The sequence below is a fragment of the Peribacillus sp. FSL E2-0218 genome, from assembly GCF_037992945.1.
Taxonomy (GTDB): domain Bacteria; phylum Bacillota; class Bacilli; order Bacillales; family DSM-1321; genus Peribacillus; species Peribacillus simplex_B.
In genome coordinates this window covers 2454770-2512440 of record NZ_CP150304.1, presented here as the reverse complement: position 1 = coordinate 2512440, position 57671 = coordinate 2454770, and the positions used below count along the sequence as shown (strand labels likewise).

The 57671-nt window shown below is 42.3% G+C and carries 48 protein-coding genes (2 of these 48 running past the window's edge); 8 read left to right on the top strand and 40 right to left on the bottom strand.

Going from position 1 to position 57671, the window contains the following annotated elements; translation table 11 throughout:
- The 17 genes from MHI53_RS12065 to MHI53_RS11985 all read right to left on the bottom strand — a co-directional run.
- Positions 1-644 carry the start of a PTS sugar transporter subunit IIC gene (locus MHI53_RS12065; RefSeq protein WP_061142839.1) on the bottom strand. Its footprint begins 703 nt before the window's first position, so only the first 644 of its 1347 coding nucleotides appear in the window; the start codon lies at positions 642-644; its stop codon lies off the left edge, out of view.
- A 33-nt stretch (positions 645-677) separates the two neighbouring features.
- Positions 678-980: a PTS sugar transporter subunit IIB gene (locus MHI53_RS12060; RefSeq protein WP_061142838.1), complete on the bottom strand. Its 303-nt coding sequence runs from the start codon at positions 978-980 to the stop codon at positions 678-680.
- Between the two features lie 3 nt (positions 981-983).
- On the bottom strand, positions 984-2453 hold the full coding sequence (locus MHI53_RS12055; protein ID WP_340373582.1) for a glycoside hydrolase family 1 protein: 1470 nt from the start codon (positions 2451-2453) through the stop codon (positions 984-986).
- Between the two features lie 124 nt (positions 2454-2577).
- Positions 2578-3294: a MurR/RpiR family transcriptional regulator gene (locus MHI53_RS12050; RefSeq protein WP_061142836.1), complete on the bottom strand. Its 717-nt coding sequence runs from the start codon at positions 3292-3294 to the stop codon at positions 2578-2580.
- 753 nt (positions 3295-4047) lie between these two features.
- The gene (locus MHI53_RS12045; protein ID WP_260320216.1) at positions 4048-5196 is read right to left on the bottom strand and encodes a M42 family peptidase; all 1149 of its coding nucleotides are present in this window, start codon (positions 5194-5196) and stop codon (positions 4048-4050) included.
- A gap of 92 nt (positions 5197-5288) precedes the next feature.
- Complete coding sequence (locus MHI53_RS12040) at positions 5289-6767, bottom strand: sodium:solute symporter (RefSeq protein ID WP_340373581.1); 1479 nt, start codon at positions 6765-6767, stop codon at positions 5289-5291.
- Positions 6764-6967 carry a DUF3311 domain-containing protein gene (locus MHI53_RS12035; RefSeq protein WP_061142834.1) on the bottom strand — a complete coding sequence of 68 codons (204 nt, stop codon included), beginning with the start codon at positions 6965-6967 and terminating at the stop codon, positions 6764-6766. The genes MHI53_RS12040 and MHI53_RS12035 overlap by 4 nt, the downstream gene beginning before the upstream one ends.
- Positions 6968-7220: 253 nt before the next feature.
- On the bottom strand, positions 7221-7835 hold the full coding sequence (locus tag MHI53_RS12030) for a malonate decarboxylase holo-ACP synthase (protein ID WP_061142833.1): 615 nt from the start codon (positions 7833-7835) through the stop codon (positions 7221-7223).
- A complete protein-coding gene (locus MHI53_RS12025) occupies positions 7826-9514 on the bottom strand; it encodes a biotin-independent malonate decarboxylase subunit beta (RefSeq protein WP_061142832.1) in 1689 nt (562 codons plus the stop codon). Before MHI53_RS12025 ends, MHI53_RS12030 begins: the two co-directional genes overlap by 10 nt.
- On the bottom strand, positions 9495-9803 hold the full coding sequence (locus MHI53_RS12020; protein ID WP_061142831.1) for a malonate decarboxylase subunit delta: 309 nt from the start codon (positions 9801-9803) through the stop codon (positions 9495-9497). The genes MHI53_RS12025 and MHI53_RS12020 overlap by 20 nt, the downstream gene beginning before the upstream one ends.
- Before the next feature lie 12 nt (positions 9804-9815).
- Positions 9816-10673 carry a triphosphoribosyl-dephospho-CoA synthase gene (locus MHI53_RS12015; RefSeq protein ID WP_081092454.1) on the bottom strand — a complete coding sequence of 286 codons (858 nt, stop codon included), beginning with the start codon at positions 10671-10673 and terminating at the stop codon, positions 9816-9818.
- Between the two features lie 15 nt (positions 10674-10688).
- The gene (gene mdcA, locus MHI53_RS12010; protein WP_061143001.1) at positions 10689-12341 is read right to left on the bottom strand and encodes a malonate decarboxylase subunit alpha; all 1653 of its coding nucleotides are present in this window, start codon (positions 12339-12341) and stop codon (positions 10689-10691) included.
- Between the two features lie 25 nt (positions 12342-12366).
- A complete protein-coding gene (locus tag MHI53_RS12005; protein WP_340373580.1) occupies positions 12367-13299 on the bottom strand; it encodes a malonate decarboxylase subunit epsilon in 933 nt (310 codons plus the stop codon).
- A gap of 32 nt (positions 13300-13331) precedes the next feature.
- Positions 13332-13979, bottom strand: a complete 648-nt coding sequence (locus MHI53_RS12000) for a GntR family transcriptional regulator (protein WP_340373579.1) — start codon at positions 13977-13979, stop codon at positions 13332-13334.
- 529 nt (positions 13980-14508) lie between these two features.
- Positions 14509-15216, bottom strand: coding sequence for a DNA alkylation repair protein (locus MHI53_RS11995; RefSeq protein ID WP_061142828.1), 708 nt, complete (start codon positions 15214-15216; stop codon positions 14509-14511).
- A gap of 332 nt (positions 15217-15548) precedes the next feature.
- Complete coding sequence (locus MHI53_RS11990) at positions 15549-17666, bottom strand: amylo-alpha-1,6-glucosidase (protein WP_340373578.1); 2118 nt, start codon at positions 17664-17666, stop codon at positions 15549-15551.
- 123 nt (positions 17667-17789) lie between these two features.
- Positions 17790-19313, bottom strand: coding sequence for a glycoside hydrolase family 32 protein (locus MHI53_RS11985; protein ID WP_061142826.1), 1524 nt, complete (start codon positions 19311-19313; stop codon positions 17790-17792).
- Positions 19314-19531: 218 nt separating this feature from the next.
- On the opposite strand from MHI53_RS11985, the gene MHI53_RS11980 reads away from it, so the two are divergent.
- From MHI53_RS11980 to MHI53_RS11970, 3 genes are all read left to right on the top strand, one after another.
- Positions 19532-20548 carry a LacI family DNA-binding transcriptional regulator gene (locus MHI53_RS11980; protein ID WP_100530288.1) on the top strand — a complete coding sequence of 339 codons (1017 nt, stop codon included), beginning with the start codon at positions 19532-19534 and terminating at the stop codon, positions 20546-20548.
- Positions 20549-20737: 189 nt separating this feature from the next.
- A complete protein-coding gene (locus MHI53_RS11975; RefSeq protein ID WP_340373577.1) occupies positions 20738-21961 on the top strand; it encodes an MFS transporter in 1224 nt (407 codons plus the stop codon).
- Between the two features lie 704 nt (positions 21962-22665).
- Positions 22666-24024, top strand: coding sequence for an IS1182 family transposase (locus MHI53_RS11970; RefSeq protein WP_340373364.1), 1359 nt, complete (start codon positions 22666-22668; stop codon positions 24022-24024).
- Positions 24025-24182: 158 nt separating this feature from the next.
- Here MHI53_RS11970 and MHI53_RS11965 read toward each other — a convergent pair whose 3' ends face one another.
- The 13 genes from MHI53_RS11965 to MHI53_RS11905 form a co-directional block, all read right to left on the bottom strand.
- Complete coding sequence (locus MHI53_RS11965) at positions 24183-24629, bottom strand: HEAT repeat domain-containing protein (protein ID WP_340373576.1); 447 nt, start codon at positions 24627-24629, stop codon at positions 24183-24185.
- A gap of 213 nt (positions 24630-24842) precedes the next feature.
- Complete coding sequence (locus MHI53_RS11960) at positions 24843-26168, bottom strand: (Fe-S)-binding protein (protein ID WP_340373575.1); 1326 nt, start codon at positions 26166-26168, stop codon at positions 24843-24845.
- Positions 26165-27571 (bottom strand): FAD-linked oxidase C-terminal domain-containing protein, encoded by a 1407-nt coding sequence (locus tag MHI53_RS11955; RefSeq protein ID WP_340373574.1) that lies wholly within the window; start codon positions 27569-27571, stop codon positions 26165-26167. Before MHI53_RS11955 ends, MHI53_RS11960 begins: the two co-directional genes overlap by 4 nt.
- 31 nt (positions 27572-27602) lie before the next feature.
- The gene (locus MHI53_RS11950) at positions 27603-28409 is read right to left on the bottom strand and encodes an ABC transporter permease (RefSeq protein ID WP_340373573.1); all 807 of its coding nucleotides are present in this window, start codon (positions 28407-28409) and stop codon (positions 27603-27605) included.
- Positions 28409-29353: an ABC transporter permease gene (locus MHI53_RS11945; RefSeq protein ID WP_061142820.1), complete on the bottom strand. Its 945-nt coding sequence runs from the start codon at positions 29351-29353 to the stop codon at positions 28409-28411. The genes MHI53_RS11950 and MHI53_RS11945 overlap by 1 nt, the downstream gene beginning before the upstream one ends.
- On the bottom strand, positions 29317-30438 hold the full coding sequence (locus MHI53_RS11940; RefSeq protein ID WP_340373680.1) for an ABC transporter ATP-binding protein: 1122 nt from the start codon (positions 30436-30438) through the stop codon (positions 29317-29319). The genes MHI53_RS11945 and MHI53_RS11940 overlap by 37 nt, the downstream gene beginning before the upstream one ends.
- Before the next feature lie 59 nt (positions 30439-30497).
- Entirely contained in the window at positions 30498-31598 is a 1101-nt protein-coding gene (locus MHI53_RS11935) for an ABC transporter substrate-binding protein (RefSeq protein WP_061142819.1), read from the bottom strand.
- 19 nt (positions 31599-31617) lie between these two features.
- Positions 31618-32556: a TAXI family TRAP transporter solute-binding subunit gene (locus tag MHI53_RS11930; RefSeq protein ID WP_185113097.1), complete on the bottom strand. Its 939-nt coding sequence runs from the start codon at positions 32554-32556 to the stop codon at positions 31618-31620.
- A gap of 222 nt (positions 32557-32778) precedes the next feature.
- Complete coding sequence (locus tag MHI53_RS11925) at positions 32779-34152, bottom strand: sigma-54 dependent transcriptional regulator (RefSeq protein ID WP_061142817.1); 1374 nt, start codon at positions 34150-34152, stop codon at positions 32779-32781.
- Positions 34127-36187, bottom strand: coding sequence for a transporter substrate-binding domain-containing protein (locus MHI53_RS11920; protein WP_340373572.1), 2061 nt, complete (start codon positions 36185-36187; stop codon positions 34127-34129). The genes MHI53_RS11925 and MHI53_RS11920 overlap by 26 nt, the downstream gene beginning before the upstream one ends.
- A gap of 251 nt (positions 36188-36438) precedes the next feature.
- Positions 36439-36900 carry a hypothetical protein gene (locus tag MHI53_RS11915; RefSeq protein ID WP_340373571.1) on the bottom strand — a complete coding sequence of 154 codons (462 nt, stop codon included), beginning with the start codon at positions 36898-36900 and terminating at the stop codon, positions 36439-36441.
- 553 nt (positions 36901-37453) lie between these two features.
- A complete protein-coding gene (locus tag MHI53_RS11910; protein WP_340373570.1) occupies positions 37454-37774 on the bottom strand; it encodes a hypothetical protein in 321 nt (106 codons plus the stop codon).
- A 115-nt stretch (positions 37775-37889) separates the two neighbouring features.
- A complete protein-coding gene (locus MHI53_RS11905; protein WP_340373569.1) occupies positions 37890-39503 on the bottom strand; it encodes a family 14 glycosylhydrolase in 1614 nt (537 codons plus the stop codon).
- A gap of 245 nt (positions 39504-39748) precedes the next feature.
- Here MHI53_RS11905 and MHI53_RS11900 point away from each other — a divergent pair, with 245 nt between their 5' ends.
- The gene (locus MHI53_RS11900; protein WP_061142812.1) at positions 39749-40291 is read left to right on the top strand and encodes a ribonuclease H-like YkuK family protein; all 543 of its coding nucleotides are present in this window, start codon (positions 39749-39751) and stop codon (positions 40289-40291) included.
- A gap of 124 nt (positions 40292-40415) precedes the next feature.
- Here the strand turns inward: MHI53_RS11900 and MHI53_RS11895 are convergent, their stop codons facing one another.
- Entirely contained in the window at positions 40416-40673 is a 258-nt protein-coding gene (locus MHI53_RS11895; RefSeq protein ID WP_061142999.1) for a DUF2533 family protein, read from the bottom strand.
- A gap of 151 nt (positions 40674-40824) precedes the next feature.
- A complete protein-coding gene (locus MHI53_RS11890; protein WP_155645501.1) occupies positions 40825-41250 on the bottom strand; it encodes an OsmC family protein in 426 nt (141 codons plus the stop codon).
- A 545-nt stretch (positions 41251-41795) separates the two neighbouring features.
- Between MHI53_RS11890 and MHI53_RS11885 the strand changes: the two genes are divergently transcribed.
- Entirely contained in the window at positions 41796-43154 is a 1359-nt protein-coding gene (locus tag MHI53_RS11885; RefSeq protein WP_340371732.1) for an IS1182 family transposase, read from the top strand.
- A 142-nt stretch (positions 43155-43296) separates the two neighbouring features.
- Here MHI53_RS11885 and MHI53_RS11880 read toward each other — a convergent pair whose 3' ends face one another.
- The 3 genes from MHI53_RS11880 to MHI53_RS11870 all read right to left on the bottom strand — a co-directional run bounded on the left by MHI53_RS11880 (position 43297) and on the right by MHI53_RS11870 (position 46205).
- Complete coding sequence (locus MHI53_RS11880; RefSeq protein WP_340373679.1) at positions 43297-44604, bottom strand: MFS transporter; 1308 nt, start codon at positions 44602-44604, stop codon at positions 43297-43299.
- A gap of 304 nt (positions 44605-44908) precedes the next feature.
- The gene (locus MHI53_RS11875) at positions 44909-45790 is read right to left on the bottom strand and encodes a mechanosensitive ion channel family protein (RefSeq protein ID WP_340373568.1); all 882 of its coding nucleotides are present in this window, start codon (positions 45788-45790) and stop codon (positions 44909-44911) included.
- 22 nt (positions 45791-45812) lie between these two features.
- On the bottom strand, positions 45813-46205 hold the full coding sequence (locus MHI53_RS11870; RefSeq protein WP_340373567.1) for a sporulation protein: 393 nt from the start codon (positions 46203-46205) through the stop codon (positions 45813-45815).
- A 661-nt stretch (positions 46206-46866) separates the two neighbouring features.
- On the opposite strand from MHI53_RS11870, the gene MHI53_RS11865 reads away from it, so the two are divergent.
- Positions 46867-47397, top strand: coding sequence for an IseA DL-endopeptidase inhibitor family protein (locus MHI53_RS11865; RefSeq protein ID WP_061141915.1), 531 nt, complete (start codon positions 46867-46869; stop codon positions 47395-47397).
- A gap of 341 nt (positions 47398-47738) precedes the next feature.
- Here the strand turns inward: MHI53_RS11865 and MHI53_RS11860 are convergent, their stop codons facing one another.
- The 3 genes from MHI53_RS11860 to MHI53_RS11850 form a co-directional block, all read right to left on the bottom strand.
- Positions 47739-48533 carry a class I SAM-dependent methyltransferase gene (locus MHI53_RS11860; protein ID WP_340373566.1) on the bottom strand — a complete coding sequence of 265 codons (795 nt, stop codon included), beginning with the start codon at positions 48531-48533 and terminating at the stop codon, positions 47739-47741.
- A 247-nt stretch (positions 48534-48780) separates the two neighbouring features.
- On the bottom strand, positions 48781-49773 hold the full coding sequence (locus tag MHI53_RS11855) for a hypothetical protein (RefSeq protein ID WP_340373565.1): 993 nt from the start codon (positions 49771-49773) through the stop codon (positions 48781-48783).
- Complete coding sequence (locus tag MHI53_RS11850) at positions 49760-50107, bottom strand: PadR family transcriptional regulator (RefSeq protein WP_100530309.1); 348 nt, start codon at positions 50105-50107, stop codon at positions 49760-49762. Before MHI53_RS11850 ends, MHI53_RS11855 begins: the two co-directional genes overlap by 14 nt.
- Before the next feature lie 680 nt (positions 50108-50787).
- On the opposite strand from MHI53_RS11850, the gene MHI53_RS11845 reads away from it, so the two are divergent.
- The gene (locus MHI53_RS11845) at positions 50788-52395 is read left to right on the top strand and encodes an FMN-binding glutamate synthase family protein (RefSeq protein ID WP_340373564.1); all 1608 of its coding nucleotides are present in this window, start codon (positions 50788-50790) and stop codon (positions 52393-52395) included.
- Positions 52396-52486: 91 nt separating this feature from the next.
- Here MHI53_RS11845 and MHI53_RS11840 read toward each other — a convergent pair whose 3' ends face one another.
- Positions 52487-53425, bottom strand: coding sequence for an MBL fold metallo-hydrolase (locus MHI53_RS11840; protein ID WP_061141919.1), 939 nt, complete (start codon positions 53423-53425; stop codon positions 52487-52489).
- 990 nt (positions 53426-54415) lie between these two features.
- Between MHI53_RS11840 and MHI53_RS11835 the strand changes: the two genes are divergently transcribed.
- A complete protein-coding gene (locus MHI53_RS11835) occupies positions 54416-56482 on the top strand; it encodes a Na+/H+ antiporter (RefSeq protein WP_340373563.1) in 2067 nt (688 codons plus the stop codon).
- Positions 56483-56575: 93 nt separating this feature from the next.
- On the opposite strand, the gene MHI53_RS11830 is transcribed toward MHI53_RS11835, so the two are convergent.
- Positions 56576-57671 carry the 3' portion of a S9 family peptidase gene (locus tag MHI53_RS11830; protein ID WP_340373562.1) on the bottom strand. 704 nt of this gene lie beyond the right edge of the window, so only the last 1096 of its 1800 coding nucleotides appear in the window; its start codon lies beyond the right edge, outside the window; its stop codon occupies positions 56576-56578.

The window sequence follows — 57671 nt, the reverse complement described above, 5'->3', positions numbered from 1 at the left end:
TTTGGATAGATAGCTAATATGATTGCATTACCGACCGAGAATAAAACCGTAATGATGACGATGGGAAAAAGAACCTTGAACGTTCTTGCGATGGCAGGCGGCACCGATGCAGGCATCGTGATTTGCAGGCGCTTCGACCTGGACAATCGGCTGAAAATCTCACCTACAAGCAAACCGATGATCATGGCTACGAAAAGGCCCTGTGCGCCAACCCATTGGGTGGAAAGAAAACTGGCTCCGTCCACGACGGTATAAGCAGGATAGACGATGAAAAACGTCGAAAGGGCGGTCAATCCGCAAAGAAGGTCATCCGCCTTCATGGCAATCGCTATATTCCTGGCGATCAGAAAAACGATGAAAATGGATAAAATGCTGGTTGAACCATTCAATACTGGTGCAAATACCTGCTGGTAATCTGCTAAATTAGGAAATAACTTATTCAAGAACAGCAGTTTTGCAATGAACCCGTCCGGAGCCAGCACGGCAAAATTCAAGAGAACAATCAATGAACCTGCCAGTGTGATTGGAAAAGCTAAAATAAAAGCATCACGAATCGCGACAATATGTCTTTGCGAATTCAATTTAGCTGCGATAGGAACAAGGGCTTTTTCCATTACACGTTCAAAACCAGCCATGAATCCCATACTATACCCCCTAGAATCTATTTTTTTTTGGTTCTATCCAATCAGCTCTAAAGCACGATCGAGAATCGCACCCCCGTTCATCATTCCATAGGCTCTCATTTCTATGACTTCTACAGGCACCCTTCCTGCTACAATGGAATCCACCTGGGCTTTTTGATAACGGACCTGTGGACCTAATAAGACGACGTCGACTTCCTCCGCGGCTTTTGAACATTCCGATATGGGCAAGGCAACAATATCAATGTCGATGCCCTTCGCTTTGGCAGCATCATTCATTTTATTGACCAGCAAGCTTGTGGACATGCCCGCGGCGCATACCAATAGTATTTTTTTCATCGTTCATTCCTCCTTCAGGGAATTAGGTTGAATATTCTGTAAATTAACTCCATTTGTTTTGATCAATTCCTTATACCAATCGAAACTCTTTTTCTTTATCCGCCGCAGATCTTTTTCACTTTGTTCATCCCTGTTCACATATACGAAACCATAGCGTTTCTTGTACCCGTTCAGCCAGCTTAGAATATCCGTGAATGACCAAGTGCAATAACCGATCAAATCGGCGCCGTCACAGATGGCATCCTGACAGGCCAGTATGTGGCTTTTCAAATATTGAATCCGATAATCATCATCCACTACGTCCCCATCTAGAAGCGTATCATATTCACCCAAGCCGTTTTCCGTAATGAGGATGGGGAGCCTGTATCTGCTGGTGAGCCTGCGAAGACCGATGCGAAGACCGGTCGGATCGATTTCCCAATCCCAATTCGTCGTTTCCAAGTGTGGATTTCGCTTCGACTTGAACAGACCGGGAATCCCGCTTTCCTCTGACGTTCCTTTCTTTCCAGTCGTATTCATGGCTCCCAGTTCGATGCCGTCAAGCGGGTTCATTTCAACGGTACCCGTCCGATAGTAATTGACCCCGATGAAGTCAGGCCTTCCAAAGGCGAGGAGTTCCATATCCCCTTCCAAAATTGTCGGCGCGATACCCTCCCTCTCAAGATATTTCATGCTAATTTTCGGATAGGTCCCCCAGCAATAAACATCCAGCCACCAATGGTTATTAAGATCCTCGGCATTTTCGAATGCAAGGATATTATCCGGCTTGCAAGTATAAGGATAGGTCGGTCCATATGCAAAACTTGGGCCGATCTTGCCGTCGGGTACAAACCTTCTGAACGATTGTATCGCCTTCGCATTTGCCAGGTTAGCGATATGATTGGCTTCGTACATCCTTTTAGGATCCTTCACCCCTGGCGGATGCAGCCCTGTCCGGTATCCTAAGCCAATGAATACATTTTGCTCATTCAAGGTGACCCAATACTTGACCCGCCCCCCAAAGCGCTTGAACAGGGTAATGCAATATTCGTTGAAGTCATGGATGATTTCCCTTGACTCCCAGGCACCATATTCCTCCATTAATGCTTGAGGAACATCCCAATGATAGACCGTCAAAATGGGTTCAATGCCGTATTTTATCAATTCGTCAATCAAGTCATCGTAAAATTTGAGCCCCGCTTCATTGACGTCCCCTTTTCCTTTTGGATAAATCCTGCTCCAGGCTACGGAAAAGCGATAGGTTTTCAAGCCCATTTCGGCCATCAAGGCAATGTCTTCCCGGTATCGGTGATAGTGGTCGACCGCCACATCCCCGTTCGTACCTTCGTAAGTCGTTCCATCCATTTTGGTGTAAACATCCCAGACGGAAGGACCTTTGCCATCCGCATTCCAAGCTCCTTCCACTTGATAAGCAGCTGATGCAGAACCCCAAAGAAAGTCATCCGGGAAAGATTGTTTCGTTTGATGAATCATTTTTTCACCTCTTTCTACAAAGAATTGTATCCGCTTTCAACATCACGGTAAATACCATTACTCCTTTCTGTTTTTTGTGCCGCCGGTTGTCATCTGTCACAAAAAAGAAACAGGGTGTTTCCAATCATTTGTAAAGTTCTTTTGCAATTGCCTCTAAAAGGTAAACGACAGGTATTTGTGTCGTTATATTCGATTTGCCGCTGTATTCCTCAGTAACGAAATAAGCTATATTCAAATCGGAAATCCTTGCAATCGTGCTGACCTTATTATTCGTTATGCTGACAATGGTGCTTCCCACTTCTTTGAATCCTTTGATCAGATCAACGATTTCCGATGTTTCTCCAGACACGCTCAAGGCAATTGTCACACTATTACTGGAATACTTCGAATGGATCGGAAAAAAAGGATCCTTAATATAAATGGACGATTTCCCCAGGCTCGAAACGTAGCGTGACCCATATTCGGCCATGATGCCAGAGCTGCCGATGCCCAAAAATATCACACTTTCTGCCTTGGCAATCAATTGTGCGGTTTCTTGGATATATGATTCGAAACTTCCTTTTAACGTCCTTTCGACAAACTCCGATAAAGAATGCTGAGTACTTTTAAGCTTGATAGGCTGTTTTTCGTTCATGAACAATTTAAGCTTCACTTTAAATTCCGAATAACCGGAGCAATCGACCTTCCTGCAAAAACGAAGAATGGTAGAGGTGGAAACATGCGTTTCATCCGCTAGCTCCCTAATTCTCATATAAGCCACCTTCTGGGCATTTTTGGTGATATAACCGTATAAAGAGCATTCCAATTCATTAAAAGATGCAATGGCTTCTCTAGTAAACATATAATTTCCCCTTTTTTGTGTCAGTTGATGACTAAAGTCACAATTTCATTTCCATACTCGTATGTATATTTCGATTTCTATGCCATTTTAACCTTTTATTACTCACATTTGATGATTTATTCGAAAACAGCTTCCCTTAAGGGTTGAAAATGAAAAAAGCCATGCACTAGGTGGGCCATCGCTTTTTTCATAGCGACAGGGTCCTTATATCATCCTGCTAGATTATTAGCTTGTAAAGGATATGTCGATTAGATCCGTAATCGTGAACGTGATTCATCCCTGTTTTTTTACGATCGATCATATCGTAATGTTGCCCAAGGCGCCAAGCCACTCCGCACAACCGAACGTAACATGATGCCAAATGGCTGCTACTGAATGATCATCGGTCATCTGTTTTTCCCCACTTTTTACAAGTTCGTTCCGCTTGGATTCCAAGCTGTTACACTTTCAAACAACGCAAACCATGATATAGGCGAACCCTTTTTCGCAGATGAATGGGTGAATGCTGAATGCACCGACTATGTGACATACCATTTGTTAATGAAATCAAAATTAGCAAGTTAACGATAATCGGAAATGATCTTACCATCTTTTGTTCCACGCAGATCCTAAAATATGAATCCCCGCTTTCGCATCGCGAACGTGAAAAGGACAGCACACTGAGTCAGCATGCTGTCCTTTAGATAGGTCATGATATTCCTTTAACACGAATAACAACCAAGTGTTTCTTCTCGCTTTACCTAGTATAGGTCGTTAGATGAAGCTCAAATCCTTCATTCCGTTTTCGATGACAATTCCTGTCACGATTTTCAACACACCCAGGGCATCATTTAGATTGACCAATTCTACGGGAGAGTGGGAGTATCTTCGTGGCGTTGCCACCACTCCCACTGGTATGCCTTTATTCGCTGATGTCAAACTTGCTGCATCAGTCGTATAGCCGTCCCCGATTAGAGTAATGGTTTGCAAGGGGATACTTGCTTTCATTGCCTGCTCTTCAACGATTTCCCTAACTTTGGGATGGATATAGTTAAAAGCCATGCCACCTCTTACACCATCAGCAATCGGGCAGGCTGGGCCCGCACCGAGGTAGACGGGAAGTGATATTTCCGTATCTATATCGGGTGTATCACCGGCCGGGATCGTGTCTAGAACAATGGCATAATCAGGTTCGATGGCATTTCCTGCCATTACGGCACCCTGGAGGCCGACTTCTTCTTGGACCGTTACGACCCCGAACAGCTTACCGGCAAATTCAACCCCTTGCAGTTCTTTAAATAGCTCGATCAAGATTGCACAGTGAATTCTATTATCGACGGATTTAGTGGAAACAAGATCTTTATCGGCCATTTCCATAAAATCGCTTTGAAATACGATGGGGTCCCCTATTCTTATTCCAAGTCCTTCCACCTCTACCCGAGAGGAAGCCCCGACATCTATGTAACATTCACGTGTTGTTTTGACCCGCATACTTTCCTCGGGAGTTTGCATATGACCTGCCTTGATTCCGATTATGCCTGGTAATTTCCGTGTCGTGATCCAGACTTTCCTTCCCAGCAATAATTGATCGGAAACTCCTCCTACCTTATCGAACATGATAAAACCATTCGGTAAGATATTTTTCACGCAAAAACCTACTTCATCGGAATGACTCGAAATCATCACTTTGGGTCCTGGACCGTTGCCGTTTTTTATCGCGATTACATTCCCATTTCGATCCACCTTTACCTCATCCGCTAATGGCAGCAACCTCTCCTGCATATATTTAACGACTTCTTGCTCAGAACCAGAAACGCCTACTAATCCAGTTAACTCTCTTAATGACTCTTTGATTCTTTCTTTCACTGCTTCATCCTTGAGTGAGTGTCCGATTCTTTTTTCGATCATGTCGGCATTTTTCATCTAAATTCCTCCCTTTGTATACGATTGGTACTTCATTGGATTCCATTTATCGGATATGGATCCTTTATACCCATCATGTTCAGTGATATCCGTTAAATGGTTGGAGAACTTTTCATGTCTGAAGATACCGGTAGCTTTTTAGTGAAATAACTGACGACCAGCATGAAAAATATATTTATGCTCAAAGCAATGATGCCGACATTCAAATCCTTCATTACTTGTGGTAATAAGGGAAGCAAAGTGCCTATGGTGGCATTTGTAATCGTCATGTATGCAACAGTGATGACTCCTGCCAACATGCCGGCAGCCGCTCCTTGTTTCGTGACCATATTATTCTTCGCCAGGCTAAAGAGGACTGCCGGGAACAATTGAGTGATAAAGCTATAGGCCATAAGGAGAAGGGTTACGATGGAGTTGCCTCCATTGAATGTAAAATAGACGCAAATAAGTGAAATGACAGGTACCAGCATTTTGGAAGTTGTGGAAATTTGCCTTTCGGTAGCTAGGGGCCTAACCACTTTATATACGTTCTTGGATAATGATACGGATGCTGTCATCAAAAGCATGGAGCCAGGAACCAAAGCCGTCAATAAGCCTGCGGCGCCAATCACCCCGACGAACCAAGGATCGAACGTTTGGATGGATACACGCAGGAGTGCGAGGTCTGTATCCGCTCCTTGCAAACCAGGCACTTGCTTGATCGCCGCAAATCCTACAAAAAAGACGAATAATAGCATCAAAGTATAGAGTGGGGTTATAACGGCATTTTTACGAATCGCTTTAGGGCTGGATGCCGTATACGTGGCTACAAAAAGATGCGGCCACATTAACCCGCCAATGCTCGTCATCACCACGGTGGATATGAACCAAGACACACCAAGGCCACTATCAGGCAGCTTGAGAAAATCCGGATTGGTCGCCTGGATTTCTCTAAACATCGGTTCTATTCCACCGTAGTAATGAAAAGGAATATAGATCCCAATAAATAGAACCACCCCGAATATTAATATGTCTTTGATTATCGCGGTCATCGCAGATCCGTGAATACCTGAAATCATCACATAAACTGTCACGGAAATGACGCCGATCCAAGTCGCGGCAGTAGGGGAAATGGCCCCATATGATGCTTCGGAGACAATGATGCCAAGGCCCTTCAGTTGAAGGACAATGTAGGGAATCATCGATATGACGCCAATAAGGGCAGTGATGATCCCTAAAAAGGAACTATTATACTTACTTGCAAAGAAATCCGATTGAGACACCAGTCCATGAACCTTTGCATATTTCCAGACATTTGGATACATCCAATAAAAAATGCAGTAAATAAGGCTTAAATAGGCGATGATATAAAAGGCAGGTCCACCCTTTCCATATGCCCATGAACTGGCCCCGAGAAATGTGAACGTTGTATACGATTCTCCCGCCATCAAAAGGAAAACCAAAATCGTTCCAAATCCCCTTCCGCCAACGGCCCATTGCTCAAGATTCATTTCCTTTCCTTTTTTTGCATTTATTCCGATGTATACAACGAGTAGGAGAAAACCAAACAGCACAAAGAGCGAGGCGTTCATTCCATGTCACCGCCTTCACGATTGGCGGGGTCCAGTTTAAAAACGATCGCCATGATTATGGATGTTAGAACCACCCATAAAACGATCCAAAACATGATGAACGGCAATCCAAGTACAAACGGTTCTACACGATTAACAAAAGGGAGAGAAAAAAGCATTCCGAGAAAGGGAATCATACTTAAATAATGGCCCAACTTCATTGCGCAACACTCCTTCATATTAAATTCGATTAATCGGTATGGAAAAAGTCGAATTGGAAAATTTCCATCATGCAGCGGCAAGGGAACGGCGGACTATAATGGATAGCCACGATCCTTGTATCCCGGATTACACATCTACCTCCTGCTTTCCGACGTTTTGCAGTTCATTTTGGGCTATCGGCTTCACCTCCTCTCATCGTTTTCATTCAAGGTAGCGATAGGGATATAAGGAACTTGAACACCGCTTTACCTTTTACGTTTGTTCATGGACATGCCGTAAAAGGGGACCATCGACTGTACGGAATAAGAGTGCCTTTCCCTCACAGCTGGCATATTCAAGCAATGAAACGGCACCTTCTTTCATTTCCAATTGAACATCGATCCGAACAGGAAGTTTCATCAACGTATTTACGATTTCCCTAGCGGCACCAGGGGTGAAGACTTCGGAAAATCGAATGACCATATCGATATCGCTTTTCGAGGTGACGGTTTCTCTTCCTGTTGCCAGCTCGAAACCGACACTCCCAGTCGGTCCCCACAAAACCGAATACTGTTCCATTAAATCACTGACTGGCTCCAAACATTGAAAAATCCTGCTCGAATGCTGCCGCCAGCCTTTTTCCTGTGCCAATTGCTCGGGAGAGATTCGATTCATGACGGATTCAATGGGGAAAAATGCAGCGAATCGTTCCTTTCTTTCAAACCCGCGCACCCCCACCGCCACCTGGCCATTGGGTGCACGGGAACGGCGCACGACGACGTATGGGGATATCGCAAGTGATGACTCCGCCCAATGTGGCATAGGGGCATGGGTGATTACATCACCGATTCCTTTAATCCGTAACAAGTCATGTGGATTTAGCTCCATTGGTCCATCAGCTTTTCTCTCACTAAAATGGATGCCGCCCGTCCACCTGATTGAGCCAATCGAGAAGTTAATCGAACACGTAAATCTCTGGATCCATCCTGCTCTATGTCTTGAATTGCCATGAGGATCTCTTTTTGCAGGACATCGCGGTCATTTTCACCAGGATCGTCGGCATTCAATCCATCCACCAATGAATGCAGGGCTCCAAGCTGTTCGAATGATTCAATATCATAAGCCATTGCGGGCACCTTTTTCGCCGCAGCCTCCAATTCGTCGATGCTTCTATTCGTAATGCGTGCTGCAGATTGCTTTGACATGACATGTACATTCACACCTGGATCACGAAGGGCAATTAATCGCTGTGCCTGCATCCCATGTGATAGAAAAGCACCGGATATGGCTTTACCGGGAATGAAGGAAATGACGGGGTGACCTTCCAAACGGGCGGTGACATAAGCATCAACGGCAGCTGCACAAGATTGATGGATGCCCAGCAATTCTTCGAGATGCCCGTATGCCTGGCTGGGAACATCGACGATTGCTACGATCGCTCGCTTTTCTCCATTTCGATCTGCTTCGATTGCTTCCCGAACATGTTTCGCAATCGCCCACCCCTCCTGAAGGCCCACCTCGCCATGCCTAACTCTTGGAAAGCGGTTTTTAGCATCAGGCACTACGGTGATATAGCGAACCTTTTTCGTACCAATGAAAGCATCGGAAACCCTAACGGAAGGAATATCGCCTATTTCCGGGGCATCGGCGGTTAGCAGATCAAACCACGTCTGTCCGCGGCTGGTGGATTTTTCTCCGTGTATGTCAGCTTTTTGCTTAGTCAGGGAACCAGAAATGAATGGTTTCCATGTTTCCTGTACATCTTCAGGAGTTAATCGCTTTGCTGGATTGATTGTCTTTAAAAATGCACCGTGCCGCTTCACCTGAATGGACCTTTGATCAGTAACCATGTCCCCATTCATTATGGAAAGAACGGCATCTTTAACTGCTTCCGTATCATCATCGATCAATAAATCCGCCAAACCTGAAGACCTACGCTGATCACCGCCCATCGTACCCCAAATTAACGGCCTGTCTTTCGAATCGAATTCCCGGATACCCGCTTCCTGCTCGATCACCTCAGGCCCATTCAACCCAAGTCGGCCTTCTCTTGTCATGATGATGGCACTGCAAAGGCCAGCTGTAATCGACATCCCGCCGAATGCGCCAATTCCTCCGGGAATGAGGGCGATGACAGGAACATGGCGGCGAATGGCAACAATGGCTGAACCAATTTCGGCAATCGAGAGCAAACCATAATTGGCTTCCTGCAGTCTCACTCCTCCTGTATCCAAAATTAGGATTGGAACCGTCTTCGTTCCAGCTTCGCACTCATTTAATGCCAGCTCGAGCGAACCAGCGATTTTTGCACCAGATACCTCGCCGATGCCCCCGCCTTGAAATTTCCCTTCAATGGAAATCACGAGTGCCTCATGTCCATTAACGGTACCTTTCACTACAATGACCCCATCATCACTTTGCGGGACGATTCCTTGTTGCTCTAGATGTGGTGACTCCATTCCGTCGAATGGGCCAAGAAGTTCTTTACCTGTTCCAGCATCCAGTAATTTCATCGCTCTCTCTCGTCCACTGCATTCCACAAAACTGTTAGTTAATTTTTGAATCATGGAAGCTCACCTCCAGTGCCTGCGCAAGGCGGATAGCGACAACCCCCGGCGTTGCACCAAAGTCATTGATTTTCACTTTGGCGGCGAAATCATGCTGCGTGAAGAAGCGATGAATGACAGCTTTCCATGTATCTTGGTAACCCATTATTCCCGTTCTTATGATCACTTCCGCCTGCAGGACATCGCTCGGTTCCATCATCACTTCCAAATCACCCGATCCGACTACTCCAACATGCGCTGAAGCGGCAATTTTTCTAGTGGCAGGAAATGTGTATGTGATCTTTTCCAATTGAAGCACCTCCTAATATGTGCAGCCAAATGCATTTTGCACCTCAGCCTCGATTCTATTTGGTTCGAGCTTGTCTAAGAACAGCGTAGCAGCCAGCAGGTCGGCGCTTCCGCCAGGAGAGATATCATGGAGCATGAACTCTTCATTAAGGGAATCCAGCCCTTCAAGTCTCCCAGTCGATAAAATTTCGGCAGACCGCTTCTTAGCAAATAGGAGCGCCCCGCGACCTCCCCGATGCAAAATGCAAGTATCATCCAAAACGGAAATTAACGCTAAAAGTGAATGAAGCCGCGCCTCATTTTCGGGCAACCCGTTAGCTCTAGAACGGTGCAGCATGGGCAAGGATACGTTCCTGATATGAGGGAATTCTCGCTGGGCTTCCCCTCTTGCGCCAAGTACCCCGTATTTTTTTTGGGCCATCATGCCATTGGTGACAGTGATGGAAGAATGACAGTCTGGATATCTTGCCGTTTCCCCAGCAAGTGCAAGGACTTCTTTAATGGTATGGCTGCCCGTTCCCATCGCGGCCGCTGAAACGAGCAGGCCCATCGCCCAAATCGCTCCTTTATGCGTATTGACGCCCCCGGTCGCTTTGAACATGCACGTTTCGCCTTCACGGCCGATCGTAGCAATTTCTCTTCTTAATGAAAGGGAAGGGGATCTTCCATGGCTTATATAGGCGATGCGTGCAAAGGTTTCTTGAAGTGATAAAGCCGATTTTCTCATAAGGTGAATGGACAAATCTTGGTGTGATCCATCATTGTCCAGATCGACGAGGCCTGGTTTTGGAGTCAGCTCGACTTCTTCCATTAAAGAAAGAATCGCTGCTTCAGCTAACCAGCTGGACACTGCCGCCTTTTCCTTGCTCACTATGACACCTCCCGGTTACCAGATTTTAAACTTATCCGGCGGTTCATATAACCCATCGGACCACTGAACGAGTTCCTCGATATTTTTTGCGGCAAGCAATGAACGTTTTGCCTCCGATCTTCGTATGTTCAAATCTTCTGGAAGGGCAACCAATCCTTCACGCCGCAAGTTTTCGGTTTTCTTGGGATCATGCATCATGCCGACTGGTGTAACCCCTGCAATCGCAGCAATGGCCTCTCTCCTTTTTTCCATGCTGTCCGCTTTGTATAAATAAGCGATGCCTTCCTCCGTCACTACATGTGTGACATCATCGCCATAAATCATCACCGGCGCTATCGCAAGGCCGGTTTCTTTTTTTACGTCTATCGCATCCAATGATTCAACGAATATAGGTTTGTGCCCCGATTGGAAGGTTTCGACCACTTGTACAACCAATTTCTTTCCGCGGGCGAGCGGATCATCGGAAGTCATCATGTTTAACCAAGCCGGAGTGGAATGCCTCCGCCCTCCTGGATCATGTCCCATATTCGGTGCGCCTCCGTAACCGGCCAGCCGTCCCCGTGTTACAGTGGAAGAATTACCGTCCTTGTCCATTTGCAGGGTCGAACCGATGAATAAGTCGACTGCATATTGCCCTGCCATCTGCGACAGTGCCCTGTTCGAACGCAGGCTGCCATCACGGCCGGTAAAAAAAACATCTCTGCGGGCTGCCACATATTTCTCCATACCGACTTCCCCCCCAAAACAGTGAATGCTGTCGATCCAGCCGCTTTCAATGGCCGGAATGAGTGTCGGGTGGGGATTCAACGCCCAATGCTTGCATATTTTGCCCTTCAAACCTAGTGATTCCCCATAGGTAGGGAGCAGCAATTCAATGGCTGCCGTGTTATATCCAATCCCATGATTCAAAGATTGAACTTCATGCTTTTCATAAATGCCGCGAATGACCATCATCGCCTGCAAAATTTGAATATCGGTAATATGCCGGGGATCACGTGTGAATAATGGTTCAAGTTGGTAGGGAGTAGTAGCGACTACAATATAATCAATCCAAGAAGCAGGTATATCGACACGTGGCAACTCATCTGTGAGTTCATTTACCTGAACGATGACAATTCCATCCCGAAATGCGGTCGCTTCAATGATGGTGGGGGTTTCTTCTGTATTGGGGCCGGTGTAAAGATTCCCATGTCGGTCCGCTTTATCCGCAGCTACCAGCGCAACGGCAGGAATCAAATCAATGAAAAGCCGTCCATATAGTTCGACATATGTATGCAGCTCACCAATGTTCAGTTTCCCATCCTCAAGCATTTGAGCAATCCGGAGACTTTGCGGGCCGGCAAAGGAAAAATCGATTTTTTTTGCAATCCCCCGTTCAAAAAGGTCCAAATGCTCCGGTCTGGATATGCTGGACATAATCATGTGCAGGTCGAACAATTCCTTTTCATTCACATTGGCAAGGGCTTCGGAAAGGAAGGAGGCCTGCTTTTGATTATTCCCTTCAAGCACTACACGATCATGGGGCCTGATAAGCTTTTCCAACACATCTACGATCCGATCGGTCGGAATCATCATCCCATTGACGAGATCCTTCACATTGTCCATCCGTTTTTTCTTTTGCTCAAGCCTTTTAGACCATGATCGTTTTTGCTTGACTACCTGATTCATCGATTCCATCATTTCATTCCCCTCTCTAGTATTTTGCTGTTTCACGCTTGACGATGAACAGACAATCATCAAATCCGTTTTCTGTTGTTGACATGATCCTGGCATCGGGTAACGCTCTCGCGGCTAGACGAGACAAAACATTGCCCGGAGGCATTTCAATGAATAATCGTGTTCCATTTTCGAATAAAACGGTAGACATATCATGCCACTGGACAGGATAGGAGATGCCTTCAGCCAGATCCCGGCGAATGGCTTCAGCTTCGAACAACAGCCGGGCCCTTCGGTTGCCTGCGTACGGAATTAATGGACGATAGAACGGGATATCATGTAGGGCTTCGCCTAGTTCTGCCGTAACGTTTGAAAGGAGCGGACAATGGGAGGGTACGGGTACATTCAACAGCGATACACTGCAGGCACCTTTCTCTCTCGCTTCGTTAAAAATCGTTTGAATTGCGGAAATGGCACCTGATAACGTGATTTGATCCGGAGCGTTCTTGTTCGAAATGTATACTGGGTTTTGTTCATCATGGTGTTTGCTGACAAGTGACTGCAGGATACCTGCCGTCATTCCGGTAACCACGCCCATGCCATATCCTTGTGGATAGGCCCGCTCCATAAGCTCACCTCGAAGCTTGACGATGTTTATGGCATCTTTGAAGTCGATGACGCCGGCAGCAACAGCCGCACTGAAAGCGCCGACTGAATGGCCAGCGACAAAATCGGGGAAAACGCCTTCGGCTTCAAATGCCCTGAAACCAGCAATACTTGCTGTCAATAGGGAAATCTGGACGGAAGTGGTCGAGGAAAGTGACTCCTTTGTGTGATGAAGAAAAACGTTTTCATCCAATGCTTCACTTGCTGCAAGGAGCACTTCCTTGACTGCATGGCCACCTGGAAGTTCCAGAAATAGCCCGGGTTTTTGGGAACCTTGTCCAGGAAACAAAAATGCAACCTTCACAAAGTCCTCCTCCTTTCAAATTCAAGTGCCTATTATCGAAGCTTTTTTTGAATGCTGGAAATCACATCTATATTATGTTTTTGCAACAAAATCGATAAGTCCGTCATATTTTGTTCATTTAGCAATTGGAGGATGGTTTCATGCTCATCAATCGATTTTTCGATGTTTCCTTCATTGGCAAATGAAAGACTTTGGATCCTTAATAGCGGCCAGCCAAGTCGGGAATACATGGCTTTGATCGTTTCACTTTTACTCATCTTGATCAGGCACATATGGAAGGAGTGGTTCAATTGCGTATACGATTGGATATCATTTGTTTTCTTCATGTCTGTAAGAAGCTGACTCATTTCCATTAGCAGCTCTGGACTTGTTCCATGCTTCTTGATCCGTTCAATCGCCATATTCTCTAACATGTTCCGAATTTCGAGCAAATCGTATATTTCATTTTCGGTATATTCTTTTACAATGGCGCCTTTACGGGGGATTCTTTCCACCAATCCTTCAATGGTCAGTAAATATATCGCCTCACGGACAGGTGCTCTGCTCGTGCCGTATTCTTGGGCATAATTGAGTTCAACCAATTTTTCTCCTGGTTTGAGGATGCCGGTTATGATTTGTTCTGAAATGTGTTCGGCAATGGCTTTGGATAATGCGTTATTCAATAATTTAGTTGAACCCATGCTGCTCCCTCGCTTTCGAAATACTGTCGACTGTCGGTTTAATTATACAAATAATTAATTGATAATTCAATGTTTTCTGTTAATTAACTAGGTAATTTCTGTCATTTGATGTTGAATCCCATCCACCGAGAAAAATGTCAGACATACATGAAGGATATGGACAGGAATTGGAGCGCAGTATTCCCAAAGGTATGACTGTTCGTTCTGGTTCACGGCGCAGATAAAGAATGGTGTCCCTGCGGTTTCGTTTCCTTTATTCAATGGCTATGACAGACACCATGTTTAGCGAATATAAACCTCAACAATCATTTTTTGGAACCACCTCCTTTCAAGGGATAATATCCATAATGATGAACTTTGTCCGTCTTCAAATTCATCAAGGATGAAAAACAGCAGAAAAATAAATGCCTGTCCCTTTTCACGAAATGGGACAGGCATTTATTTTGGGAAGTGTGTTTCTGTCTTCACCTGGCCGCCTCTGATGACACCTTCGATTAAAAGTGCTTCAATACCTGGCTGCCGAGCTATTTTAACATCTTACATATTTGCGTTTGAAACCAAGCCTGCCTCTTTGAATTTCTTTTTCAATACTGTCAGAAGCATGTAGGTAACTGTTTTTCTTCTTATCTCGTTTAACTTCTACTGTCCCAACCGTCTTTGCGGTTTCGACTGCCTTTTCATGAAGGGGCAAATAGGAAATGCCCACATTGTATAGGAAATTATTCATAGCGGATTTCGTTCGTTCAGGCGAATCATGAATAAAATCTTTCACGATATCAAGCATATTGGAAATCTTTATCTCGGAAAATTCATCGTCTTGACGATTGCCTAAAAGCCAGCAATAGCAACTCCAGCCCGCTGACATTCTCAGCTCATCGCCGCTTGAGATCCATTTGTCTGCAATATCTTGTGCAAGATCTGATTCCGATAAGGTGACGGCCACCACATTGTCGGAAAGCATATAAAAATACGCTCCATCCATCCAACGATTAAAATCTGATTCATTCATGGCTTTTGGATCTGCAATAATGCCTGCAAAGTACATCGCATCGTAGTTACCTGTGGCATAAAGCTCATCAGCTAAACGTTGATTTATTTTTATTTTCTTTGCAAGTGGCTTCATCGCACCAGTGGCCACGCCAAAAAGCGGCTCGTGAGCACCATTGGATATGTACATTTTTTTCGTACGTTCCTTACTGAGTGCTTCTAGCTCCTGCATAACTATATTGAAATCCATAGTTTTGTACGTCCTTTCTTAATTAGTTCCTGGTTAATTGTAAGCAACTTTTTTACTATCAAGTCTTCAACACTTCTCCATTTTACCATTATTCTAATAGAATCATCCTACATCTTCCGTACACAAACAAACACGGCCCCAATGAAATTCCATCCTTTTAATGTCTCAAGTGTCAAATTAAACGTTCATTCAAACATAACAAGCAATTTAAACAAACACCTATCCCTCTGGACAAAGCAGCTTCACATCTCTTATCCTTCTGTAATTATGTAACCAAAAACCGCATACAAACAGTGGAAACTCTGTTTGTATGCGGTCTTAGGCTGTTATTATTAAAGGTCGATTCGTTGTAATGAAGAAGAAACCACTTTGTAACCTGTAGTATTTTCATCGATGGAGACAAGGATTTGTCCATCTTCCCTTTTTACAGTCATAGAAAGAATTCCTGTACCAATGTTAATTCCTTGCACGTTGAGTTCATTCATATTATCCAGCAGGCACGGGTTTAAGTGTATCTCTTTAGAAGGGCTGTTTGGAAACAATTGAAGCAACGACTGGATGAATGTTAATGGTGTGGCAGCTGCCCAAGCATGTGGCGAACAGGCAACTGGATATTTAACAGGCTTACCAAGTTTAGATGAATATCCGCAAAATAACTCAGGCAGTCGATCATATTCAAAATGTTGGGCCGCTTGCATTAATCCTTCCATGACTTTATTTGCTTCTTCCTGTTTCCCTGTTTTACTTAATCCAAGGATAATGAGACTGTTGTCATGAGGCCAAATGCTTCCATCATGATAACTAATGGGATTATAAGCAGCCTCATCTTCCCCCATGGTGCGTATGCCATAGCCAGAATGCATTTTATCAGATAACAGCATGGTCGCTACCTTATCTGCTTTATCTTCATCCAGCATCTCCGATAATAGAACATGACCTGGGTTGGTTGTGATGGTACCTACCTTTTCTTTGTTTTGGTCCAAGGCAATGGCGTAAAAAGATTTATCTTCCATCCAGAACTGTTCATTAAATTTTGCCTTCAGAAGAGCTGCTTCATCTTTTAGCAATGTAGCTTCCGCTTGTTTATGGACTGCTTGATACAATGATGCCATGCCCATTTTCGCTTGATACACATAACCTTGAACTTCTGCAAGGGCGATTGGACTTTTTGCAAATTCCCCGTTTCTATGGACTACAGCGTCCGCGGAATCTTTCCAACCTTGATTGGCAATTCCCTTACTCGATTCTTGATGATATTCGACAAAGGAATCTCCATCTCTATCACCGTATTCATTAATCCATGCAAAGGCTGCATCAAGGTTAGGTTGTAAGTCATTAAGTAACGCAAAATCACCTGTCCATTTTACATATTCCGTTAGTAAGATGATAAATAAAGGGGTTGCATCAACTGTACCGTAATAAGGAGTAAATGGAATTTGGTTTGTATTGGCTAACTCCCCATAACGAATTTCATGCATGATTTTCCCTGGTTGCTCATCACGCCATGGATTGTTTTCTTTTCCTTGATGGACAGCCAAAGTCCTTAATGTTCCTTTGGCTACCTCAGGATTGAAAGGAAGCATCTGCAAGGCTGTAATTAAGCTATCGCGCCCAAACAGAACACCATACCACGGTAAGCCAGCTACAGGAAATGGACCATATCCCACATCGGAAAGTAAAACACGGATATCACTTAATCCTCTGGTAATTAACCGTTGAAGCGTTTCGTGGTCAGTTTTTACTTTTGTAGTACTGCATTCCCATTGTTTGTAGGATGTTCTTAATTCGTGAAGTGCCTCCGTCATGGGGAGTATTTCGATTTCATCCTCTCCTGCGATTTGAGGTCGTATCGTTAGCACGACCTCCTCTTCTTGTGCATGCTCTAATGTAAAATGGAATGTAATTTCACCTGTCTCAGTTACTTTAGCAGGTTCTCTGTCCCAGGAGATAGAAGTCTCTCGGGAAAGATTATCAGAACCTTGATATGTAAAAATCAAAGACTTATCTTTAACCAATTGTCCAGTTCGTTTTCCGACTTTTCCTGTTTGGAAACCGCGAACAATGAACATGTCCGTAAAATCAGCATCCACTTCAACCGTGATCGAAAATGTAATACGTTTCGGGGAGTAATTTTTCAACGTAATTGCCTCATATAAAACACCATTGTTAATGAACCGCTTTCTCTGAATTTCTATCGATTCCCTCCATAAAACTACTTCTTCATCATTTTCCATATGAGGATTTGTAAGTAAGATGGTCGCCATATAATTCTCATCTGCTTTTGAAGACAATAAAATGGGATCTTCTCCATTAATTTTAATATTGAGTTTATTTAAGAATCTCGTATCTTTTGCATAAAGTCCTAATCCATACTGGTGGTTTTCTGTGATATTGCCTCTTTCATCTGTTAATAAAAACAAATCATTTTCCTTGATTACACGATATTCCACTTGAGCTCCCCCTCGTTCCGAAACGTTTCGGATTAACTTTGCTTTACATTTTATCTCTTTGATTCTGATAATTCAATGTTTTTTTAACAAACCGTATTCACAGGCACGAGAACATCACCATCTTCAACGACTACTGTTGCCTTCAATACTTCCAATGGATATGGATTTATTTAAATCCCATTTTTGGAATTTTATCAACGTAATCTTTTTATCAGAAAAAAAGCTTATACCGTTGGCTGCCTGGTCTGGATAAATCCTGGCACTCATTACTTTTTCACCATGATTGATAAAAACCTCTATAGAAGATTTATCAATGAAAATACGTAAACATAGTTTATTATCATATAGTTTAACTGGAGCTACCCTACGTCCTTTAGGACCGCTTCCTGATCGGTCTCTGTTAAGCTCAAGCAAGCTTTCCGTTCGATCGTACATAAGCAAAGTCTCTTGATTTAATGCTTCGCTTCTTCTTACCTTCATTCCAAAAGTTAAAGATGCTTGTGCCTCAATGATCACCTCAATTTCATAACTATCACTTGAAATTTGATGGAAAGTATGTTCGCCCTCAACCGTGATATTGGTATATTGAACAGCATTTTCCCGAAGCTTTTCAAATTCTGAAATAGGATTTACTAGGATTTTATTGTCTTGAACCGTTAACTCACGTGGAATGGTCATAGCCCCTGCCCAATTGTTTTTTTGTTCAGGCATCTCACTTTCCCACATCGCCAACCAAGCGATCATAATACGCCTTCCTTTAAGGTCTTGAATGGTTTGTGGAGCATAAAAATCAAAACCATAATCCAATAGTTGAAAGTTACGATAATGGAGCAAGCCAGTTTCATAATCTAACTTGCCTTGAATATATCCCGCTTGATGGAGGTTCTGATAAAGATCATCCACTGGCTCCATCCCTTGTGGAGATATCATCAATATGTCATGCCCGTCTAAATGAAAAAAATCCGGGCATTCCCACATATAACCTAACTTCCCATCACTCTTTGCCATAACGTTCATAAATTCCCAATCCATTAAATCCTTTGAGTGATATAACAACGCTTGCCCTTGATGGTCCTTTGTGCGTGATCCGACCACACAATAATAATCATCACCATGCTTCCACACCTTTGGATCCCTAAAATGATGAGGGTGGATCTCTCCTTTTGGCGCTGATAACATGACGGGATTTTGATTGATTTTATTAAAATGGATGCCATCTTCACTTACAGCAAGACACTGAGTTTGCCGTAAATCTGTGTCTTGATCATTACCTGTCCAAACATTCCCCGTATACAAGACATAGAGAAAACCATCTTTTTCGATGGCACTACCTGAAAAGCAACCATCCAGATCGTATTCTTCACTGGGAGCCAACGCTATCGGTAGATGTTCCCAAAAAACTAGGTCCTTACTTTTTACATGTCCCCAAAACATAGGTCCCCATTCAGCGCTATAGGGATGATGCTGATAAAATAAATGATATTCATTTTTAAACGTACTGAACCCATTAGGATCATTCATCCAAAAGGCCTCTGTACTTATATGATAATTGAGTCTCCAATGATCCCCGCTAACTTTCTTAACGTTTTGACGAATGGATTGCGCTGCCAATTCAATCGCTTCCTGATGTCGCCTATCAATCACCATGATTTACCTCCATTTTCGCTCTTATCTCATCGATTTTCTCGATACCTTTTACATAATTAGGCATCCCATTGTTTCACTAATACATTAAGATATCTGTTTAACAAAAAACAAGAGTAATTTCTTTATTATCAATTTTCTAAATAAAAAAAGATTGAATATTTATTTTAAGGGCGCTAAAATAAAGTGAAAGTGATCCGAAACGTTTTGGAGGTTTTTTTTTGACAACGATTAAAGATATCGCAAAGGCTGCTGGGGTTTCCGTCACTACTGTATCCCGGGCATTAAATGGTTATTTTGATGTAAATGAAAAGACCAAACAAAAAATCCTGGCTGTTGCTAAAGAGCTGAACTACAGCCCTAACACGTTAGCACGCGGGCTTGTTATGAAGAAGTCCAAAACCATTGGATTACTCGTGTCCGGAATGAGTAAGGAAAATCTAAAGGATAATTTTACGTTCGAAGTGCTCTGTGGAATCAATGAAACGGCTTCAGCCCTTGGTTACGATTTGATTTTATTTAACACGAATACCACGAAACAGCGTGAAAAGACTTATACACAGCTTTGTCGTGAACGCCGTGTCGATGGAGCGATTGTCCAAGGTATTAGAAAAGACGATCCATATTTAAAAGAAATCTTGGAAAGTGATATTCCTTGTGTATTGATAGATATCCCCATACAAACGGATTCTGTTGGATATGTAACGACGGACAATGTATTAGGTGCAAAAAAAGCCATTGAGCATCTTATCCAGCTAGGTCATAAAAATATAGGGATGATCAATGGACATGAAGGGGCTTATGTAAGTGAAGAACGATTGAAAGGATATATCGAGAAGCTTACGGAGTACAACCTTCCCGTCAACAAGGAATGGATTGTAGATGGTGCCTTTGAAGAAGCAACATCGGAAAGCGTTACTTATAAGCTCTTAGAAGAAAATAAAGACATGGATGCTTTATTTTGCGCCAGTGATGTCATGGCACTTGGAGCATTAAAAGCCTGCCATAAATTAGGCAAGACAGTACCAGATGACATTTCCATAGTTGGATACGATAATATTACCCTTGCTTCCTACTGTCTGCCCCCATTAACCACGATTGGACAAGAAGTGTACAAAATTGGTTCTGAAGCTGCAGACTTACTCATTAAAATGCTAGAAGAGGATCCAACGGATTTGTGCCGTTATGTAGATACGAATTTGATTATTAGAGACAGTACTACTAAAAACTATAAATGAATAGTTTTTAGTTTTATATATTTTCCGAAACGTTTCGGATGCCCTTTATTTTGTTTCAATGGACCCTATACTTCCTTCATCAAAAAAGAAAGCGCTTCAACCTTGTGTAATTTTCTAACTATTATGTTATTGGTAAATGTGTAGTTTTGAAAATCACATGGAAAAAAATACATATAAGGGATTGAGAACATGAAAAAGAATTTAAATTATTGGTCTTTAAGCGGCTTTACTTTTTTTTATTTTTTTGCTTCTACATCTGCCATGTCTTTATTTGCTATATGGTTAGGACAAACATTAGAGCTAAGTGGCGCCCAAGTAGGTACGATTTTTTCCATTAATGCTATCGCCACCCTTTGTTTCCAACCACTATACGGTTTCATTTCCGATAAAATTGGATTGAGGAAACATTTGTTGTGGGTTATAACATTTTTGATAATGCTAATTGGTCCGTTTTTCATTTATATTTATAGTCCTCTATTACATTACAATCCTATTTTAGGCGCCATTACCGGAAGTGTTTATCTCAGTGCCACATTACTAGCATCGTTTGGAGCTATTGAATCATACGCCGAACGCACCGGCAGAAAATATCATTTCGAGTACGGACAAGTAAGGATGTGGGGATCATTAGGTGCTGCATCTGCAGCCTTCTTTTCGGGGAAACTGTTTAACATCAATCCTCATATCAGCTTTTGGGTTGCATCGGCATGTAGTATCTTCCTTATTCTCTTTCTTCTATTAATGAACGTTCAAATTTCAGAAGAAGAACAAAAGAAAACGGATTCAATTAAATTAACAGATACATTAGCTTTATTAAAGAACAAAACTTTTTGGATATTTATGGTGTATGTTCTAGGCGTGGCTTGTATTTATTCTGTCTATGATCAACAATTTCCCGTTTATTATGCTTCCTTATTCTCTACCAGCGGACAAGGAAATCAAATGTTTGGTTATCTAAATTCTATTCAAATCTTTTTAGAAGCAGGCATGATGTTTATTGCCCCGTTTATCGTTAATAAAATCGGCGCCAAGAAAAGTTTGGTCCTGGCAGGGTTACTCATGGCAATTCGTATTACTGGATCGGGATTAGCGGTGGAACCGATTGGCATTTCTACAATGAAAATGTTACATTCTTTCGAACTTCCGATTATGTTGATTGCTATCTTAAAATTTATCGATGCTAATTTCGATGCTAAGTTCTCGGCTACGATGTATATTGTAGGATATTATTTCGTGTCTCAAGTGGGTCAAGCCATTCTTTCGCCAATACTTGGTCATTGGTACGATACGATAGGCTTTTCTAAAACCTATTTAATTCTAGGTGTTAGTGTATTCGTTTTTGTTATCCTATTCGCGGCTTTGAGGCCAACTGCTCTACCTAAACAAGTTCATTATCCTAAACAAGCTGTATAACGATAAAATACAAGTAGATACAAAAAAGCAATCCACACATTGTGTGATTGCTTTTTTGTAAAAGGTATTACAATATAAACTTACTTCCCTTTTATCAGATCGTAAGTTAAAGTAGCTGCCTTTGACCAAAGTGTTCTTCAATCATTTTTAAAAAAAAGATTTGTAAATCTCTTGGTGCGCCTTACACTCGTTACAGGAATATTCTATTTCCAATGCGTCTTCCGTTACCGTATGAATGGTCTCCTTCTTGCACGTTTCACAAAATCTCTTTTGGGATATTTCCTTCATGTCAATCACCTTCCGTTTTTTTGGCCTTTGTATATTTTGCGAAAATTGGTCAGAATAATACCCTTATCTAAAAGAAACCCAGATGTAAAGCTCCTTGGCTTTTATTCGGCACATAGCAAAAAGGAGCAAAAATTTTGCTCCTTTCAGACTGTAGACAAACTCGATGAAAATCGAGTTTGTCTATTTTTATGGCCTGTACAATTTAGACGTTGATTTCCACTCCAGGCACTCGCTTTCCGCGGGCGGTCGGGGAGCCTCCTCGGCTTTGCCTGCGGGGTCTCCCCTAGACGCGCTTTTCCCGCAGGAGTCTCGTACCTTCCGTTCCAATCAACTTTGTCTTACCTTTTAGATAGAACACTTTTGACTGGAGTCATTTTTGTTTTAAAATTGAAGGATTAAAACTTGAGGTGATGAGGATGCTTTCTAAACATGATTCTATTCAGCGAGATCAACTTGAAATGATTACTTTAGATCAACTGGTGCCACCGAACCATTTGGTTCGTAAAATGGAGGCTGCCATTGACTTCACTTTCATTTATGACTTGGTGAAAGATATGTACTCAGAGGTAGGACGCCCAAGTATTGATCCAGTTATTTTAGTTAAACTGACTTTCATTCAATATACCTTCGGTATTCGTTCCATGCGTAAAACGATTGAAGAAGTTGAAACCAATATGGCTTACCGTTGGTTCTTAGGCTATGGTTTCCATGATAAAGTACCTCATTTCTCTACGTTCGGAAAAAATTATGAGCGACGCTTTAAAGATACAGACCTGTTTGAACAGATTTTCTGTCGCATTTTAATGACAGCTGCTAATAAAAAGGTAATAAGTGTAGAACACGTTTTCGTGGATTCCACCCATGTGAAAGCCAGTGCGAATAAACGGAAATTTGAAAAGAAAATCGTTCGTAAAGAAACACGAGCGTATCAAGGACGTCTTCAAGAAGAAATCAATCAAGATCGTGAAAACCATGGAAAGAAGCCTTTTCCACCAGATAAATTTGATAAGGAAGAAACCAAAGCAATTAAAGAAAGTACTACGGATCCTGAGAGTGGCTACTATGTGAAAGATGAACGAACAAAACAGTTTGCCTATTCATTCCATGCGGCCGCAGACGGCAACGGTTTTGTATTGGGAACGATTGTAACACCTGGTAATACACATGACAGTCATATTTTGGAGCCACTTGTTGAGCAAGTGATTGAGAAAGTTGGAAAACCAGAAGCAGTTGCCGCAGATGCAGCTTATAAAACACCAGCGATTACAAGCTACCTATTTAACAAAGAAATCACACCTGCTTTACCCTATACACGTCCTCGTACAAAAGAAGGATTCTTTCGCAAACATGACTATGTTTACGATGAACACTTTGATTGTTACCTTTGCCCTTCGGGAGAAACTTTAAAGTACTCAACAACAAATAAAGAGGGCTATCGCGAGTACAAATCGCCCAAACAAATTTGTGCAACATGCTCATTTTTATCACGGTGTACGGAAAGCAAAGACCATCAAAAAGTAGTGACACGGCATATCTGGCAAGCATATGTGGAAGAAGCAGATCATCTGCGTCATCATCAAGAGGTAAAACCTATATATGCGAAACGCAAAGAAACGATTGAGCGTGTATTCGCAGATGCAAAAGAAAAGCATGGTATGCGTTGGACTACTTTAAGGGGACTTAAAAAATTGTCGATGCAGGCGATGCTTACTTTCGCTGCCATGAATGTAAAGAAGATGGCCACTTGGACATGGCAAGGTCCTAAAATGGCTTAACATAGTGGCTCGAAGAGCCCAAATCTCGTAACCTTTGGTCAAAATTTCAAAGGAATTTCAAAAGGGGTTCGGAATTTTTTAATTCCGAACCCCTTTTGTCTACAAACTGAAAGGAGCAAAAATTTTGCTCCTTTGTTGATTCCCGCTTGTACGGAAGGTTATCTTTTCGATAAGGAAGACCATGTGCTCTCTAGCCATTCATCGAAGTCTGCGCCCTTTTCCCCCTCATAGGTATCGTATATATCCATCCGCATCTTTTGAAGTTTTTCCTTGAATTCCTCATACGTATGGTCTTCCGGCAAACTCTTCTTTATCCTTAATAGGATTTTCGCTAACCCTTTAACCAATTCCCCTTTTTTTCTGGATGGCAATTGAACGTCTTCTCCTAATCTTTTTAGTTGCCGGTAGGATGCCTCCTGAACTTTATAGACAGAATCACTGTTCATGATATGGGTTAATATATCGATGGTTTGTTGGTTTTTCGCTTGTCCTAACTCTTCTATCGCATCCAAACGTTCTCTCCAATTGGATTTGCGATTGGCGGACTTTTTTAATTCCTCATAGTTTTCAGGTAACTCGTTCATTTTCGTTTCTTTATTAGTCAAGTGAATCATTTCTCCTTCTGTCTTTGTGTAAATATCTGGATAGTGAACGGCATGTAATTCCAATCTACATAAATCCTCTACTTTACATCCATCATTCCCTTACTCATTATACCCTTTTCCATATTTTAATATAGTTAAATTTCGTAGCAAACTGCCATTCGCATGCTTTATCTACGCCTGCCATCATCCTCAAACAACCTTGGCGTTAATCTGTCAATTCAAGCCACAGGCCTTGGCAAGAATTTCAACGAGATGCAAGCTTTTGATATGGTTAGCCGCCCCATCCCTTTGGATGCCAATGCTCATTTGCATTTGGCAGCCAGGATTAACCGTTATGACTGTAGTGGCCCTTGTTTCTTTAAGGTCGTTCATTTTTTCATCCAGGATTTTCATCGATTCCTCAAAATGGAGAAGGTTATATATGCCTCCCGATGCACAGCAACGGTCAAATCCCGCCATTTCCACGTAAGTGATACCTGGTATCGCTTGCAATAATAAACGCGGCTCCGTTTGCACCTTCTGGACATTGCGCAAGTGGCAGGAATCTTGGAAAGTAACGATGCCATGATATTCTCCAGTAAAAGGGAGCGGCCCTAACTGATGAAGAATTTGGCTGATATCTTTTGATTTCTTGGAGAAATCTTTTGCCGCCCCTGACCACTCGCAATCATCAGCCAAGAGCTGTTCATATTCCCGAAGTGATGCACCGCAGCCCCCGGCATTACTGACGATTACCTCTGCATCCATCTGCATGAAAGCCTGGATGTTCCTTTTCGCCAGAGCTTTCGCTTGCTTCGCTTCGCCTTGATGGGAATGGAGGGCACCGCAGCAGCTTTGATTTTCCGGAAGTATGACCTCACATCCCACAAGGGTAAGCAGCTCGATGGTAAGACGGTTGATTCGTGACATCAGCGAATCCATGATGCAGCCTGTGAAGAATGCCACTCTCATTCGGGTTGCCCCTTTGGAAGGTATCAGCGTACCCGCCCTGATCCGTTTCGCGGGAGATTCGATGGCTGGAAGCGCTTGTTCTAAATGGGCAAGAACCGGTGAAACCCTGTAGAGCAGATTCGATTGACGAACAAGATTGGATAACCCTGATTTTTGATAAAGCATGGCCCCGCTACCGAGCAGATTCATTCGCCGAGGGTAGGGAAAGAGGTGAACCAATGCCAGTTTCTTCATCTTCGTCATGTTATCGCTGCTGGGCGGGCGATTTCCGATCGCTTCCTTTGCCGCCTCCAATATATGCCCGTAAGGAACACCGACAGGACAGGCGGTTTCACAGGCACGGCAACCTAAACAAAGCTCGATCGGTTCCGTTAAATCCTTTTGAAGATCTATTTTCCCCTCGGCAGCCAGTTTGACTAGGTTGATTCGGCCCCGTGGTGAAGCGGATTCCACGCCCATTGATTCGTAGGTGGGGCATGCTGGCAAGCAATACCCGCATTTAACGCATTGATTTGTCCAGTCATGAGCATTCGCGTGCAATTGTTCAACCGCTCTATTTGCATGGTTGGATGTGGCAGCTGCCTTCATGTGAGCAACACGACCTTTGTTTGACCTTTTTCAGCAAAGATCTTACCAGGGTTCAAGATATTATTCGGATCCCACGCTTCCTTTATTTTTTTCATCATAATTACCCCATTTGCTCCTAATTCCATTTCCATATAGGGTGACTTCAACGTACCGATTCCGTGTTCCCCGGAAAGCGTTCCGCCCAGTTCGATCGCTGCTTCAAAAATTTCACTCACGGCGAGCTCCACTTTTTTCATTTCCGCTTTATTTCGTTTATCGGTAATGATGTTCGGGTGTAAATTTCCATCACCGGCATGACCGAAAACAACCAAGTTCAATTCATATTTATCGCGGATTTGCTGTAATCTCTCCATCATTGCCGGAATTTGATTGCGCGGGACCGTGGCATCCTCCGAAATTTTCGTCGGCCCCATTTGGGTAATGGCCGGGGATACCCATTTACGCGCACTCCAAATGGTTTGGCGTTCCTCCTCCGTTTCCGCAATCTTGACGTAGGAAGCCCCGTTATCTTTGCAAATATCCGCGCATTTATTTATTTCTTCTTCAATTGCCAACGGATGACCATCGACTTCGATGATCAAGATGGCCTCTGCTTGTAGCGGCAAGCCTGAAGGGCGATAGTTCTCGACAGCACGGATACATGCATTATCCATTAATTCCAAGGCCGAAGGGAGGATTCCTGACGATAAGATGCTTGTTATCGCATGGCCCGAGTCAATGAAATGATTGAAATGGGCCACGAATGTTTTTTGGCTTTGCGGTTTTGGAATCAAGCGGATGATCGCCTCCGTCACAATTCCCAAGGTGCCCTCTGAACCCACAATTAACCGGGTCAAGTCATAGCCGGTAACATTTTTCACGGTCTTTCCGCCGGTACGGATGATTTCCCCTGTAGGTGTGACCACTTCCAATCCGATTACATATTCTTTAGTCGTCCCATACTTCAACCCTTTTGGTCCGCTCGAATTTTCCAATAGATTCCCGCCTATTGTGGCCACATTGGAACTGCTTGGGTCAGGTGGATAAAACAAACCCGCTTCGTCGGCTTTTTGATGGATGGTGGCCGTAATCACGCCTGGAGACACAATCGCGAGCATATTTTCCCTGTCAATAAACAATTTATCTCGCAAAAGGGTAAGATCAAGAACCATCCCGCCTTTTACAGGTAAGGGGCCGCCACTTAGAGAGGTACCCGATCCTCTAGGGTAAACGGGGATTTTGTGTAGATTGGCCATTTTCACTAACTCACTGATTTCCTTGGCGTTTTTCGGCTGTATGACAATTTCAGGTAAATATTCGCCGAAAGACGCGTCATAGCTATAACAATAACGCTCTGCCAAATCGAGGAACATCCGCTCTTGAGGAATGATCTGGCCAAGTGCAGCAAGAATCTCTTTTTTCATGCACATCACTTCCTTTCTAGGTTCATAGCGGTTATCCGTTGGTATGATGAGAACCGCCAAAAACTTTGCCGACACCTTGAATTTTTTCAAGTATGATGATCAGCAGAACGGATATGAAAATGACTACGCTTGATACGCTTGCGACGATTGGATTGTAGGCATCCTGCATTTGTGAGAAGATCTCGATCGGCAGGGTTCTCATTTCAGGTGATACCATAAAGAGGGAAACCGTGACATTATCAAACGATGTCAAAAAGGCGAATAAACCTCCCGATATGGCCGCAGATCCGATCAGCGGCAGCGTCACTTTCAGGAATACAGTCAAAGGGTTGGCCCCCAGTATGGCTGCAGCACGTTCAAGATTGTAATCAAATCCGCTTAAACCCGTCAACACGAGCCGCATGACATAGGGGATGCAAATGACGATATGGGCAATTAAAAAACCAGTAGACGTCCCGGCCAGCATCATGGGTGTAAAGTACATTAAAAGGGCTATCCCCAAAACCAATTGCGGAACACTCAATGGAGAAGTTAAAAGGGCTGTAATATAGGGTTTACCCGGAATCTCATATTTTGCGATGCCAAGAGCCGCCAAGGTCCCGAATATGACCGAGAAAATGGCCGCAAGCGCAGCAAACTTTGCACTGTTCAAAAATGCTTCGAGAAATTCAGGACGCTCCAGTATTTTTGTATACCATTGCAGCGAAAAACCATCAGCTGGAAAACTAGGATAATTCGCGCTAGTAAAAGATGCCGGGATAACGACAATCAGCGGAATCAAGATATAGATGATTGCTAACACGGCTACTGCAATCCGAAGGCCGCCAAACGTTTTCATTATCGGAATACCTCCTTGAATTTCCCTTTTTCAAACACTCTCGTAAAAATGGTCACTGAAAGGACCGTCGTTGCCAATAGAATATAAGAAAGGGCAGATCCGAATGTCCAGTGAAGCAGATTATTAATCTGGTCGTATATGACAACGGGCATGACTGGCACATTCGCTCCGCCCATGAGTGCCGGTGTGACATACGCACTCATCGATAAGCTGAACACAAGGATGCAGCCCGATACGATGCCTGGTATGCTTAGCGGCAAGGTTATCGAAAAGAACCTTCTGAAAGGGCTTGCACCTAGTATGGCTCCCGCCTTGTCCAGGGAAGGGTCGATATTATAAAGGCTGGCAACGATCGATAGGATCATGAACGGCAGGTAGGCATTGGAGAGCCCGATCACCACTCCGATTTCCGAAAATAGAAGTTTCAATGGCGCATTGATGATTCCGAGCGCCATCAAGGTTTGATTGATCGTTCCGTTCGGCAGCAGCAGCAGGTACCAGCCAAAATTGCGCACAACGATACTCACCAAAAGCGGAGAGACGATCAAGAGGGTGATGTACCCCCTGATTCGCGCTGAACTTCTTGCCATTGTCAAAGCGACAGGGTACCCTAGGAATAAAGCGACCAATACGGAATATAAACTGATTTTTACCGTCAGCCATAAAGAGGATAGATAGTAGCTATCGGTAAATAATTGGGTATAGTTTTTCAAGCTATATACCGCATCCTCCGCCCCAAGATTATCGGTGGAAATGAAGCTTAAATATAAGATGTATAACATCGGTATGACGAAGAAACCGAATATAAATAGCAGAATGGGCGTTAAGAGCAGCAAACCCGGCACCCATACTTTCCTTTTTTTGAACTTAGGTTCCTGTTGCGGCTCAAGCGGATTCATCTTAGTTTCTATTTCTTGACTAGCATAACTTCTGATGGGCTCCATCCGATAAACACCTCACTTCCATTTTGCCATGAAGAATCGAAAGCGGCCGTTAATACTTGAATGCTCTTTCCTTGTAGCAGTACATGGACCTCCCAAGACGTACCAAGGTAATTGATTTGGCTGATTTGAGCACGATGGAAATCCAACGGCGGAGAAGATGATGTTCCCTCCGCAGAGATGATCTCCATTTTTTCTGGCCTGATATATATCCTGACCGCATCCCCCGGTTTCAAATCACCGTCATCGCCCATGATATTACCAGCGTCTACATGAGCGAAGTCAGAACCTAACTTGACTGTGATTTTCCGTTGATCCACCGCTGACACGTTCCCTTCAAAACAATTCGATTTTCCGATGAACTGAAACACGAATTCAGTCTTGGGATGATTGTATATGTCAGTCGGCGTACTGATTTGTTCAATTTTCCCTGCATTCATGACCACTACTCGATCCGACATGGAAAGGGCTTCCTCTTGGTCATGGGTGACAAATATGGTCGTCACGCCAATCTCCTTTTGCAGTCGCTTGATCTCAGCCCTCAATTCATGCCTTAATTTGGCATCAAGGTTTGAAAGGGGCTCATCCAGCAGAAGCAGCTCTGGCTCCACGACAAGTGCCCGTGAAATGGCAACACGCTGGCGCTGTCCCCCAGATAACTCCCTCGGATAACGATTCTCAAGCCCGGACATTTTCACCAATTCAAGCGCTTGGCTTATTTTCTTTTCTTGCTCGGACTTTCCGACTTTACGCAGTTTCAACCCGAAACTTAGATTTTCATAGACTGTCATATGGGGAAAAAGCGAATACGTTTGAAAAACCATCCCTAAATCTCTTTTATAAGGGGGAACCTTTGTAACATTATTGCCCTTGATATGGACCTCGCCCCGATCCGCATCGAGGAATCCTGCGATGAGGTTCAAGGTGGTGGACTTGCCGCATCCTGAAGGGCCAAGAAGGGTTAGTAACTCCCCTTGCTTCACCTCGAGATCGATTCCATTCAGAACAACATTCGTGCCAAACTGCTTGAATGCCCCTTTTATCTCCACGTCATTTTTGGTTGACTCGAAACGGTGAATGGACTTCATAGACATCCTGTTGGTTCCTGCCTCTGTTTTCACTACTTCCATGTTACCTCCACCCCTTTTTATTTAAGTTTTGTTCCTAATTCAGGAGTAACCTCTTTTGCCCATCTGTCCGACACCTCAGCACGAATTTCAGCGAACTTGGCGAAATCAGGTTTGAATGTTTTGTCACTTTCCTTGAGTCCGATTGATTCTTCGTATTTCTCCGGTATCTTCATCCCTTCCACCGTCGGATAAAATCCTTTTTCGGAAATGAGTTGTTGGGCCTCTTTACTGACTAAATAATTAATGAACTCTAGGGCCTCTTTACTGTTGGGTGTATTCTTCACTAACCCGGCGCTGAAAGCCTGCAGCGGTACGCCTTCTTTCGGTACAGCCATTTTGATGGGAATTCCGGATACGGCCAGTTCACCTATTGAATAACTGCCCATGACCGTTATATCCGCGGCCCCTTGCTGGATCGCAGGCATCATTTGTGTTGAATTTTTATAAAACGTATTGGAATAGCCAGCAAGGTCTTTTGCCTTTTCAAGCCCTGGTTCGATGTTTTCCGTACTTCCTCCATTTGAAATCGCTAAACCATTAAGGGTATTGAAGCCCCAGTCATTCGTAATATCCGCAAAGGCCGTTTTCCCCTCGTAATCCGGTGAGACCAAATCATTCCACGATTCAATCGGTTTCAACTTCTCCTTTTTGAAGGTTTCCGTATTATACGCCGGTGCAATGACTAACCCGAATACGGGAGCAGCTGCCTTCTCCGCCGGAATGAAACGCGGATCCACCGATTTCATATTCGGCACATTGGACTCATCAACCGGTTCGATCAGCTCCTTCTCCTTTGCCCGGATTACGTCCACTGGTACAAAAAAGGCGATATCGATTTGTGGCGCGTTTTTCTGTAATTCCACTTTCGATAGGATTTCTCCCGATAAGCCGGAAATATAATTGACGGTTATTCCCGTTTCTTCTTTGAACTTAGGAGCGATGACATCACGAATGGCACTTTCGATGACTCCTCCATTTCCGGCAATCGTTATTTTTTTCTCTCCTTTTTCTCCTGAATTAGTTTGTACGGATTCGCCCGGTTTTTGTGGAGTCGGGTTTCCGCAGCCTGCAAGCGCAACCAAGATGATGATGGATAGTAAACTCATTATTTTCTTCATACTCATTTCCTCCATTTTTTCATTTTTTCATCAATCCATGTTCGGTAAAATATTTCATGGCACCAGAATGAAAATCGAGCGGAACTGGCCCTGCTGCGTCATTCAATGAAATGTCAGAAGCGGCGGGATGTGTATCCTGCAGCTCCGGCAGATGCTCATATAATGTTTTCACAAGATTGTAAGCATGCCGGTCGGACATTTCATCGTAAGTGACCAAGACATTTTTGATGGAAATCGTTTGGACCTCTTTCTGCATTCCCTTGTATGTATCAACCGGGATTTCATTTTGAGCGTACACACCGTATTGCTTCTGCAAACGGTCAATAATGTCTTTCGGTATCGGAATGATTGAGAGCTCGGTTTGCTTGGATGTGTAAGCGATTTCATAATTCGGGATGCCTGAAGAGAAGAAAGCCGCATCAATGGAACCATTTTGCAGCGCTTCGGCAGCTTGGGTAAAAGAAAGATAAGATAAATTCAATTGTTCAGGCTGTAAATCCGTTTCCAAAAGGATTCGTTCTGCAATTAGTCTAGTGCCGCTGCCGCTTGTACCCACACTAACCCTTTTTCCAGCTAAATCATCCAAGGAATCAATATCATGACGTTTTGTGGTAACAATTTGAACATAGTTGGAATAGAGGGTCGTCAATGCTCGTAATCTTGATTTGTTCGTAGAAGGCAACTCTAGTACGTCCACTGTCGTAAAGCCGATTTCGGCCCTGTGCTGGCTGACTAGCTCCGTATTTTCGATGGAAGCTTGTGTGACCTGTGTCCCCGACACGGCTCCGTTATATCTTTCGTACAACGCAGACAGTCTCTGGCCTACGGTAAAATAAACACCTGACATGTCCCCGGTTGCTATGATTAGCATCCGATTCGACAAATCCTGTCCGCTTGAATCTGGTTGTCCCTGTCTCAGGGCAGAAGCAGGTTGAGAGATTTCCTGCTGCTCATTCATGAAAGAACATCCCGTTATGAAACAAAATAGCAAAATGAATGGTAGAAAGAGTGTTCCATTTTTCATAGTGATCTCCTCTCTTACTCTATTTAGATGCAAGTAACATGCCAAGTGAAGTAATCGCTTCATCATGGAAATTTTGCCGATGTATCGATGCAAATCTATAGGAAACCGGCAATATTTTCCGAATCCCCAGAAAAATTTGCCGGTTCAGCCTTTAGTTTATTCTTTTTGGGAAATGAGTTTAATTTTATCACGCAGGCTTCTTTCCGATATTTTTAGGACTTGCGCGGTTTTTTGCCGATGGTTCTTACAATATTGCAGAGTGGCCGTAATGACTTTTTCCTCTATGTCTTTCATGGACATGCCAAGTGGAACGCGAAAACTGTTTCGATCATCCTCCAACACATCCGGCTGAAAGACGAACTTTTGTTCTTGAACATATTGTGGCAGGTCTGTATCCTCCATACATGTAGAATTTGATAGGGCTACCGCATATTCGATCATGTTCCCAAGCTCGCGGACATTCCCGGGATAATGATAATCGAGCAGGATCTGCCGTGCGGCCGCCGAAAATGTCTTCTCTTCCCTGTTCATGTCCCTTGCGTGTTTTTTCATATAATAATCCATCAGGATCGGCAAATCTTCTTTTCTTTCCCGAAGCGGCGGCATGGAAATGGGAATGACATTCAGCCTGAAAAACAAATCCTCCCGGAACTCCCCGTCCATCACCATTTGCTCCAGATTTTTATTGGCCGCACTGATTATGCGGACATCCAATGATCGTTTCGTATTGGAACCGAGGGGAGTCACTTCCCGTTCCTGCAGCACCCGTAATAATTTGGCTTGGAGGGGCAAGGGCATTTCACTAATTTCATCAAGAAATAGAATGCCTCCATTAGCGGCAACGAACTTCCCATCCTTCCTCTGGGTGGCACCTGAAAAAGCTCCCTTTTCATACCCGAACAATTCAGATTCCAGCAGCATGTCGGGAATAGCCGCGCAATTGACGATTTGCATGGGCTTATTTTTCCTTCTTCCCAGCGTATGGATGTTCCTGGCTACAAGCTCTTTGCCCGTTCCGCTTTCACCTGTAATAAGCACACTGGAATCAATATCTTTCACTCTATCGATCATGGAAAAAATGCGCTGCATCGCCCTGCTATTACCAAGAAAATTCCCCATTCCCCTTTGTTTCTCCAATTCTTCATGAAGTGTCTCCAATTGATTCGTCATCTGATTGAATTCGGCTGCCCTCATCATAAGCATCGAAAGTTCTTTTATATTTAGAGGCTTCTCAATATAATAATAGGCTCCTTTTTTTATGGCCTCGATGGAAGTATCGATGGATGAATAGGCAGTCATCATGATGACTGCCACGTTAGGAGCGAGTTGTTTGATTTTCAGAAGGATATCAAGCCCGCTTTTATTGCCTATCCTCAAATCAAGCAAAACGATATCAAATGTTTGATTTTCAATCTTCCGAAGGCCTTCATCCGGGTCTGTCGTTGTCGTGACTTGATAGGAGTCTTCCAACGCAAAGCTAAGCGCGTTGCAAATGGCGGGTTCATCATCGATCACTAATACATGTAACATCAGATTTCTCCTCCTTCTTGAGTTCATTCGTATATAAAGGCAGCAAAATGATGAATGTCGTTCCACAATCAGGATGGCTTTTAACTTGGATATCTCCATTGTTTTCTTTGATTAGCCTATACGATAACGTTAGGCCCAAGCCGACTCCCTTATCTTTATTTGTGTAAAAAGGTTCAAAAATGTGGTTCTGCTCATCCTGTTTGATGCCAATGCCTGAATCCGATATGGTAATCCGCCCGGTTTTCTCGTTTTCTCTATCAATGGAAATGGTAATCGTTTTTACCTCTCTTTCCTCCACAGCCTGAATCGAATTCAATACCAGATTAAGGATAACTTGGTGAATCTGCTGTAAATCTATATAAAAGATAAGGTCCTCATCTATTGCCTGTTCAAAATGTATTTGCTTTTTTGCCATTGTCACCTTATGGAAAGCAAGTAATGAAATAAGTTCATGAGCAGGGCAATTCGTTATATTCGGCGGTCGTGGACGTGCATATTCAATTAAATCGGTAACGATTGCATTGAGACGGTTGACTTCAGTGGGCATGTGCTCCATTAGAACTTGCCGGAATTGAGGCTTATCGTATTTGCTTGGAAGTAAATCAATGAATGTTTTTATCGATGTTAACGGGTTTCTAATTTCATGGGCAACCCCGGCAACCAGTTGACCAAGTGCGTGCAGCTTTTCCTGTGTGACCAATTTTTTCTCCAACGTTTTCTTCTCCGTTTCATCATTCATGGACAGTAAGTACCCGGTATGTATCTTTTCCGTACTGAACATCTTATGCATCGAATAGGAAATCTCCTTCTGTTCATGCCGTCCATGCAAAACCCGGATCCGAAAGGAACCTGTGCCCACTTTTTCTCTTTGTTCTGGATGGGTAGCTTCGAACATCTTCAATAGCTGAGTATGATTTGGAATATTCAGAATCATTTCCTTGGAAATGTTCAGGATCTCTGATGCTTTTTCATTGCAGCTTGTAATCAGGAAATCGTGATCGAAGGTGATGATGCCTGTATTGATGTTGTTTAAGATTTGTTCTTTGAAAGCTTTACTATTGTCCAGTTTTTGCCGTTGTTTCTCTAAATCCTCATTCAATAGGTGCAATGTCCGAGTCTGGGCAAGGACGGATTTTTTTAGCTTTTGATTCCATATGTAAATAATGAAAAGAATAATGGCTCCGGCGGTTAAAATCATGGTCAGCCAGAAAATGAATTGCTCCAGTCTGGCGATTTTTTGATCGGATTGCGGCATGAGCCATTTATCGATGATCCCATTTAATTGACGATTGGCTTTAAGTTCAGTGAGGGCATTGTCCATCATGAATAGAAGCGTTTGATTTCCTTGCTTAACAGCAATCGTATAATCCGCAGGTTCAATGACCTCATCAAGAATGATGTAGTTTTCCCCCTGGCGGAGTTTTTTTAAATAATATTCCGCCGTCCATTTGTTGCCTATGAAAGCATCTGCTCGGTCATTCATTAACGTTAACATTCCGGAGTATTGATTCGAAACAGTCGTTAAGTTTGTATTCCTCATATTGAGAAAAGTGCTGATTACAGGTGTTGTGGGGTCAAGGACAACATGGGCATCGCGTAAGTCCGTTAACGTATGGATATCCTTTTTCCTATTGCTTGGGATGATGATTGATTGGGACATGGTAAAATAAGGCTGGGTGAAATCTAGCTGATTATCTTTTTCGATACTATAGGTACTCCCGACGATGGCATCGACGGAACCGTTCATTAACCGTTTTTCCGCTTCTTGCATTTCCATTGGAAGATATTCGAAAACAGTGCCGTTATTTTTCGCTATTTTCTCCATCAGATCAATATTGATGCCACTTGGTTCATTGGCTTCATTTTTGAATGAAAATGGGGGAAGAGCACTCTCTACCGCAATGATATAGGTTTTTTGTTCAGCAAAAACATTGTAAGTCCCTGATGCTTCCCAAATGAATGCATAACAAACTATACATAAAAATGCCAAAAGCTTCTTTTTAATTAAAAACCCTCCTATTCCTTCGATCTTCATGCAGACATCATTCTCTGCCCAAAAACGTCATGATACTTACTATTTCTCCAATTACGACTTGAACCCTTTTATAAAGTCTTAGATTCCGAGATAACCTGACACATTTCAGCAAGAATTCACAAGGCATATTCGTCTGCCAATGGACTGCCGTTTGCTTTACCTTTCCCGTCTACGAATCCCCCTTCAGGAAAAAGCAATAAATAGAAACCCAGCATTTATTGCTGGGTTTCAGTTAAATTCACTTATAATCTTTATTTTTCACTTTCGAGTTCTTTTATCATTTGTCTTAAGGCTCCAAGATGATAAGCGGAATGAGCGATGATCGCATTTACATTCGTCAGCCATTCCTCTAAATCGATTGTATCGATTTCGACTAAAAGAGAGTGGTATTCAGTCTGTAGGCCTTCCTTGATTTCGGCCCATTTTGTCTCATCAACTTGAGAAATGGTCCAGCTGGCATTCCAATCCTTTTCAAATTCCACACCACTAATCATCGTCCGGACCACCCATAAGTAATAACGGGTGTGGTCAGCGTGAGCGGCTATTGTCGATCCGTGAATGGAAAGAGATGCATCTTCCGCGTTCAGCCCTTCAAGAGTGCCAAAAATGCCTGTATTTGGTTTTGAATCAGTATAATAGCTTCCTCCGTTTCCCGGTCCCTCAAACGTTTCATTCAAAAGCGTTTTTAGCGATTCAGCCAACTTCCTTCCCATTTCCCTATCCCCTTTCAAGCATTTTAATTAATTTGCTTCAACCCTTATCATACACTAGGGCAATTCCATATTTGGATTTATTTTGTAAATATTCTTTTATTTTTAAACTTTGATTAACACATTACCTTCCTAATTACGACTAATTTGTGAGCAAGAGCCGCATCACATAAATTGAAGAGCTGAGCAATAGGTCGTGTCCATTTTTACAACGACAGATGCTAATCGCTCTGGATCATGTTTTCTCGTCGCCCCCAAGCTAACCTTTAATGTTTCTACAAACGTGCCAGCTTGCCCACTACTATTGCCCACATGAACACGTGTCCCATACAACGCCAGCCCAAGTAATTCGTTTCCTTTAATCCTATTTCCCCCAATGTATCATAGGCGCAAACCATATTAGCCCCAATATCTTTACATAATCTTCTTTAGCTGAATTTCCAACAGTTCCTATAAAAACCAAAAAGACCGTAGACAATCTCCATCATTATCGAGTTTGTCTACGGTCTGAGGCAATTAAAGCATTGCCTTATATTATTTATTCACGAACAGCTCTTTAGCAGCTCCCTAAACGTTCATCCAGGGACAAAATCCGAAAGGTCAATTCTTGGTTTCTGCATAAGCCGCCCATAACTATTTGATTATCTTTGGTAATGGTGACATATTTGAACGTTTCATCGCCGTTGATGTTTAGATTGGTTTCCGCTGTCGTTTCCATTTTTGCAAAGTCTTGGACTGTGTACGTAAGCGGCAGTAAGTGATCCAATCCTTCATCTGGGCTGCCGAGCCACTTAAACATAAAATCCTTCAATGAAAATTGTTCGATCATCGATAAATGCTCTTTAAATATTAATTGATCCATCGTTATTTCTTTCAAATTATCCACTCCTCAATCGTATTTAAAGTGTATATGGAGAAACGCCTAACATCAAGAGCATTCCAATGACAAACGATTACATTTAGATTACGTCCCCCCTCTGCAGGCATACGGCTTACCAGAAGAATGTATAAGCTCCTTTGCCGGTGGCTGGGGTTGTAAGACTTTCATTCGGACCTTGCTGCCAAGTAATCTTACCATTTTCATCTTTCATGACGAACTTGAATTGATAATATCGATCCGCCGCTAAACGGAAAGTTCCGCTCCAGCTGCCCTTTTCACGTTGAGCGAGCTTGTATTCATAATCGACTGGATTCCACCTGCCGATTTCTCCCCGGTCACCAATTAAGTATACACCATGTGCGGCAGGGACATTTTCAACCGTGAATGTAACCGGAATCGATTTGCTTGGCAATTTATTCGCCAGCATTGGTAACTCAGCTGTTGGTTGTCCTGTGTCATCGAATAAATAGGATATCCTCAGGAAAGTGAAACCGTCAAAACCGAAGTTGTAAACCATTTCCGCTACATTATCAAATCCGCCTTCATTGCTGATGGGCAGCGCGTTTTCGCCATTTAGCGAAATACCCTTTTCTTTGGCCAATGTGGCAATTTGGGCAACCAACGTCTTTGGTGAGCTATAGTATGGTGCCGTTTGCGCGTCGGTGTCCCCCATCTCCAAGCATGTAAAGGTAAGGGCCATTTTTGATTCCTTGAATTGATCAAGAAGTTGGGAATAGTTATAGTACCCGGCACTATACTCTGCTGAATGCGGCATGATCGGATCATTCATTTTCCAATGGACACCTGAGATTTTAGCACCAATGGGAACATCGAAGACTTCATCAAAATGTTTATGGGCCAATTTCGAGATTCTTGAAAGATGTTTTTCCAGAGAACCCTGATACCACTGCATAAAATCGTTTCCAAAGACGGTGTCGATTTCACCGCCTTTCATGAAAAATGAATCCCCGTTACCTGGAGGCTGAATCTCATCCCAGTTCTTATATCTTTTTCCCCAAGCTGCATTGAGTTTTTTTATCGATATATATTTTGATTGCATCGAAAGCCTGAAATCCCTTTTCGCACCTTCTGTATAAGCTTGAAGCTTCCCTCTTTCTGAAAAGTCCCAACCATCTGCATTCTGGTAGGAGGGATATCTTAGTTCGCCAGCTGGTCCTGCACTTAAATATATTTTTGCAATCAAATCTTTTTTATCTGCGAAATTCTTTGCAAAGGAGCAGTACAATTCATCGTATTGCGTTGCGGTCCCTTCCCACCAAGGGGCTAGCACTTCTTTATTCCAATAACCGCTTTCGCTCTTGAATGACATGTTTTCGGCAGAGTCTTTATTCCAGAGCCAGCTTGGGATGGGATAGCTGCATTCATCACCCACATTCCCGCCACATTGATGTGTGGATAAGATGGGCACCCATTTTAAACCGGAGGATTCCACTGCCGCGCCATACCTTTTATAATAAGACCAATCAAACTGGTTATCCTTTTTGCTCTCGACCAATCCCCACCAAATATCTGTCGTTATGGCATATACGCCATTTTCCTTCAACTGCATTAACTTGGCTTTAAAGGCGTCCCAATCCGTTATTTCACCTAATGGAGCCATGACATATAACCTGTAATCCGGTTTTACCTCTGCAATTCCAACTGAATCACTTGATAAAGGAACGTAAATCATAAAATTAAACACGCCTAAAGACAATTTTTCCAAAACAAATCATCCCTCCCTCATCTATAATGGATTCAACAGCTATAAAGAAATGGTCAGGCCCATACCAAAGAGCATCTCGTACCAAAAGTATATTTTAACTGGTAAAATATATCAATCGATTTTCCGTTTTATGGGGGAATTATCCCAGCACGAAACAAGTCCCTCATTCATATGATGTGTTATGGGGTGCACGGGTAAATGGAACATTCCAGATTAATGGCGGAGAAAGGGTTGGGTGCTGCTTTATGAGACAATCTCCAATATATAAAATCCCGTTTCAAAATATCCAGGAAAAAAACATGTCATTTGAAGTCGTCTTCAACCATATTGTGGAGTTCATGAATGTAAATCCAGCCGGTAACTATCAATTAATGGTCGGCACCGATTCCCAGGTACATAAACAACATACAGTTTTCATCACCGGCATCGTGATTCGGCAGGTAGGGAATGGGGTTTGGGGTTGTATCAGGAAAGTGATGGTTCCTCGAAGGATGACGCATTTACATGAACGCATTTCCTATGAATTGTCATTAACGGAGGAAATCGTTTCCCTATTTACGGAAGAAAGAAAAAATCAGTTAATCGACATTGTTCTCCCTGCCGTCTATCAAGGAGCCACCTTTACTATGGAGGGCCACATTGATATTGGCATTGGAAAACGGAACAAAACAAGTGAGTTCGTAAATGAAATGATCGCTAGGATGGAATCCATGGGAGTGGAACCGAAAATAAAACCTAATGCGTTCGTTGCCTCAAGCTATGCCAACCGATATACAAAGCAAGAGTAAAAATGATTGCGATCCATATTGAATCCATTATCGAACTAGTTCAGAAATAAAAAAACACCCATTTATCATGAGTGTACTGTCTTCAGCCATTTTTCAAGTCAATGTTGCACCTGAAGGCTGTCGTTTATGCTAATGTCCCCACGTATGTACGGACCATTTCCGTGGTAACCATTTTACGAGCGGGTATAAATCTTTCGTTTGCAAGGGCATTGATTTGCATGGTGATCTGATTGATTGAATCTGTTGAAAAATCCATATCGGCCTTACATAACTCTACAGCTTCTTGAATATATTCTTCCCTTTTTTGGTCCAACAGCGAAAATTCAGTGAATTGCTCGTTTTGCTTTTGGGCATGTAACGTAATGTCCTTATGTACACTCATATCCATCACTCCTCTGATTTGACTTATCAATACTTCCATATTAACAAGTTCAAAGGGAAAACGAAAGAATTGATCAACTTGCATCCAATAATGTCTCCAACTTACAATTAAAAAGCCCTCGAAACGGAAACCCAAGGGCCATGGAGAGGTACTATATTTTTTGCCGCCCTTTGACACCATTGATCGAATAACTCACTTCAATGCTTGCATTTAAGGAGTGATACACAGAACAGTACGTATCCTTCGATAATCGGATGGCGCGTACTACTTTATCCTCCGGAAGCTCCCCTTCCAGTAAATAGTGGATATGATAATGCGTAAAGCGTTTAGGATGTTCCTCCGCCCTCGTCCCTTCCATTTCCATTCGGAAAGTAAGCGGTTCCAATCTCATTTTTTTCAAAATCATGACTATATCAATTCCTGTACAGCCTGCCAGGGCTTGTAATAGTAGTTCCGTTGGCCGCGCTCCGCTATTTTGTCCACCTACATCTTCAGCAGCATCCATTTTTATTTCATGTCCTGAAGGGGTGAATCCGGTAAAAGCCAATTCACCTGTCCATTTGATGTTTGTCGTCACCTCTATCAATCCTTCCCTGCTCAATATTCTTAGCTGAAACGTCGGAAGAGCTCCCTCGACGTGTAAAAGGATGATCAGCCTCCAATGTGATCAATACCTATTCAAAACTTCCTTTTAGTGATGTGAAGAACCTATTATAGGAAGATTTGTATTTATTTTATGTAATACAGCTCAAAAATATTTAATAAAAATTTTCGTGCCGGACCTTTTCATCATTAAGGATGGATCCTTACGATCTTGGAACGGACAAAAAAACAGGGAGTGTGCTCCCTGCCAGACTGTAGACAAACTCAATGAAAATCGAGTTTGTCTATTTTTATGGCCTGTACAATTTAGACGTTGATTTCCACTCCAGGCACTCGCTTTCCGCGGGCGGTCGGGGAGCCTCCTCGGCTTTGCCTGCGGGGTCTCCCCTAGACGCGCTTTTCCCGCAGGAGTCTCGAACACCCGCTCCAATCAACTTTGTCTTACCATTTAGATAGAACACTTTTGACTGGAGTCATTTTTGTTTTAAAATTGAAGGATTAAAACTTGAGGTGATGAGGATGCTTTCTAAACATGATTCTATTCAGCGAGATCAACTTGAAATGATTACTTTAGATCAACTGGTGCCACCGAACCATTTGGTTCGTAAAATGGAGGCTGCCATTGACTTCACTTTCATTTATGACTTGGTGAAAGATATGTACTCAGAGGTAGGACGCCCAAGTATTGATCCAGTTATTTTAGTTAAACTGACTTTCATTCAATATACCTTCGGTATTCGTTCCATGCGTAAAACGATTGAAGAAGTTGAAACCAATATGGCTTATCGTTGGTTCTTAGGCTATGGTTTCCATGATAAAGTGCCTCATTTCTCTACGTTCGGAAAAAATTATGAGCGACGCTTTAAAGATACAGACCTGTTTGAACAGATTTTCTGTCGCATTTTAATGACAGCTGCTAATAAAAAGGTAATAAGTGTAGAACACGTTTTCGTGGATTCCACACATGTGAAAGCCAGTGCGAATAAACGGAAATTTGAAAAGAAAATCGTTCGTAAAGAAACACGAGCGTATCAAGGACGTCTTCAAGAAGAAATCAATCAAGATCGTGAAAACCACGGAAAGAAGCCTTTTCCACCAGATAAATTTGATAAGGAAGAAACCAAAGCAATTAAAGAAAGTACTACGGATCCTGAGAGTGGCTACTATGTGAAAGATGAACGAACAAAACAGTTTGCCTATTCATTCCATGCGGCCGCAGACGGCAACGGTTTTGTATTGGGAACGATTGTAACACCTGGTAATACACATGACAGTCATATTTTGGAGCCACTTGTTGAGCAAGTGATTGAGAAAGTTGGAAAACCAGAAGCAGTTGCCGCAGATGCAGCTTATAAAACACCAGCGATTACAAGCTACCTATTTAACAAAGAAATCACACCTGCTTTACCCTATACACGTCCTCGTACAAAAGAAGGATTCTTTCGCAAACATGACTATGTTTACGATGAACACTTTGATTGTTACCTTTGCCCTTCGGGAGAAACTTTAAAGTACTCAACAACAAATAAAGAGGGCTATCGCGAATACAAATCGCCCAAACAAATTTGTGCAACATGCTCATTTTTATCACGGTGTACGGAAAGCAAAGACCATCAAAAAGTAGTGACACGGCATATCTGGCAAGCATATGTGGAAGAAGCAGATCATCTGCGTCATCATCAAGAGGTAAAACCTATATATGCGAAACGCAAAGAAACGATTGAGCGTGTATTCGCAGATGCAAAAGAAAAGCATGGTATGCGTTGGACTACTTTAAGGGGACTTAAAAAATTGTCGATGCAGGCGATGCTTACTTTCGCTGCCATGAATGTAAAGAAGATGGCCACTTGGACATGGCAAGGTCCTAAAACGGCTTAACATAGCGGCTCGAAGAGCCCAAATCTCGTAACCTTTGGTTAAAATTTCAAAGGAATTTCAAAAGGGGTTCGGAATTTTTTAATTCCGAACCCCTTTTGTCTACAAACTGACAGGGAGTGTGCTCCCTGCTTCCCCTTCCCTCTTATTCCTGCTGCTGAATTTCCAAGGATTTCGTTTCCGCCTTTTGGTTATATAAAGGCAAAATGAAAACCATCCCAAGAATAAAAAAGAATGCCGCCGTTTCAAACATGGCAATGAGTGAAAATTGCTCTTTCAACATGCCTGCCACACTCATGGTCACTACCATCGAACCAGTGAATAATGGCGTTAATATACCGTTGACCCTTCCAATGAACGCACCTTCCGTCCGCTGCAGTATCAAGGTGTTGATTCCGATCTGGATACAAGGCAGCATTAATCCATTAAAGAACTCGGCTGTTAGTGTAAGCCAAAGATTCGTCGACAGTCCCAGTACAGCCAATCCAAGGGCATTTATAAGCATTCCAAGGGCCAATAACCGTTGTGGTGCCACCTTTTTGGCGAAGATCATCACACCAGCCCCGCCTAAAATCATACCGACACCGTTCATCATGAATAGCCATTGAAGATTTTCCTTCGGCAGCCCTAAACGCTCGGTAACAAGGAATATGGAGAGCGGCTGTATGAAGCCAAGGCCAAGACCCGCTCCGAGAAAACATAATCCAAGCAAACTCAGTTCTTTTTTCCGCAGCACGTAATTCACTCCGCTTTTCATTTCCTGCCATAAGGTCGTTTTATCCGCTTCTTCAACCAATTTCCGGTCTTTTGGTAGGAATGTGAGGGCAGCTGCTGAAAGTAAAAACGCTGCACCGGTAATGGCTATCGAGATGTTGATGCCAAATGATTGGAAAGCAAATGTACCGATTATCGGCCCTAATACCATGAATACGGCGAATACGGTTTGATACACGGACATTGCTGTTTGGATTTGACTTTCTGGTAAGTGCATCTTAAATAGCTTCATTCCCGATGGCTGGGAAAATTGAGAAAGGATTGCCGAAATCAATGTCGCAAAAAACACTACCTTCCAGGTCCCGAAGATAAGAGCGATAAGGACGGCGAATACGGATAATGCGCTTAAAATATCGCACCATACCATTGTTTTTTTAGGTCTCCAGCGATCTGCGAAGGTCCCGCCTATAAATGAAAAAATGAAAATGGGGGCAAATTCCGCCACGGATATCATGGAAATCGCAAAAGCATCGCCATTGGTCCTTTCCATGACGAATAACAAAACAGCAAAATTCCGGACCCATATCCCTATTTGCAAAAATAACCCGGAAAAGATGATCGCACGAAAGACAGGATTCTTGAATATGCTTGATTCCTTTTCGCTTAGAGGTGCTGATTTATTTTTTTCCAATATAAAACCTCCTGCTTTAATATCTGGACAGGAGGCGGCACAATACAAATTAACAGGCATAATACCCCTCGTAAAAGGGACACAATGATCTTTGTTTGTATTTTTATGTACAGACCAATCCTATCCAGAAAAAAATCGTATTTTTAACACGCTTTTTTTTTCTTCAAGAATAGGATTAAATGATCATTGTTCGAATCCACCCTTCCATTTTATGTTAATTATATAATAATTGAACCTTTCTGAATAATCAAGATGAATTTTTGCTTTTATAGTATGTAAAAGGACTATCTTAAAGCAGAAAGTCCTTGATTTTTAGTATATAAGGTCTCAATTTTAGCGGGCTGTTTCTTTATTAATTTTCCATCAAGTGTTCATGATTCGGCTCTGCCTGGACAAGTAAATGGGAAGATGGCATCAGAATACGATGTTCGTGTAAAGCGGACATCATCTCAAACCTTACATTTCTTGACGTTTCAAAGTAATCGTCTGGCTTCACAAGCCCCACTATACATAGCTCATAGCCCACATATTTCAGATTCGGATTTAAATCGGTAATGCCGATATATCGAAAATCTTCTTCAGGTGTCCCGTCCTCGAGTCTGAGCAGACTCTCACCGAATTTCTCATTACAGGTAAGGCAAATATCTTCAAGCAATCGTTTCACCTTGTCTGGATTTTCCTGATAACTAACCGTGATTCGCTCGATGATTCGCATTCTCCCTTTATTAAAATTTTGAATCGTCCTAATCTCGCTATGCGGAATGGTCAGCAGTTTTCCAGACCATTCCCTGATCTGCATGAACCGAATGCCAATTTCTTCCACAGTTCCGGAACTTGTCCCATTGAATGCCACGAAATTCCCGACGCGGAATTCATTATCCGACAGCCTTACAAACCCTAATAAAATATCCTTAAGCATTTGCTGAGCGGCAAACCCGATCACGACCCCTACAATCCCGGCTCCGGCAAGTATCCCTTTTAAGTCTATAAACTGTCCAATCACATATATGAGAAAAAGTGCGGATATGCCATACCTAAGAGAAGAACGTGTAACGCCCTGTATCGTTTTTTCCACTTCTTCCTCAAAAAAACTTGACCGTTTAAAAAACCATTCGACCATTTTATTCAAAATATAATAAACAGCCATGAGCAGCAGTGCTAATAAGAATAGCCTCATTAATAAAAATTCTTCCAAGTAATCAAATGCACGCTCCGTAACATCTAAGATATTCAAGTTGCCAACTCCATTTCCGCCTTTATTCCGAATCGATTAAAATCCAGTCATCATCCTTGCCTATTATCCCTTTATCAAGGACAAGCCTTGTTTTCAAGCGATAGGAAACCCCTTTTTTATACGGATCCTTGAGCATTGGCAGACAAAAGTTGAAAGGAATTTCATTACTCTCCCCAGAATTTATTTCCCTGGTAGACAAAATCGTACTCGTCTTCAGGATCTCTTCCATTCCCGTAGAATGAGTATCCATGATGAGATCGCATTCGATCCTTCTTATTCTTTGCTCTAGGGTACCACCTTTAATCAAGAAATACCCATTTATGCATTCCCCGGATTTATACGTATTTTTTGGAAGGATCAAATCGATTTGTGCAGACCCTATTCCTAAAAGTAACAAAGATTTTCTCAGTATCAAAGAATACACTCCATTTATATTTATTTGTTTTTGTCATCACCATTTGCCATCAGCTGAACAATTGATGATGGTCTACTCAAAAAACCTTCACCGATTTCGGTAAAGGTTTTTCAAACAGAAAATAGACCTTTACCAATAGGTAAGGTCTGGCTAACAGCACTATGCTGCCAACAACGCCGAGAGCCTGGAGCTCCGTAATGACGACATTGCTGCTAAAGCTACTCCCCTTAGGAGATTATACTCATTATCATACGGTAAGATTGGAAAGTTTGTCAAACCTTTATGTATGGCGAGTTTCTGATAGGGATTGGAAACTGTGAATCTTATTCAGATATCATATAAGGTTTTGTGCGAACATGTTCGGGGAATATGAAATATACAAAGGGAGCCATGATATTTTTCTTCCTTACCCTTCTTACTTGCATGTTCAGAAAGGATGTCTCATTTATTGAAACCTTCAGTAACGAAAAGGGCATGATTCATTTTAGTAGGAATAAAATGAACAAAATATGTATTTTTTAAAGAATCATAAAAATATTGATTATTTTAGAAGATTTTTCTTTTACTTCTGTCAAACTTGCTGTAATATAAATGTAACAATTGTAATATTAATTACACTTTCGTTACATAATCATCCTAATAGGGATTGGAGAGAGAAAGTATGAATAAAATATCAGGTATGCTATTATCCATCATTTTATTTTTCACATTGAGCACGGGAGCTACAGCACAAACCACATCACAGAATTTATCTGACACAAATGCACTTAAAATAGCCGATAATGCCAGCAAACATTTCTGGAATGCATTACATGGTTACAAAAATCGTTCATGCACACAAAAAACATTCAACTATAAAGGAACAGAGTACTCGTATCTTTGTCAGGAATTCAATACAAAAGATAAATTGGTTACTTATTTAGGAGAAACATTTACTAATAATGCTATTGAAAAAGGATTAACAAACTATCATTACATTACACATAAAGGAAAATTGGCCCGCCCAGTCGGTGATGGCGATGGCATGCTTGAATGGAAAAAATCCAAAATCAAATCGGTCCAACAAAAACAAAACGTTAGAACCTATAATTTAACTGTCCCTACTGTCGATGGCGATTCAGTTAAAAGAACCGTTACGTTTTACAAATCAGGATCCACATGGAAAGTAAATCAATTTGATGCCGTCCAATAACTTAAGAAAAGAATGCCCCGCGTCTGTCATTTCAGATGCGGGGCATTCTTTTTGGTGCTTCATCTTTTAAACTTTAAGAAGAATTTTGATGTAAGAGCATGTTCATGCTTAATGGTAAGTTTCGGTCGCCTCCTTGCAAGTTCGATGCTTTTTATTGTGAATTTGGCTTGATTTTGTGCTTTTACATACTTTTTGAACCGTTACTCCCCACAAAAATCCAAGGCGGTTTCGTGCATTATTTTGTAAGTACACAGCTTCACTCCTGAGTATGATGACCTTACTCGTGAATACGGGCTTTACCTTCCAGACACCTAGATGAATTATGCTGGCAAGAAAAGTGCTTAAGAATATGACTGATTCAATATGGTTATATAGCATCCATGTTGGATAGTATGTTGTATTTCTCCGTATTCTTTTCCTAAATGGGTAAGGATTTCATGAAGTATTTCATTTCGCCGCTTTTCTGTAAAGCCTGAAAGCCAGGATAGTGAACCGACTCTTCCGCACCAATCTTCGTTTGAAAATGATACTTCGTAATGGAACTTATAGGTCTCTTTTAAGTCAAATCCATGTTCCTGCCATTCCTTGAACCATTCCACCGGAAATCCATTGATAAATTGTTTTGATTGCGCTTTGGCGCCCGCAGGTCTCAGCTCTCCGCCAGGCATATGCGCTTTAATAATTTGAAGTGTATCAGCTATGACTTTACGGTTGGATATAAAGCCTGAATCCATTACGATCAATTTTCCCTTTCCTGCCAAAATCCTTTTTATCTCAGCAAGGGTTTTTTCTCGGTTAAACCAGTGCCATGCTCTTAAAACGGTTACATAATCAAACAAACCCTCATTCAAGGTCGTCGATTCTGCGCATGAATTCATATACTCAATTACCTGACCTTCACTCTTATCCAATTCTTTCGCTTGCGCTATTAGTTCTGCTGAAGGCTCCACTCCCACAACGACTGCCCCTTCAACATCTAAAGCTCGGCTTAATACCCCCGTCCCAGAACCCAAATCTGCCACTTTTTTATGGGTAAAATCAATTCCTCTACGCTTTAAACTCTCCATTACCTCCATAGGTAAGTCATTTCGATATTGCGCATAATTTTTTGCCACTCTTCCAAAATTCACATCCATCGACATTCCCCTTTGTATATTTTTTCCAACTTATAGAAATGATATCATATTATTCAAGAGCTAATCATTATACTAATCTACATTGCTAGTGATTTTGTTGCATGAAAAAAAATGGACACTGTATGCATTAGCCTGCTTGATGAACTAGAAAAGTCGAAGCATTGAGGGGAAAATCAAAAAAGTTTCGAATGGGAGACCATTCCGAAACCTTTTTTCAACAAACTGAGCATAGTGAGGATGGAGTGCCTTAGCGGGTTTTCCCTTTTCGAAAACCTTGAATAGAATCGAATACGGCGAAAAATATGGAGATGAGGATAATACCCCAGTAGATCCGGCCTTCCCATTCATCAATCGGAAAAAGTTTTGTCATATATATGATGAATTCGTTCGTCAGAAACTGCGGATTACTGATGATGATGATGAGAGTAATCGTCGTGAGCAGTTGATAACAGGTGTGAAGCCAAGCGAGCTTTTTGGTCCATTGCCCTGCCAATAATTTATAAATGGCAAGGCAGACACCTAAAATGATTATGCTGAAAATGAGCGGCCAATAGGAATTCAATACTTCTTGGTTAAAAGAAGGTGTCACAAAATGGAGTCCGTCTTTACCAGTCTCGTAGACACCCAGGAGGCTGGATGCATTGAAATAAAGAGCAGCAAAAACTGCGATACCTAACAAGCTTCCAAATATCTCGACTTTAGGAATCGCTTTTCTCTTTGAAATATTTGGAATCTGTTTTAAATCATCTGGTGTCCAGCGTTTAAACCCTTTCGTTAAAGGCATATGATCTTTGGAAGTATCCGTACGTTCCAGGAGGGCAAACAAAAGCGTTAACCAGAAAAATACTTGGATGGCAGTGCTGATGATACCTGCGATGCCTTTTCCAATGATGCGGAGGATCACTTCCATTACCGTTTTATCACCGATATTTGCAAATGTGCTATCTCCAATTAAGGAAATCAATGAAATGACAGCGGCGATTGGTAAAATCATTTTCAATAGACTGACATAAACATCGTAATAACGCGGTCCAATCAGGTGCATTGGCCGATCTCTATAACCGCTTGCCAGTGTTACCGGATCTCCTAATTTGATAAGGATCTCTTTCACGTCTTGCTCATTATAATCTTCCGGAAGCATATCTTCGATTGTGGATTGAAGCTCAAGCGCAATATCCTCCCTGTTTTTTTCTGGCAGCCTGCGGGTCACTTCCTGAATATAAAGTTCAATCAGCTCCATCTTCTCCCTCTCCTTTTAATAATATATATAGCTCTTGAGACGTTTTTTCCCACTCTTGTTTTAATTGATTGAAAATTTCTTCCCCATATAAACTTAAAGCATAGTACTTGCGCGGCCTGCTTTCAGAAGTATCCCAAGTGCTTGTCACCAATTCCTGTTTCTCCAGGCGGCGAAGCAAGGGATATAACGTGCTCTGATCGATGGCAATTCCCGATTTTTCCAGTCGCTGGACCAGCGAGTATCCATACTGGGGAGTGTTGAGCTGACTAAGGACCGCTAAAGTCAAAGTGCCCCTTCGCAGCTCGGTCGTCAAAGAATTCAGCAATGTACTCATCCAATCACCTCTTCTCTATACTATATGTCGTACACCATACCTTATGCTATGCATCATACACTATTTTAGTTCTAACACCAACATCAAAATATAAATATTCTTCATAAAAAAAGAAACGCGATGCGCCTCCTCATATTCCGTCATTTGGTTTCGAGTTTTGTAATAGATATTTTTTACAAATCCCCATACAAACCTAGGTATAATTCATCATTTTTTATTTCTTTTCTTGTTTCATTATGTAATAATATGTATATATTACCAAAGAGATGTTGGGTATGAATGAGTTATCGTATTTAGGTGTATCAAAGTTCCCTTTTACCTTATTATCTTACGTTCCCCATGGGCCGAGAAAAGAAGAGAATCCGCACATATGGTTATGTTGGATATATCCCCCCTTTAATCGGGAGCGATGGTCATGCTACATACTTCACGTCTTCCTCAACACGATTTACCCACTTCTCCAATTGAAAGCATCCAACCAATGGAACCACAGATGAAGATTCATATCCTTCGATCAAGCCATTTTGATTGACTTATGTTGACAGAAAAATCAGCTTATCCGAACGATTGAAAATGGTATTTTCAATCAAGTTATCTAGTTATCTAAAAAAGTGCAGGGGATTTTGTATATTCGCAGTTTACCCATACAGAATTTCTTTCTGCACACCAGGAGGGATTCGATGAATGGCCTTTCAAATCTAATGATCATTATTGGATTTACCGTTATTTTCTTCATCCTTATTGCCTTGGTTCTGTTTATTATTTATATGATTTTCTTTGACCGACACCAGAAGCATCATGCGATTTTAAGAAATTATCCTATGTTCGGAAGGATACGGTACTTATTGGAAAAACTCGGCCCTGAAATGCGGCAATATTGGTTTAACAGTGATAAAGAAGGTAAGCCATTTTCACGGGATGATTATGAACACATGGTAAAAAGCTCAAAATATTTAAATGATGTCATTGGTTTTGGATCTAAACGAGATTTTGATGAAGAAGGCTTTTTTGTCAAGAATAGTATGTTTCCAAAATTGACCGAAGAAACGAAGTTCGATCGGGCAATAAAAGTGAAGACGAAAAGATACAATCTATTAAAAGACCCGCTTTTCTCACAGCGTGTGGAAAAGTTGGAGGATAAGGAACCTTCTGCATTTTTGTTAGATGATGCTGATACTGTGGTCATTGGTCCGGACACGAAAAATCCGTTTAGATTGAAAGGTCTGATCGGGATGTCGGCCATGAGCTATGGCTCTTTGGGTAAGAACGCGATCACTGCGCTTTCCAAAGGGTTGGCTCAAGCAAAAGGCTCATGGATGAATACGGGGGAAGGAGGTCTGTCGCCGTATCATTTAGCAGGGGGAGTCGATATAATCATGCAAATCGGTCCTGCCATGTTTGGTGTCCGTGATAGTGTTGGGGAATTGGATTGGAATGAGTTAAAAAGAAAAAGTGAAATTCCTGAAATTAAAGCCTTCGAGATTAAATTGGCTCAGGGTGCCAAGACACGGGGAGGGCATATTGATGCAAAAAAAGTAAATCCGGAAATCGCAGAGATTCGTAGCGTTGTACCCTATAAGTCAATCGATAGCCCGAATCGGTTCCATCAATTTGAGGATGTAGAATCCCTGTGTGATTTTATCGGTAAGATCAGGGATCATACAGGGATTCCAGTAGGTATCAAGATGGTCATCGGCGGCAATGACAGTGTTGAAGAACTTGCCCGGTATATGAAAAAAAGCGGGATGGGTCCGGATTTCATCACGTTGGATGGCGGAGAAGGGGGTACGGGTGCTTCGTACCAGGAAATGACCGATAGTGTGGGATTACCGATAAAATCCGCTTTGCCTATTTTAGTTTCGACCCTTGAAAAATATGGAATCCGAGACCGGGTTAAAATTATCGCCTCCGGGAAATTGTTCACAGCCGATCGAATTGCCATAGCTTTAGCAATGGGAGCGGACCTTGTGAACATTGCAAGAGGGTTCATGATTTCCATAGGATGTATCCAAACGATGAAATGCCATTCCAATGCTTGCCCTGTCGGGGTAGCAACCACTGATCCCGAATTACAGAAAGCACTTGTCATTGATGAGAAGAAATATCACGTTACGAACTTTCTTGTTACCACTAGAGAGGGGTTGTTTCGGATTTCAGCTGCAGCTGGACTGGATTCACCCATCCATTTTCGCCCGGAACATATTTGCCATAAGGACGATAAAGGGATTGTCACACCATTTGAAGACATCCTGAAAGAAGTAAAGGGACGAATTAGAGCTAGTGAATGAAAAGCAACCGCTCATTCATTATGGGCAATGGCTTTCTAGGCAGAAGGATTCTTGACAGTTGTTCACATGCTCTCCCCCATCATTCATTCCATCAAATGGCTTGATAATACCAAATCCCATCACGAGTGAATTTTCTGCATTGGTCATTCAAAAGAAGGTATTCCAGATGGGCCAACGTTTCTCCAACCGCAAACCTGGATTCGTGAATGGGTAGATTTCCAAATAGGATTTGACATCCTCTTTTTACCGTAATCGGCTCTTTCATTTTTTCATGAATGACTTGCAAACGGTCTTGATGATGATCCAATAATTCTGCGATTCTTTCATTGGCATTTCGAAAGGGCTTTCCATGTGAAGGAATGACATATTCCACGTCCAACTTTTGGATTTTTTTCAATGAGGTAAAAAATTCTTCCAATGGGTTACTGAAACCTTTAAACCAGTAAGATATATTAGGGGAGATCTTTTGCAATATATGATCTGTCGAGAACAGAACACTATTTTCCTTATTATATAGTGATATCAGGCCATCAGCATGCCCCGGCGTGAAAATCACCTCATACTCACATTTGCCAAATCGCAGATGCATCCCTTCTTCAAGGTGATGATTGACCGTAGGATATGGTTTCACTTGTGGCATAAAGCTGCTTTCGTCACCCGATAAGGCAGTGGCTATATCGTCTTCCCATCCACATGCATCATAGCTTTCTTTAAGGAGATTGAGCGATTTCGCTTCCCAATACGTTTTCCCGGCCTGTTCATCCACTTGTGTCATCCAAACATCAGCATTGGTTAGTTGCTGTAAGGTTCCTGCATAACCGAAATGATCTGGGTGATAATGGGTGATGATAATATCACGAATATCATGCTTTCCGATAATGGGCTTCCATATTTCCCTTGTCGTTTCATTATTTAATCCGGTATCCATGATCGTCCATCCTTTTTCACCTTCTGCTAGGAAACAATGAACATGATCAAGCCTAAAAGGCAAAGGAATGGTAACTTGCGTAACTTTCAATTCATTCAGCAACTATAACTTCTCCCTCCGATGTAGCATTCAATTTCATATTTTTTATGAGTACAAAAAAAGCGCTAAATTAATCAATTCGACGAATTTCTTGAACTTCCTCTATCCAACTGTTAGATGTTACGCTAAACCTTGATAAAACCGATCGCATAAATTTAGCTTGGAAATGTAAAAGAAGCGTTTATACCTCCTTTGCGAATGTACATCGAATAAACAGGATTGGGGAAGCGATTTGTCTAGACGTGGAAACTGTTGGGTTAATACGGTAAGTGAATCACAGCATAGGTAAACCTAAATATTTCTAATTTTACATGTATTCACTGTATGAAGTGCTCCAAGCAAGCTTTACTGTAATCCCAATTGAGTGCAACAAAAATCAGGCTAACTTAGTCCCCGCTGAATATGGGAATAAGTTAGCCTGATAATGGTGTCATATTTTTTCAGATAAAAAAACCCTGAATTTTGGACTACCAAAAGGTAAAAAGAGAATGAAGCATGTTAAAACAAGCCTGAAGAGTTAGTAAGAAGTACTTTCGGAAGGTGTTTTTCGCTTTGGGCAAATAATGTACATGGAAGGTAAAAATACTGAGGAATCACCGATATGACCAAGGACTACCCACTTATGGAACTCCATAAAATCCACAGTACTGTCATATACCTACATAATGATGGAATGCATCTGGCCATCCTTCTTGAAACTAGATGATTCTTGCTTGATCGTCCAGATGCGCTGACCCCGATTTTATGCACGGATACCATCCGCTTTCCTTATTGTCATAATTTTTGTTCCAACAGGATTAACGAATCGGTGCGAGGGTATGTTAATAAAATATGTCTATTTACACAAAGGTCGATGCTGAAAATTAATTCAACACTCATGAAGTAGGGGTTCATTTTTAAAGGATTGATTCATTACTTTAAAACCCCCTGTTTTTTTGTCCTTTCATAAATGGATCAGTTGCAGCCTGACTAACATTTAGATAGGAGGATTTTATGTCATTTTTAATCACTATGATCGGATTATTGGTTTCCACCATACTCGCTACCATCATGAATGCCAAATGGCCCCGTATCCCATTACCGATATACCAAATATCCGCCGGAGCAGTACTTTCATTATTGCCATTTCACTTATCGCTTGATTTCCATTCGGAATTATTCATGATTTGTGTCATAGCACCATTACTATTTACAGAAGGCAAGAATACATCTCGTAAAGAAATGCTTGAATTGCGCAAGCCTATTTTGTTGCTTGCTTTTGGGCTTGTTTTCGTCACTGTGTTTGCTGGAGGGTTTTTCATCCACTGGCTGATTCCGGATATGCCGATGGCCATCGCTTTTGCTTTAGCTGCCACAATCACTCCTACTGATGCTGTAGCAGTCCAATCGATCACAAAGGGATTGAAGCTGCCCGGCAATATGCTGCCGATCCTTGAAGGTGAGTCACTTTTCAATGATGCCGCGGGTATCGTTGCTTTTAAAGTGGCCTTGGCGGCGGCATTGACAGGTGCATTTTCCATTAAAGATGCATCGCTCAATTTCATCTTTGTCGCCATAGGCGGGATCTTCATCGGTCTTCTTTTGGGTTACTTAATCGTTAAATTACGATTGTTTTTACGGGTTCAAGGACTTGAAGAAATCCCCATGTCCATCGTAATGGAGGTCATTACACCTTTTGCCATCTACATGGTAGCTGAAGAATTCCATGTTTCCGGTATCTTGGCGGTAGTGGCCGCAGGTGTCATTCATGGCATTGAACGCGATCGCCTTCAAAATACCACAACCAAATTGCAAATTGTATCAACGAATATATGGTCAGTATTGGGATATCTATTGAATGGGCTTGTGTTTACTTTATTAGGATTCATGCTGCCGAGCGTCTATCGGGAAATCGAGTCCAACTTAAATAGGGGTTCCCTTTTTGGGATAAGTGTATTGATCGTTCTATTATTATTGGTGATCCGTTTTATTTGGGTATACTTTCTGCATGATACATTCACCAAGAATAGGGTCAATCCACTAGAGCAATTCATTATGTCCCGGATTCATCGAGATGAAATCAAAGTCAGCGATGATAAGAATTTAACAAGAACACGGTATGCCATCTTGACATCCGTATGCGGCATTCATGGCACCATAACTTTAGCTACCGCTTTATCCATCCCTTATTTCATGCCGGATGACACTTTATTTCCGATGCGCAATACAGTCTTGTTCATCGCAGCGTGCGTCATTTTGTTAAGTGTCCTATTAGCCACGGTCCTTTTGCCGATACTTGTAAAGGCACCGGCTGAATCTGAGGACGAACGCCTGAGCACTGATGAAGCTTATAAAATCGTATTGAACAAAACGATTCATCAGCTGAGCAAAGAAGCCAATAGCGATAATCAGAAAGCCGTTTATCAAGTGATGGATGATCTGAACGAACAACTGATAGATTTGGAGCGAGGCATAACGAACAGGCCGGATAACAAGACGATACAGGATTTAGTCAAGCTAGGGGCGAATGCTGAATTGGAAGTCGTTTCTGGATTGGTCGAAAAAGGATCGATATCAGAAACGACCCACGAGCTATATAAGGTGTACATTTCACGAACGTTGAATTATGTACAAAAATCATTTTTGCAAAGAGTTTGGATTTCATTGCAAGCTATCCTTTTCAAGAAAAAGCTTAATGTCAAATGGGATAAAAAATGGGAAGCAAAGTTAGAGAACTCCCTCGATAAAAACGCGGACCTGATCAAGGAATTCCGTCAAGCACAAAAAGAAGCATCAAAGGCAGCCATTTCTTTAATCAAACAACAAATTGAACCAGAAAACCGCCATGAAGTGATGCTTGTCATCCAAAGGTATAATCGGTACTTGAATCCATTCGGTACATTAAGTGAAAAGGAAGCCACCAACTTACAAGAAATGGTGAGTCATTTTCAATTGAATGCCATGCAAATCGAACGAGATATCATTCAGCAATTGGTCGAAGAAGATCGGATATCCGCCAAAACGGCTACGGCGCTTAGACAAAACCTGGTCTATGATGAAATGATCATGATCCAAAATTGATCAAAAAAGTGAATGATACACCAACAAAAGATGAATAAGAAAAACCCTGCTATATGTGACCGGCAGGGTTTTTCTTATTGGATCGAGATTTATTTAAACGTTCTCCGTTACTGCTGTATATTGATTTAAGAAGGATAGTATTTTTCGATAGACAGCCATTTCATTTTCTTTTTTGGAAAAACCATGTCCTTCATCTTCCAGGAGCATATACTCGACAGCTCTTCCCTTGTCCTTCAAGGCTTGCACGATTTGATCGGATTCCTTTTTAACGACACGCGGATCATTCGCCCCCTGTACGACTAGCATGGGTTTGGTCATGGAATCCAGGTAGGTAATAGGCGAGTACTCGATTAATTTCCCTCGATCTTTTTCCGGATTCCCAACCCACTGATCCATGACTGGCTTCCAGTCTTCAGGAACGGATTCGATGAAGGAAAATAGGTTGGATGGACCAAAAATATCGACTACCGCCTTAAAGTACTCGGCATGACGTCCATGTAGCAGCAACGCCATATACCCGCCAAAGCTTCCGCCCATCAATAGTATGTTCCCTTTTCGGGCATATCCTTGTTCAATCAGCCAATCCAGACCGGCTATATTATCAAGGCGCGGTCCATGCCCCCAATCTCCTTCTACCATTTTCATGAATTGTAAGCCATATCCTGTGGAGCCGCGAAAGTTCGGTGCGAAAATACTATATCCATTGTTCACGAAAAACTGAAAGGATGCTCTGAAAAATTTGCGTTCTGCGGCTTGAGGACCGCCATGAGGCCAGAAAATGACTTCGCCAGTATCATTTTCCTTGTTTGCCCGAAAAAATAACGATTCGATCTCCAAGCCATCAAAGGAAGGGTAGGTAATGATGTCCGGTTCCACCAATTCGGTTGTCTCGACACCTGGGACCGTGTAGAAAGTCAATGGTTCCCACTCATCACCGATTCTTTTATAAATATTATGAGGCTTGGTTGCGCTCATGCCAGATAAGTAGAGTGCACCTGATCTTGCAACCTCAAGTTTTTGAATGACACTGCATGGAATCGGGATATTCGTCCAGTCCCCATTTTTCAGATCATGCTCATATAAATGATCGACTACGCCTTTCTCGCTCGCAACAAATAACAGTTGTAATTCTTCATTATATTTAAGGGCCGTAAAGCTTTCACTTTTCAATTCTTTTATTTTCGTAAAT

Excerpts from the sequence above, each read along its gene's own strand:
- MHI53_RS12060 (WP_061142838.1), bottom strand. The coding sequence starts at position 980 with ATGAAAAAAATACTATTGGTATGCGCCGCGGGCATGTCCACAAGCTTG.
- MHI53_RS12055 (WP_340373582.1), bottom strand. The coding sequence starts at position 2,453 with ATGATTCATCAAACGAAACAATCTTTCCCGGATGACTTTCTTTGGGGT.
- MHI53_RS12050 (WP_061142836.1), bottom strand. The coding sequence starts at position 3,294 with ATGTTTACTAGAGAAGCCATTGCATCTTTTAATGAATTGGAATGCTCT.
- MHI53_RS12045 (WP_260320216.1), bottom strand. The coding sequence starts at position 5,196 with ATGAAAAATGCCGACATGATCGAAAAAAGAATCGGACACTCACTCAAG.
- MHI53_RS12040 (WP_340373581.1), bottom strand. The coding sequence starts at position 6,767 with ATGAACGCCTCGCTCTTTGTGCTGTTTGGTTTTCTCCTACTCGTTGTA.
- MHI53_RS12035 (WP_061142834.1), bottom strand. The coding sequence starts at position 6,967 with ATGAAGTTGGGCCATTATTTAAGTATGATTCCCTTTCTCGGAATGCTT.
- MHI53_RS12030 (WP_061142833.1), bottom strand. The coding sequence starts at position 7,835 with ATGGAGCTAAATCCACATGACTTGTTACGGATTAAAGGAATCGGTGAT.
- MHI53_RS12025 (WP_061142832.1), bottom strand. The coding sequence starts at position 9,514 with ATGATTCAAAAATTAACTAACAGTTTTGTGGAATGCAGTGGACGAGAG.
- mdcA (WP_061143001.1), bottom strand. The coding sequence starts at position 12,341 with ATGAATCAGGTAGTCAAGCAAAAACGATCATGGTCTAAAAGGCTTGAG.
- MHI53_RS12000 (WP_340373579.1), bottom strand. The coding sequence starts at position 13,979 with ATGGGTTCAACTAAATTATTGAATAACGCATTATCCAAAGCCATTGCC.
- MHI53_RS11995 (WP_061142828.1), bottom strand. The coding sequence starts at position 15,216 with ATGGATTTCAATATAGTTATGCAGGAGCTAGAAGCACTCAGTAAGGAA.
- MHI53_RS11985 (WP_061142826.1), bottom strand. The coding sequence starts at position 19,313 with ATGGTGATTGATAGGCGACATCAGGAAGCGATTGAATTGGCAGCGCAA.
- MHI53_RS11975 (WP_340373577.1), top strand. The coding sequence starts at position 20,738 with ATGAAAAAGAATTTAAATTATTGGTCTTTAAGCGGCTTTACTTTTTTT.
- MHI53_RS11970 (WP_340373364.1), top strand. The coding sequence starts at position 22,666 with ATGCTTTCTAAACATGATTCTATTCAGCGAGATCAACTTGAAATGATT.
- MHI53_RS11960 (WP_340373575.1), bottom strand. The coding sequence starts at position 26,168 with ATGAAGGCAGCTGCCACATCCAACCATGCAAATAGAGCGGTTGAACAA.
- MHI53_RS11955 (WP_340373574.1), bottom strand. The coding sequence starts at position 27,571 with ATGAAAAAAGAGATTCTTGCTGCACTTGGCCAGATCATTCCTCAAGAG.
- MHI53_RS11950 (WP_340373573.1), bottom strand. The coding sequence starts at position 28,409 with ATGAAAACGTTTGGCGGCCTTCGGATTGCAGTAGCCGTGTTAGCAATC.
- MHI53_RS11945 (WP_061142820.1), bottom strand. The coding sequence starts at position 29,353 with ATGGAGCCCATCAGAAGTTATGCTAGTCAAGAAATAGAAACTAAGATG.
- MHI53_RS11940 (WP_340373680.1), bottom strand. The coding sequence starts at position 30,438 with ATGAAGTCCATTCACCGTTTCGAGTCAACCAAAAATGACGTGGAGATA.
- MHI53_RS11935 (WP_061142819.1), bottom strand. The coding sequence starts at position 31,598 with ATGAAGAAAATAATGAGTTTACTATCCATCATCATCTTGGTTGCGCTT.
- MHI53_RS11930 (WP_185113097.1), bottom strand. The coding sequence starts at position 32,556 with ATGAATGAGCAGCAGGAAATCTCTCAACCTGCTTCTGCCCTGAGACAG.
- MHI53_RS11925 (WP_061142817.1), bottom strand. The coding sequence starts at position 34,152 with ATGTTACATGTATTAGTGATCGATGATGAACCCGCCATTTGCAACGCG.
- MHI53_RS11920 (WP_340373572.1), bottom strand. The coding sequence starts at position 36,187 with ATGAAGATCGAAGGAATAGGAGGGTTTTTAATTAAAAAGAAGCTTTTG.
- MHI53_RS11915 (WP_340373571.1), bottom strand. The coding sequence starts at position 36,900 with ATGGGAAGGAAGTTGGCTGAATCGCTAAAAACGCTTTTGAATGAAACG.
- MHI53_RS11900 (WP_061142812.1), top strand. The coding sequence starts at position 39,749 with ATGAGACAATCTCCAATATATAAAATCCCGTTTCAAAATATCCAGGAA.
- MHI53_RS11895 (WP_061142999.1), bottom strand. The coding sequence starts at position 40,673 with ATGAGTGTACATAAGGACATTACGTTACATGCCCAAAAGCAAAACGAG.
- MHI53_RS11885 (WP_340371732.1), top strand. The coding sequence starts at position 41,796 with ATGCTTTCTAAACATGATTCTATTCAGCGAGATCAACTTGAAATGATT.
- MHI53_RS11865 (WP_061141915.1), top strand. The coding sequence starts at position 46,867 with ATGAATAAAATATCAGGTATGCTATTATCCATCATTTTATTTTTCACA.
- MHI53_RS11860 (WP_340373566.1), bottom strand. The coding sequence starts at position 48,533 with ATGGATGTGAATTTTGGAAGAGTGGCAAAAAATTATGCGCAATATCGA.
- MHI53_RS11855 (WP_340373565.1), bottom strand. The coding sequence starts at position 49,773 with ATGGAGCTGATTGAACTTTATATTCAGGAAGTGACCCGCAGGCTGCCA.
- MHI53_RS11850 (WP_100530309.1), bottom strand. The coding sequence starts at position 50,107 with ATGAGTACATTGCTGAATTCTTTGACGACCGAGCTGCGAAGGGGCACT.
- MHI53_RS11845 (WP_340373564.1), top strand. The coding sequence starts at position 50,788 with ATGAATGGCCTTTCAAATCTAATGATCATTATTGGATTTACCGTTATT.
- MHI53_RS11835 (WP_340373563.1), top strand. The coding sequence starts at position 54,416 with ATGTCATTTTTAATCACTATGATCGGATTATTGGTTTCCACCATACTC.